Below are 45,108 nucleotides of genomic sequence, written 5' to 3'. Positions count from 1 at the left end.
TCGGCGACGACGACGTGCGCGCCTTCGGCGGCGAGGGCTTGTGCGTAGGCCGCGCCGATGCCCTGTGCGGCTCCGGTGACGATGACGGATCTTCCCGTGAAACGGGTCATGGGTTGTGCTCCTCTGAGATCCTCGCGACGGCGCCGTTTTCGCGTCCGGTCCGCGCGCCGTCGATGCGCCGACGCGGTGCGACGGTGGGAAGACGACCTGCCACGCGAGACTCCTTTACTGTCTGGACACGTGTACGGAAATATAGGCACGGAGCGTGACGTGGCGCAAGAACAGGTTTCAGAACGATATGCCGCGCCCGCCTTCGTCCACCGTATGGCAAGGTGGCCGCACGGAGTCGCCTCGCTCGGGCTGTTCGTGGGAAGTTGCTAGTGAAATAAGGAGAAACATTGTCTGGATCCCCTGGCGCTGGTAGTGTCCGGACACATGTCCAGCTATGTGTCTCTCGGTGGCTCGGCGGCGCGTTCTCGTAGCGTGAACGCGTTCTCGAATTTCGGATGTGCACGATGACCGCCGCGTCGTTGGAGCCGCTGACATTCGATCCGTACGACTACCGCTTCCACGACGACCCGTACCCCACCTATCAGCGCCTGCGCACCGAAGCGCCGCTGTACTACAACGCGAACCTCGACTTCTGGGCGCTGTCCAGGCACGCCGATGTCATCGCCGGATTCCGCGACCACCAGCGACTCTCCAGTGCCAACGGCGTCTCGCTCGACCCGGCCGCCTGGGGTCCGCACGCGCACAAGGTGATGTCCTTCCTGGCCATGGACGATCCGAGGCACCTGCGGATGCGCCGACTCGTCTTCAAAGGTTTCACCCCGAAACGGGTGGCCGAGATGGAAGACCGCATCAGGGAACTGACCGTCTCCTATCTGGAACCCGCTCTCGCCGAAGGCCGCTTCGACTGGATCGACGAGGTCGCGGGCAAGCTGCCGATGGATGTGATCTCGGAGCTGATGGGAGTGCCGAAGGCGGATCGCGCCGAGATCCGCAGACTCGCCGATCTGGTGGTGCACCGTGAGGACGGCGTACTCGACGTGCCGATGGCCGCCGCGCACGCGTCCATCACGCTCATCACCTACTACACGGAGTTGGTGGCCGATCGTCGCAAGAATCCCGCCGATGATCTGACCTCGGCATTGCTCGACGCCGAGATGAACGGCGACAGGCTGACCGACGAGGAGATCATCGGCTTCCTGTTCCTGATGGTCGTCGCGGGTAACGAGACGACCACCAAACTCCTCGGCAATGCCCTGTATTGGGCCGGTATGAATCCCGGCGAGTACGCCGAGGTCGCGGCCGAGGGAGAACTCGTCTCGGACTGGGTGGAGGAGACATTGCGCTACGACGCCTCCAGTCAGATCATCGCGCGCACCGCGACCGTCGATATCGAATACCCGTACGGCACCATTCCCGCCGATTCCAAGGTGCTGCTGCTCATCGGCTCGGCCAATCGTGATCCCGACGTCTTCGACGACAGCGACACCTTCCGCATCGGACGTCCCGGCAAGGCCGCGCTGACCAGTTTCGGCGCCGGTGTCCACTTCTGCCTCGGCGCGCATCTGGCCCGCCTCGAAGCGAATATCGCCCTGGGTGAATTCGCCGCGCGGGTACGGAGTTACGAGGTAGAAACGGCGGGCATGGAGCGGGTGCATTCCACCAATGTCCGCGGATTCGCCAAACTACCCATTGTCGTGGAGGTGCGCTGAGATGCCACGTTTCGAACCCCATCCCGAACGCCGGACCGTACTCGTGGCGGGTGCGTCGTCGGGTATCGGCGCCGCCACCGCGGTCGCGCTGGCCGATCTGGGCCATCCGGTCGCACTCGGCGCGCGCCGAGTCGACAAATGCGAGGAGCTCGCGGCGAAGATCCGCGCCGACGGCGGCACCGCCTTCGTCTACCCGCTCGATGTCTCCGAGACCGGCTCGGTCGATGATTTCGTGACAGCCACCGAGAAGGAATTGGGTCCGGTCGAGATCCTGGTCTCCGGCGCCGGCGATATCGAATTCGGCCTGGTGCACGAGATGGATCCGGCGCGATTCGTCGCCCAGATCGGCGTGCACCTGGCGGGTGCGCACCGGCTGGCGCATCGGGTGCTGCCCGGGATGATCGAGCGGCAGCGCGGCGATTTCGTCCTGATCAGCTCCGACTGCGCCGACCAGCCGCGCCCGCGCACCGCCGCGTACAGCGCCGCCAAGGCCGGCCTCGAGGCGATGGCAGGGCAGTTGCGCATGGAATTGGAGGGCACCGGCGTCCGGGCCTCGCTGGTGCGTCCGGGGCCGACCCTCACCGGAATGGGCATGACGTCAACGCCCGAGGTGGTCGGGCCGATGTTGCAGGACTGGAAGGACTGGGGTTTCGCCAGGCATCCGTACATGCTGCGCGCGAGTGATCTGGCCGCGGCCGTGGTCGCGGTGGTGAGTACACCGCGCGGGGCGCACCTTGTGCTCGTCGAGGTACAGCCGGAAGCGCCGTTGCGCCCGAAGGACAACGGGGAGCCGAAGGAGTGAGAATCCACGTCGACCCCGATCTGTGCCAGGGGCATGCGGTCTGTCAGGACGAGGCCCCCGAGGTGTTCTCCGTGCCCAAACGCGGCACGGTGGAAATCCTCGACGCCACACCGGACGAGAGTAAGCGCGCCGACGTCGAGCGCGCCGTCCGCTATTGCCCGACACAGGCGTTGTCGATCGTGGCCGAGGAGGGGGCGGCGGGAGCGGGCTGACGCCCGCGAACGCCGAATCGCCCGCGTGACCGGATTCCGAACCTCTCATGGAGAGTCGATGAGCACAACCGAAACCCGATCCGATCCAGTGGCCGCGTTGCCCGCCCGGATCACCCCCGAACTGATCGCCCGGCTGACCGCGCTCGTCACCGCCGCCCCGGCCGACAGCGCCGACGCCCCAGCGCCCTATGACATGGTCGAGGTGTACACCGGCGCGGTCTACGGCGCTCTGCCGCAGTCGCGGCCGGACGATATCGTCACCGCGTACGCGAAGGCCCGTGCGGCGCAACGGGAATGGGCCGCATGGCCGTTGCGGCGCCGACTGGCGGTATTCGAACGCGCCCACGAACTGATGGTGCGTGAATGCGAGACCGTCGCCGATCTCATCCAGATCGGCTGCGGTAAGGCCAGGCGCATGGCGGTGGAGGAGTCCTGCGATGTGCCGATGGTCATCAGCCACTACCTGAAGACCGCGCGCCGGATACTGCGTTCGACCCGGCGCGGCGGCCCGGTGCCGCTGTTCACCACCTCCACCGAGGAGCACCGCCCGAAAGGCGTGGTCGCGGTCATCGCGCCGTGGAATTTCCCGTACGCCATCGCCCTGTCGGATTCGGTGCCCGCGCTCATCGCGGGCAATGGCGTCGTCCTCAAGCCCGATAACAAGACCGCGCTCTGCGCGCTGTTCGGCGTCGAACTGCTGCGGCGGGCAGGGCTGCCGGAGGGGCTGTTCCAGGTGGTCTGCGGCGAGGGCCCCGACGTCGGGCCGACCCTGATCGACAATGCCGATTTCGTCATGTTCACCGGGTCGACCGCTACCGGTCGCGTCGTGGGGGAGGCCGCTGGCCGCAATCTCATCGGCTGCAGTCTGGAACTCGGCGGCAAGAATCCGATGATCGTGCTCGAGGACGCGAACCTCGACGAGGTGATTCCCGGCGCCGTATTCGCCGTCTACGCGAATTCGGGTCAGGCCTGTATGCATATCGAGCGCGTCTACGTGCACGAGAGCATCCACGACGAATTCCTGCGCAGATTGGTCGGCGCCGCGACCGAGCTCAACGCCGCCATGGGCGCGACCTACGACTACACGCCGGAATTCGGGTCGCTGGTATCGCCCCACCATCTGTCGCGAGTCGCGGCCCATATCGATGACGCGCGGGACAAGGGCGCGACCGTGCTGGTGGGCGGGCAGGCCCGCCCCGATATCGGCCCCGCCTTCTACGAGGCGACGGTGCTGACCGATGTCACCCCCGATATGGCGCACGCGACGCTGGAAACCTTCGGCCCGGTGGTGAGCGTCTACCCGTTCACCGACGAGCAGGAGGCGATCCGGTTGGCGAACGACACCGAATACGGCCTCAACGCGAGCGTGTGGAGCACAGACCTGGCCCGCGCCGGGCGCGTCGCCGGGCAGTTGGCGGCAGGCAACATCAATATCAACGACGGTTTCGTCACCAGCTACGCGTCCAAGGGCACGCCGTCCGGCGGCGTCAAGCAGTCCGGCGTGGGATCGCGCCACGGCGACAGCGGCTTGCTGAAATACACCGACACGATCAACGTCGGCGTGCAGAAACGTCAGGTGCTCGCCGCGCGGGCGGGGCAGCCGTACCACCGGCAGCTCCAGATCACGCTCGCGACATTGCGCTTCATGCGCCGTACCCGAATGCGGTGAGCCGGTTCGGTCTCGGGCGCGGCGCACCGCCTGTCCACTGTGATGTGACATGGAAATCGACTGTGCCGATTGGGATTCGTCCGGCGTGTTTCCGGCGCGACGAACTCTGTTCGGCCCGCGGTATGTCAGAGGGCCGGGTTGTGCTGTAACTTACTGCCCGGGAAGAGGGTTGACCGTGCGCAGCGGTTAACATGCTGAACCGACGTGTGGTTCATGACGTAGTGGGAGTGTTTGCCTTGGCAGGTCGGCATCGACGGGTACAGAACTCCGCGGCACGTAATGCCGTGAAGCCCATGGTGGGTGCGGTACCGATCGTTCTAGCGGTGGTCTGCGCGGGAACCGCGACCGCGGATCCGGGTACACCGGCCCCGCCCGGGCTCACCCAGCCCGAGCAGACGATACAGCCCAAGGCCGTGCCCGAGACGCCGCGGCAGCCGGGAGTCACCACCGGACCCGCTGCCACGCCGGAGCCGGGTGTGGTTCCCGGGATCGGTCCGCAAGCGGCCGACCCGGCCGTCCCGGTCGCTCCGGACGATCCCGGCATCCAGCACGCCGAACCCACCGATCCGCGACCGAACTCGGTTCCGCAGAGTGTGCCCACAGGTCCGGAACTGCTGCAGGAATCGCCGGGATCGCCCGAGTCGTTCACCATCGAGCCCGAGCCCGCTCACACCCTGCGTGTCGGCGCCTTCAGCGCACCGGTTCCGCAGGAAGTCCCCGCCGACCTGCTGGCCGGTGTGAACGACGGCATCGCCGGCATCGAAGCCCAGTGGTCGGGGGCGTCGCAGTCGCCGGGAATCGACGGACATCGTGCGGGCAATATCGCCACGGGCGCGCTGCTCGGTGCGGCCGTCGCAGGCGTTCCCGCCGCGGTCGTCGGGGGGGTCGGCGGCGGACTGATCGGTGCCGGTGTCGGATTCGGCGTCGGTGTGGCGGGGACCGCCGCGGGCGGCGCCATCGCGGCAGCCGCGGCCGGGGTGCCCTCGGGCGGTGTCGCCGCGGTACCCGTGCTCGGGGCGACGGCGATCGCCGCGGTCCCGATCGCGGCGGGCGCGATGGCAGCCGGCGCCGGGATCGGCGCCGTGGTCGGCGCCGCGGCGGTCGGCATTCCCGCCGCCGTTGTCGGTGGCCTCATCGGCGGCGCGGTGGGTTCGCAGGTCGGCTAGCGGTTCATGGCTCGGTGTGGAGTGCCACGCCGAGCCCGATCCTGGTCATCGCCTCGTCCCGGGATACGCCGCTCCCGCTGATTCAGTCGAAGCGCGGCATCGTGTGCATGACCCAGTTCCCCTTGCTGTTGCGCTTGGCATTGCGCAGGCCGGTATCGGCGGCATCGAGCAGGGATTCGGCGTCGGCGTGGGCCAGCGAGGTGACGACGGCGCCGATGCTGGCCGAGATCTCGATACGAGTGCCGTCGATGACGATCGGCTCGGCGAACGCCGCCAGGAGGTAGTCGGCGAGAACGGAGACACTGTCCCCATCGGTGGGCGGCGCGATGAGGGCGACGAATTCGTCGCCGCCGAGGCGGCAGACGAAGCAGCCGCGTCCGTGCACCGCGTCGTAGAGGCGGTTCGCCACGACACTGAGCACTCTGTCGCCGACACGGTGGCCGTAGTGGTCGTTGACGTGTTTGAAATGGTCGAGGTCGGCGAAGCACAATCCGGCTCGGTCGTTGTCGCCGTCGGCATCGGCGATCAACTGTTCGATCCGTTCGAGCAAGTACCGCCGGTTCGGCAGGCCGGTCAGCGGATCGTGTCTGGCCTGCCTGTGCAGTTCCTCCTGCAGCACATGCCGCTCGGTGACGTCGACGCCGATGGCGAGTAGGCAGTCGGGCCGATCGTGGGAACCCTCGACATAGGTGATGGCGAATGTCATCCAGCCGATGCTGCCGTCGGCGCGGACCAAACGTTGGTCGAGTGTGACGGTGCCTTCGCGGGCGGGCACGAGTTTCTCGTACAGCAGGGTTCGGATGTTGTCGCGATCATCGGCATGGGCGAAGTCGTAGACCGAGATACCGCGCAGTTGCTCCAAGGGGACGCCGATCATATCGGCGAGGGCGGGATTGGCCTCGACCAGAACGCCGTCGGTGTCACCGATGGCGATCGCCACGGCGGTGTTGTCGAACAGGACGCGGAACCGCGCATCGTGGTCGCGATCGTTCTCCGCGGGTGCGAACCGCCGCGCGATGTCCGCCTCGTCCACCCGTCGCTGGTGTCCCTGGCCGAGCGTGGTCAGCAGACCGGCGAGGCGTCGCCCGGCGTCGGGGCGGTCACTGCGCTCGGCGAGCACGTGCAGCACCGGGGCGGAGAGCATCGGCACCGCCTGATCGGTCAGGTGCGCGGCCCATAGCGCCGCCCCGACCCTGGTACCGGCGTTCGCGTCGAACGGATCGGCGTCCAACGCCGCGGACAGCTGATCCACCAGGCCGGAGAGGAGTTGGGGACCTGCGCCGACGATGGTCGGCACGGTGCCGCCGGCGGCAAGTGCCTGCCACCAGGTTCGAGCCAGTGCGGCACGTTCGATGTCGTCCACCACATCCCTCGATGCGTCGCATTGCCCTACGGCTTCCGGTTCGCCGAGGGGCGGTGTACTGCGTCCTTCCGACGATAGCCCGTCGCAGAGACGACCGTCTTCAGGCGCCGGAGGTCGACGGCGATCAGGCCATCCGGTTCTCGACGAAGATCGACGCGCCCTTGTAACGAAGGGTGGTGATCTGCCAGACCCAGGTGGCTTGCACGCACCCCGACATGTCCTCGACTTGGGCGCCAACCATATCAGCGACATCGCGATCGGGCAGGTCGTGGCGCACGGCCTCGAGCCGGTCGCGGACCAGGCGGAACTCGATCAGCCGGTCGCGCACGATACCGGCGGCGTTCTCGACGGCATCGGCGAGACGAGCGCCGGGTGTGTTCAACAGACATACGGGTATCAGATTGAAATCCGCGCCGTCGCCGATGCACTCCTTCTCGAAGGAGAACATATCGTTCATCAGCGCCCCGATCTCCGCGGTCAGCTGTCGCAGCCGCCCCAGATCCTCGTCCACCCCAGCCGCGCGGATCCGATCCGGCCGCAGATAGTCGTCACGTCCGAACTCGCAGAGCGCGATCGCGGGGTACATGCCGGAGACATGTCCTCGAATGTCGATGTACTCCGCGACGGTGAGCACATCGCCGCGAGCGCGGGCGTTCTGGTCGCGGATGGCCGCGCGCAGATGGCTGCGTGTCGAGTCGAGGAAATCGTCGAGCCAGGCGGCGTCGGCGAGTCCGGCCAGCAGCGTGAGGAATTCGGCGGTGGCGGCTTCGACAGGACTGGGATCGCTTGTGACACAGCGTGTCTCGAGAAGCGCGCATAGTCGCTCGACCGTCTCGCCCGCGCGCCGCTGTTCGGGGCGGGTGAGATTGGCGAATTTCTCCCGGCCGACGGTGTCGTTGAGCCAGAACAGGATCGCGTTGTAGATCCCGATGAGCGTCATGCGCTCCGCGGTGATCGCGTTCGGGTGCAGGTAGGGGGTCATGCTGTTGTAGTGCGCGCCCCCGGACTCCAGCCATATCCCGTATCGGCGGCAGAAGTTCTCGGTGTCGGTCAGCGCGAGCGCCCCGAATCCATTCGGCCGGAAATCCGAGCAGAACGCGGCGATATCGAAATCGCCGGTGCTGAACAGTTGCCGCAACGACCATCCCCGACCCGACCGCGACTCTTCGTACTCCGCCCGCATCGTCTCGATCCGCGCCTCGACCTCGGGCATGTACTCGACCACCACGAACTACCTCTCGACACCGCGTTCAAACGTAGAACACTCAGCGGCTGGCCGCCGATCTGCCGGGCCGACAGCGGGTGCGGCCCGCCACCAGTCCAGAATCTGTGCGGCGACCTCGGCCGGGGTGCCGAGGACCAGGCGGTGGCCCCGTCGACGCGGCGGGCGAGTTCGCGCGGCGTCACAGGTTCGGCGGCCACGAGATCGTGCAGCGAGCGGGTGAAACCGACCCGGCCCTGCTGATCGCGGTCCCAGGCCGCGTCCGGGGCGAGCCACGAGTTGCCGTGGTAGCCGGTGCTGTTCACACCGACATTGAGGAACAGTCTGCGAGAGGGCATGTCGAATCTCCGTTCGGACAGTGGATGCGGCGGGTCAGCCGCCGACCTCGCTCGGCACACGGCGCGGCGCGGCCACCGAATCCCGCGCCCAGACGGCGTGCAGGCGCGCGTAGCGACCACCGCGGGCGAGCAGTTCGGCGTGCGTGCCCTCCTCGACCACGGTGCCGTCGTGGAAGAGCAGCACGCGGTCGGCGGTTTCGGCGGTGTGCATCCGGTGTGCGATGGTCACGGTGGTACGTCCACGGGTGAGGCGGGCCAGCGCGTGCTGCACCCGCACGTCGGTACCCGCGTCCACACCGCTGGTCGCCTCGTCCAGTACCAGTAGATCCGGATTCGCCAACGCGGTCCTGGCGAGTGCGACCAGTTGGCGTTCTCCGGCCGAGAGCGCTTCACCGCGTTGGCCGACGCGCGTGTCCACCCCCTGCGGCAGCCCCCGGATCCAGCCGGTGAGTTCCAGCTGGGCCAGCACCGCCAGCACCTCCTCGCGCGAGGCGCCGTCACGGGCGAGCGAGATATTCTCCTCGACGGTGCGGTCGAAGAGGAAGGCGTCCTGCGGGACGATCGCGACGCGGCGGGTGAGCGCCTCGTCGGAGATTTCCGCGATATCGACGCCCCACAGGGTCGCCGTACCCGATCCCGGCAGTAATTGGCGGGTCACGAGTTTGGCGAAAGTGCTCTTACCCGAACCGGTTTCACCGACGACAGCGACATGTTCGCCCGCCGCGACGCGCACGTCGACGTCGTGCAACGCGGGCCGGTCGGCCACGTAGGCGAATCCGACACCGCGCAATTCGACGGTGGCGGGCCCCTCGGGCAGCGCGGTGTGACGGCCGGTCTCGGTTTCCAGCTCGAGATCGAGGATTTCGATGACGCGGCGCAGCCCGGCCTCGGCGTTGCGCGCGTCGGCGAGGCTGCTGACGGCGAACTGCATCGGCCGCACGAAAAAGGTGACGAGGAACAGGAACGCGACGACATCACCCGCGCTCAACCCGAATCCGACCCCGAATACCCCGACACCCGCGGCGGTTCCCGCGACCAGCACCGTGGTGGTGATGAGTCCGCTGGCGACCTCGCCGATGGAGATGTTGACACCCATCGGCCACAGCGTCCGGCACTGCGCGTTGCGTACCGCGTCGATCTGCGCGTCGGCGCGCGAGCCCATCCGCTCCTCGATGCCGTATCCGCGAATAGTGTCGATGCCGACGAGTACCTCGAGCAATCCGGTGTAGAGCTCACCGATGTGACGGCGTACCGTGTCGAAACGCCGGCCCACCCACCGTTGCAGGCTGTGCCCGGCTATCGGAACGCCGAGACCGATCAGGAGTACGAGAACGGCCGGCGGCCAGGAATAGACGAGCATCACCGCCAACGCCAGCAGCATCTGGGTGATGTTCTGTACCAAGGTTATTCCACCGGATTGAGCGTAGAGCGTGACGACGTCGACATCGTTGGTGACGCGTGCGACCAGCGCCCCGCCGGAATCGGCCCTCGGGTCGGCGGGCGAGAACCGGAGTATGCGCGCGAAAGCCGCCACCCGCAGCTCCAGCAGTGCCTGCTCGACGGTGCGGACCAGCCGGTGGTTCATCACCGCGGAGGCGATCATCGCCAGTGCCACCGCCACCACCCCGACGGTGACCGCGCCGGTGATCACCCGTGAGCGGGTGGCCTGGTCGACGTCGCCGAGCAGCGCGTGGTCGAGCGCGTACTGGATGGTCACCGGGATGACGATGCGCCCGGAGGCCGCCACCGTAGCCAGCAGCAGGACCACGACGAGGGAACGCCCGGAGAACGTCGTGTCGCGGCGCAGCCGGCGCAGCAGTGCGACGGTGCCGTATGCGCGCTCGGGCAGGGCGTTTGCGTCGGACGCGCTCACCGTAGCGACCCCGCGGCCGTAGCGTCGGCCTCGTACCGGTCGATGTCGTGGTCGTCGAACCCATAGGCGCCGAGCAGCGCTCGATAGCCGGGCTGTGTGTCGAGCAGTTCGTGGTGTGGCCCCCGCGCGCGAATGCGCCCGGCCTCGAGGAAGACGACGGTGTCGGCGGGCGCGATGGTGGCGGCGCGGTGCCCGACCAGCACCACGGTGGTGTGCCGCTCGTCCCCGGCGTACTCGGTTCGCACGGCGTCGACCACCGCGCGTTCCACCAGCGGATCGAGTGCGGAGGTGGCGTCGTCGAGCAGCAGCAGGCCAGGACGTCGGAAGACGGCTCTGGCCAGTGCGATTCGCTGCCGTTGCCCGCCGGAGAGTTGAACGTCCTCGCTCAGGACGGTATCCACGCCGTCCGGCAGTGCGGCGACGAATCCGGCAGCGCCCGCGATGCGCAACGCCCGCCGCAGTTCTGATTCCGTCTCCGCCGTGTCGTGCGCGTCCGCGCCGAGGGTGATGTTGGCTCGCACGGTGTCGGCGAACAGGAACGCGTTCTGGGTGACCAGCGCGGTCCTGCGACGCACCGTGTCCGCCGCGACCAGGCGGGTGTCGACGCCGTCCACCGAGACCGTGCCCCGGTCCGCCTCGAGCAGGTGCGCGAGCAGCGCGAGCAGGGTGGACTTGCCGGAGCCGGTGGCCCCGGCGACCGCGACCACCGCGCCGGGGCGGATGTCGAGAGTCAGTTCGCGCACGGCGTCGTGGTCGGCGTGCGCCCCGCGGTAGCCGAAGTCGACGCCGACGAGGTCCAGCGCCACCCCGTCGGGATGCCGGGAGGGCCGGTGCGCGCCGTGTGCGGGCCGTTCGGTGGCGGTGAGCACCTGGTCGACCCGGGTATGCCCGGCGACGCCGAGCGGCAGTACCCCGAGGAAACGGGCGATGACATTGAGTGGAATGGCAGTGGTGATGAGCAGGTAGATGACCTCGACGAGGGCGCCGACCCCGAGGTGCCCCGACTCGACGCGGGAGACCCCGACGGCGAGAATCACCAGCGCCGCCAGCGGCGGCATGAGCTCGATCGCCGGATCGAAGATCGCGCTCGCGTTGCCCATGTGCCGGTTGGCGGCGCGGGAGGCGTCGGCCGCCGTCGCGAACCGGGCGATCTCGCGCTCGGTGATGCCGAGGGTGCGGATCACCTGTCGTCCGGCGACCGCCTCGTGGGCGAGTTCGCTGACCACGGCGCGCTGGCGCTGCGCCGCCCGCGCTCGCGGCGCGAGGACTCGCTGGTAGAGCAGGTTCGCGGCGAACACCAGTGGGATGAGTATCGCCGCGATCAGGGCGAGCCACGGATCGGCGAGAGCGATATCGGCCATGACCAGCAGCAGCATGCAGGACATGCCGACCGTGAAAGGGAAGTGCTGCATGGGATCCCACGCCGTCTCGGCGTCGGAGACCGCGCGCGACACCAGTTGCCCGGCCGAATGCCTGCGGTGCCAGGATATTCCGAGCCGCAGATAGGCGGCCACCACGGCTCTACGGGTCTCGGCCTCGTTGTGGTACTGGATGGTTCCGGTCGCGATCCCGCGGGAGATGATCGTGAGAATCCGCAGTAGCGAGACCGCCAGCACGAACCCGGCCCCCGTCGCTGCCGCGCCCGCGGGGAATCTGCCCGCGGCGAACCCGGCGACCACCACGTGCTCGGTGCTCCAGCCGATGGCTTTCGCGGCGAGCACCATGCACAGGGCGTTGGTGAGCCCGGAGCCGACCGCGATCGCGGCGGCTCCCGGCATTCGCGCGCAGCCGCGTGCCATGATCGCCAGCCCGGTGCGCAGGGTGCGGGCGTCCCCACCTGTTCCGGTATCCGCTCCGGCGAGCAATGCGCCTCTGCCGTAGCTCATATCCGGATACCTCCCGCTGTTTCGAACACACACGCCCGGACAACACTGCGCCGAATTCATTGCCTAGGGCAATGAACTGGATCAGAGTGATCGGAAATTCTGGCCGCGAGGGATCTTCAAGAGAAACTTCAGCGAGGGTGTAGGCAATCTGTCCGATCGTGGTGGGTCCGATGACAAACGCAGCGACAGAACAGATTTCGTCCGAATCGACACTTGGGGGATACGACCGGGTGCTGTACCGGGTGACGATCGAGGGTGGCGTCCCGCGTGGCGTGGACGGGCGGAGCTCGGAATCGGTGGAGGGCGAGGCGTTCCTCGGCGCCTGATCGCCGCCTGGGCGGTGCGGGCTATTGCACGACAGCCGAATTCGGCGTGACTGCGTCGCCTGCTCAGACCGTTTTGCGCAGCCCGGCGTCCACCAAGACGTCTGTCCCCGTTGTGCTCGCCGAGCGCGGGGAGCACAGCAGCACGATCGCGTCGGCGATCTCCTGCGGCTCGATGAGCCGCCCGGTGGTCAGTCGCATCATCTCGGCCGCGCCACCGCCCAGGATGCTGTCGCGGTCGGTGCCGGAGGCCGCGGCGATGACATCGGCCGCGCCGCCTTCCTCGGTCCACCAGGGGGTGCGGACGGGTCCGGGGGAGACGGTGTTCACCCGGATGCCTTGCGGTCCGAATTCTTCGGAAAGGGCCTGGGTGAGATTGCCGATACCCGCTTTCGCCACCCCATAGTCGACATTCATGCCGCTCGGTACGTGGGCGAGGGTGGAGGAGATGTTGACGATGGACCCGCCGCCGCGGCGGGCCAGCATCAGCGGGATCGCGGCCCGCACCGCCCGCACCGTGGCCATGAGGTTGAACTCGAGCATGGCCTGCCAGTCGGTGTCGTCGAGGTCGTTGAACGAGAAGCGCGGCAGGACCGCGCCGGGCGGCGGGCCACCGGCGTTGTTGACGAGGATGTCCAGTCCGCCGAACAACTGCTCGGCCCGGCCGACCGCGCGCGCCGGGCCGTCCGGCGTGGTGAGATCCACCGCGACGTGGGCGAGTCTGTCGCCAACGAGTTCGTCGAGTTCCGGGGTCGAACGCCGTGATGCGGCGACGACGAATGCTCCTTCCGTGTGCAGTGTGCGTGCTGTGGCCAGTCCGATTCCCTTCGATGCGCCGGTGACGACCGCGACCTTGTCCCGCAAGTGAAGATCCATGAGGAGCAGCTTGGTCGCGCGCCGGGCGCGGTGCTGGCGGCTTCCGGACGCGGCGTTGCTGGCGTCCGGAGGCCGTACGCCGCCCTCATTGACTTAATGCAACAGGATTTGTATCTTCGTTACATGGACGGATTCGATGAGGTCGACGAGGCGATCATGGACGCCGCGCTCGAACGCATCGTGCAAGTCGGGATCCGCCGCGCGAGCCTGGAGGACATCGCCCGCCGCGCGGGCATCAACAGGGTCACCATCCATCGCAGATTCGCGGGCAAGGACAATCTGGTCGAAGCCGTCCTGGCCCGCGAAACCCGGCGCATGCTCGCGGAAGTCACCGCGATCGCGGCCACCGCGCCCGGCGTCGACGCCCAGATCGAGGAAACGATGCTGCACGTGCTGTTGCAGACCCGTATCCATCGGCTGGTCACCGAACTGCTGCGCGTCGCCCCGGATGAAGCGCTCGGCTTCTACACCGTCCAGGGGGAGCGCCTGGTCGCGATCGGCATCGATTACATCGTCGGCATGCTCACCCACGCGCAGGCCGCCGGTCTCATCGACCGATACGATCCCCGCCCCGTCGCCGAACTCGTTGCCCGCCTGGCTCATTCGCTGATGCTCACACCGGGCGGCGGCAGCGTCGATTTCACCGATCCGGACAAGGCCCGTGCTTTCGTCCGCACCGCCATCGTGCCGCTCATGAAGCACGGTATCGCCACAACCTCTGAGGAAGTCAACGATGACCACTTCGGCGAATCTGCCTACTCGACACCCCGACCAGCCCCGTAAACCGCCCGGTCTCGGCCCGATCGCCCTGCTGCTCGGGATCGGCGCACCCTCGCCCCAGCGGTGGCGGCAACTCGGCGAATCCCTCGTCGTCGGCGACGAACCCATGGATCGGCTCGTCGACTGGATGTACGCCGAGGGGATGGCGACCACCCGGCCGCTGTTCGAGCAGGCCATGCGCGCGGGCGTCGACAGCATCCCCGGTGCGCCGGAACCGTTGCGCGCCTTCTTCTCCGGTGTAGAGGCCACGCCCGACTGGGTCGATCCCGAGTTGCTGCGCCGGGGCGAACGGGTCTTCCGCTCCGGTGGCAGTGACGGGCTGTATTTCGCCCGCGACGTCTCGTTCCTCGGCGGCTACCTCGCCTCCGGCTTCAACAAGACCTTGATCCGCACCGGCGCCTTGGAGAAGGGCCCCGCGCGCAGATTCGCCGAAACCCTGCAGTGGGCCATGGACGTCTCCACCGAGAACGGGATGGACCTGTTCGGTCAGGGCTACCGTTCCACACTGCACGTGCGGTTCATCCATTCGATGGTCCGCCGCCACGTCGCCGCCATGCCCGATTGGCGCGGCGACGAATGGGGTCTGCCCATCAATCAAACCGATATGGCGGCAACGCTTGTCGGCGCGCTGCTGGCCCCGTTCGTCGGCGGTATGGTGCTCGGGATCGTTCCCTCGCGGGCCGACATGGCCGCCGCCGCGCATCTGACCAGGTACGTGGGCTGGCTGATCGGCGTCGAAGAGCAGTGGCTCCCCACGGGTTTCCGTGACGGCGTCGAAATCCTGTACCACTGCCTGGCCGCCATCACCAACCCCGACGAGACGAGCCGCCAACTCGCCGTCCCGATGGCAGACGATCCGTTGCAGTGGACCTATCCCAATATGTCCGGTCTGCGCGGCCGGATCGCCCGCGTCCAGCATCTGTCGATGACCACCGCCTTCCTCGGTCCGAAAGCGATGCGCACGCTCGGGCTGCCCGCCTATGTCCCACCGTGGTATCCGGCGGTGCGCATCCCGGTCAACCTCGTTCGCAGCGCGGTCGTCCGGCTGACACCAGGCGGTACCGACCGCGCCGCCGCCCAGGGGCGTCGGGAACAGGAAGCGTTCTTGCGCAGGCTCATCGGCGATACGAACGCGACCATCGGCGAGTCCGCGCCGCCGCTGGAGAAGATCGCCTAGAGTTCGTCGCCCGCGGGCGTCTTCCTGAGCAGATCGAGTGCGAAATCCGAATACTCGCGGGCGATCTGCTCAGGGGTGGACGGTCCGTCGATGTGGAACCACTGTGACAGCGACGTGCACATCGTGGCGATCGCCCGCCCGGCGTCGCGTGGGTGTCTGGTCCGCAGCGCGCCGTCGGCGACGGCGGACGCTATCTCCTCGTCGAGCAGGTATTGGATAGCGTTGCGGGAGTTGGTGATACGACGCCGATTCTCCCCTTTCAGGCTGCGCATCTCGCTGGCTCCGATGAACGCGAGCGCCCGGCGGTGGGTGTGATAGAGCGCGAGCGCCTCCACGATCAGCGCGACCCGCTCGACGCTGGTCTCGCCTTCCTCGCGTGCCGCACCGATCCGCCAGTGCAATTCGTCCATGGTGATGTCGAGGATGCGAACGAGGAGTTCTTGTTTGTCGCGATAGCGGTGGTAGACGCCGGGCACGCTCATATCCGCGCGATGGGCGAGCGAGCGCATGGTGGCGCCGTGATATCCCGTCTCGACGAAGGATTCGATCGCCGCGCCCAGCACGGGATCGATATCCAGTGGCGGGAATTCGCGCCAGTGCCGCGCGCCGTGCGGCCGGTGTGCCCGGGGGATGCCCGTGCCCGGTTCCCGTTCTCGCGCGGCAGGCTCCTCACCGCCGAGCAGGTCACGCACATCGACGTGCATGGCGTCGGCGAGCACCTGGAGACGTTCGACGCTGACCCCGGTCTTGCCGCTCTCGATCGCGCTGATGGTCGCGGCGCTGAGCCGCAGCCGCCGCGCCAATTCGCGTTGCGACACACCGGCCGCGCGCCGGGCCGAACGAATCGCCTCGTGAATCTCCGACGTCATCTGCGGACCCCTTTCCGAAGTTGTTCAGGATTTCTGAACATTTTGACGCGATGAGTACGAACATGCCAGTGTATTGGCATGTAGTGACCGAACGATCGTTCTGACCGGTTCTGCCGCCACCCACCGCCCGCCACCCACCGCCCGAGGAGTTTCGGATGCCGATCGACCTGTCGTATTCACCGGAGACAACCGCATTGGTCGGGCAGGTCCGGACCTTCATACGCGACGTCGTCCTGCCGATCGAGGACGAGTATGTCGGCGATATCGCCGCCGCCGGGGGTGACGCGATCCGCGTCGAATTGCAGGAGCACGCGCGGAAGGCGGGCGTTTTCGCGCCCCACGCGCCGGTCGAATACGGCGGGCACGGCTTGAACATGTCGGATCGCGCGCCGGTGTTCGAGGAGGCCGGATACTCGCTGTTCGGCCCTTCGGCCCTGAATATCGCCGCTCCGGACGAGGGCAATGTCCATATGCTCGCCCATATCGCCGACGAGGCGCAGAAGCAGCAGTACCTCGAGCCGTTGGCGCGTGGCGAGGTTCGGTCGGCGTTCGCGATGACCGAACCGGCCCCCGGCGCGGGCTCGGATCCGTTGGCGCTGACCACGCGCGCGGTGCGCGCCGACGGCGGCTGGCGGATCACCGGGCACAAATGGTTCATCACCGGTGCGGACGGCGCCGGCTTCTTCATCATTTTCGCCCGCACCTCCGGCGAGCCGGGAGATCGCGGCGGCGCGACCATGTTCCTCACCCCGGCCGACGTACCGGGACTGCGCGTCGGCAGGCATATCTCCACGCTGGACAAGTCGATGCTCGGCGGACACTGCGAGGTGTTCTTCGAGGATCTGTTCGTCCCCGACGCCGGTGTGCTCGGTGAGGTCGATCGTGGTTTCGAGTACGCGCAGGTGCGTCTCGGACCGGCCAGGATGACCCACGTCATGCGCTGGCTCGGCGCGGCCAGGCGCGGGCACGATATCGCGGTCGCCCATGTCGCGCGCCGGGAGGGATTCGGCGCGAAACTCGGCGATCTCGGCATGATCCAGCAGATGGTGGCGGATAACGAAATCGATATCGCGGCGACCAGGGCGCTGCTGACCCGGGCGTGCTGGGAACTCGACCGGGGGGAATCGGCGTCGAACTCGACCTCGATCGCGAAAACCTTCGCCGCCGAGGCGATTTTCCGGATCGTGGACCGCAGCGTTCAGATGTGTGGCGGTCTCGGGGTTTCCGATGACATGCCGTTGGCGCGACTGTCGCGCGAGGTGCGCCCGTTCCGGATCTACGACGGGCCCTCGGAAGTGCACCGGTGGGCTATCGCCAAACGCGTGGTCGGCGCGGCCAAGCGCGCGGCGCGGGAAACCGAGTCCTCGTGAAACTGCCCGGTATGGACGTCGCGGCGCTGCGCGAATATCTGGTCGGGGCTGGCATCGCTGTGCAGGGCGACCTGCGGGTCGAACTCATCAGCGGTGGGCGGTCGAATCTGACGTTCAAGGCCTACGACGACATCTCGACCTGGGTGGTGCGGCGACCGCCGACCAGCGGGCTCACCCCGTCCGCGCACGATATGGCGCGCGAGTACACCGTCATCAGCAGGCTGCGCGGCACCTCGGTGCCGGTGGCCGCCGCGGTGGCCTTCGACGCCGAGGGCGCCGCGCTCGGCGCGCCCATGACCGTCGTGGAATACGTCGACGGCAGTGTGATCCGCGATCGGACCGAGTTGGCGGCGCTCACCGACGCGCAGGTCGAGGCGAGCGCGAAAGCGCTCGTCGCCACGCTGGTGGATTTGCATGCCGTCGACTATCGGGCGGTCGGACTGGAGAATTTCGGTCGCCCTCACGAATTCGTCGCTCGCCAGGTCGCGCTGTGGGCCCGGCAATGGGAGCGGGTGAAGACGCGCGAACTCCCGGATGTCGCGGTACTGCACGCGGCATTGGCCGAGGCGATTCCCGCGTCGTCGGACGCGTCGGTCATCCACGGTGATTTCCGGATCGACAACACCATTCTCGATTCCGCCGCACCGGATGTCATTCGCGCCGTGGTCGACTGGGAGATGTCGACGCTGGGTGATCCGCTCACCGATATCGCGCTGATGTGCGTCTATCGCGCACCGGTTTTCGATCTCGTGCTCGGCGTCGACGCGGCGTGGACCAGCCAACGGCTACCGTCACCGGACGCGCTGGCCCAGCACTACGCCACCCTGTCCGGCCGTGACCTGGCGGACTGGAATTTCTACCTCGCCCTCGCCAACTTCAAACTCGGCGTCATCGGCGAGGGCATCACCCACCGGGCGCTGCTCGGCTCGGACGCGGGGGGCGACGCTCACCGCGCCGCGGAGGCGACGCCGGAATTCATGGCCGCCGGATTGCGTGCGTTGCGTGCGACGTCGCGCGCCGGATCTCACTCGACGGAGCTGTTGTGAGCAACGTATTGGATTTGTTCAGGCTCGATGACAAGGTCGCGATCGTCACCGGCGCGAGTTCGGGTCTCGGCGCGGGGTTCGCCCTCGCCCTCGCCCAGGCGGGCGCGGACCTCGTACTCGCCGCCCGCCGGACCGATCAGCTGGAGATCGTCGCCGAACAGGTGCGGGCACTGGGCAGGCGTGCGCTCGTCGTGGGCGCCGACGTCTCCGATCCCGACCGGTGCCAGGCCATGGCCGAGGCGGCGATGGCCGAATACGGCCGGATCGACATCCTGATCAACAACGCCGGTATCGGAACCGCCGTACCCGCCGTGCGCGAGCAGCCCGACGAATTCCGCCGGGTCATCGACCTGAATCTCAACGGCGCGTACTGGGCGGCGCAGGCGTGCGGGCAGCGGATGCGACCCGGCTCCAGCATCGTCAATATCGCCAGTGTGCTCGGATTGATCAAATCCTATGCGCCGCAGGCGGCCTACGCCGCGAGCAAAGCCGGCCTCATCGGTTTGACCCGCGATCTCGCCCAGCAGTGGTCCGGTCGGCGAGGCATCCGGGTGAATGCCATCGCACCCGGCTATTTCGCCAGTGAGATGACCGCCGCCGTTCCCGCGGAGCAACTGCTGACCTTCGTGCGGCAGACCAGCCCACTGGGCAGGCTCGGCGAACAACACGAACTCGACGCCGCCGTGGTCTTCCTGGCGAGTTCGGCCAGCTCCTACATCACCGGCACCACCCTCGCGGTCGACGGAGGGATGTCGGGACACTGAGCCGTTCGAGTCGATGCCGCAGTGATAAGAGAATCGGTCCCGGACAACTGTCCGGGACCGATTCACGCGTGACACCGGGCGCCCGGCGAACGGAATCCGTCAGATTCGGTCCGCGGCGGCCATCACTTCGTGCTTGACGATCAAACCGTCGCCATCCATATCGAGGCTGTCGAACATGGCGATGATGTCGTGCGGCTGACGTCCCTCGTTCTGGTAGTGCGCGAAGAATTCGTCGCGGGTGACGTAGCCGTCGCCGTCCCGATCCATGGATTCGAAGGCGGCGATAATGTCGCGATTGTCCATTCGGTGCTTCTCCCAACTTCTAGGCGAAGTGGTGGAATACCACTTCGCGACAGGTGGTCGAGCCGTAGTGGAAAACTGACGCATCAAGGGTAGGCCAGGTGCGGACGGCCGGGGGCGAATTATCGATAATTCGGCACGGACGGCGGAGTCGCATCGAATGCATACCCGCTCGGCATGACATATTCGGCGATTCCGCGACGGCGTGATCGGCTCCGGGATATGTCGATTGCGAATGTCGATCGCGCCAATCGAATACCGAGGTGCGGCGGCGCCGGGCCGGGGAATGGGTCAGCGTTGAGAGGCCGGTGCGTATGCGCGGCGAACTCGGCACTTGTTCGGCAGGGAGGAAGATTTCATGACCAGCACCCAGACCAACGGCAGCGAACTCACCGGGACCGTGGCGTCGCGGGTCGGTGAACTGGCCGCGGTATTCGAGCGGGGTCTGCGCGAGAATCTGGGCGTCGGCGCGTCGCTCGGAATCCGGCTCGACAGCGCGGGTGACGGGCGCACCCGGTACTACCTCGACCCGAATCCGGCCACGATCAACGCGATGTTCACCGTGCACGGCGGGGTGATCGCCACCCTCATGGACACCGCGATGGGCAGTGCGGTATTCACCCGACTCGACGACGGTGTCGCCTATACGACGCTGGAGTTGAAGGTGAATTTCATCCGGCCGGTCACCCTCGACGGCAGCAGGCTCACCTGCGACGCCGAGGTGGTGCATGTGGGCCGGCGTACCGCGACCGCCGAGGGGCGGATCACCGATGCGGGCGGCAAGCTGATCGCCCACGGCACGACCACGATCCTGGTCCTGCAACCAGGGAGCTGAACGCGGCGTTGGGGCTCGCGACATCGGTCGCGAGCCCCTTGTTCGTCGTCAGGCCACGGTCCGGCACTGATCGATGAAGCGCACCAATTCGTCCACCCGATCCGTGCGGGCGTCCACCGCGCGGTCGATCACCTTCACCAGATGTTCGTACGCCTCGGTGTGGTCGTATTCGGCCACGTCGGCGATTTTCAGAGCCCAGCGCCAATAGCCGCGCATGGTGTCGGCCAGTGGCATGCGGAAATGCGCGACCACATCGCGGATCGGCTCGACCACGGCGTCGCCGTGTCGCCGCAGATAACGCCCGACCACCTCGGCCATGAAACTGAAATGCCTCGCCTCGTCCCTGGACAGCCGGGACAGCACCGCGCCGAGAACGGGATCGCCCACGACCTCACGCAGCTGCTGGTAGTACATCTGCGTTGCCTTCTCCTGCACCAGCGCGTAGGCGAAGAACTGCACCGGATGCTCGTAGGGCAGATCGAACGGGCGTTGCCCCTCCACCGCCAACGCCGACCGCAGGGCACCGCGTTCGGCCATACCCGAGGCTTCCTGATAGCGCGTCAGCGCGCGGGCGTGGGTGTCCTCCTCCAGCGCCCACCGGACGGTGAAGTGGTAGAGCTCGCGATTGTGCGTGAAGGTCGCCGCGTCCACGGTGTCATCGACCGGGAAATAGCGGTGGTACACATCGAAATAGCCGGGCAGGTGGTCTTCGATGAGTGTGATGAACTGGACCGCCGATCGCTGACCCTCGGTGAGCAGACCCGCGTCGGCGTGTGCCCAGTCGAAGGCTGTTTCGACATCCCAGGCCCGCGCGGCCGGGGAGGCGGCGAGGAACCCGTCGACGGCCTCGGTGATGTCCTCGACGGGGATCAATCCGGATTCGATGTCCATACCTCATGTCCTCCGGTATCAGCGGGCGTTGCGGCACACCAGCGCGTAATGCTTGGTGGTGTACCCCCAGCCCGCGTTGGCGATTTCCAGGTAGTGCCGAAGCCGCTCGGCCAGGCCCGCGCCGTGCGCGTCGATCGAGGCGGCGTTGGCCTCGACATTGGTGATCCAGTCCTCGATGGTGCGGCGGTAGTCGTCGGTCAGGTCGTCCACCGAGATGATCGAGAAGCCCGCGTCCTCGGCGGCGGTCACCAGATCCGACAGCGGTCGCAGATCGCCCCAGCCGAAGATGTCCTCGCGCACGAAATCGGTACCGGCCCTGTCATCGAATCGGGCGCGGATCCCGGCATTGCGGAAGCAGCTCTCCGACACGTAGAGCCTGCCGTCGCGGCGCAGCACCGCCCGTGCCCGCCGGAATACCTCGTCCAGATCGGGCATGTGCACGATCGAACCCAGCATGGTCACCGCGTCGAAACCGCGTGCGGGCAGGTCGAGACGTTCGAAATGCCCGACCCTGGTGCGCACCAGGTCCGTGACGCCGCGGGCGGCGGCCTGTTCGGCGATGTAGTCGTGCTGGCGTGGCGCCGGGCTGACACCCAGTGTCTCGCACTTCAATTCGGCGGCCATGTACAGAATCAGCGAACCCCAGCCGCATCCGATATCGAGCAGGCGTTCACCGCCGCGCAATCCGAGCCGCTCGGCGACGAAGCGCAACTTGTTGCGCTGCGCCTGTTCGAGAGTGTCCTCCTCGGACAGGTACCTGCCCGAACTGTATTTGCGCAGCGGATCGAGGAATTGACCGAAGATGTCGGGGTCGAGGTCGTAGTGCTGATTGGTATCGGCGACCTCGCCGCCGCTGGTTTCGCCGCCGCTGGTTTCGCGATCGGCGGTTTCGCGGTCGGTGATTTCGCGGTCGGTGATTTCGCGGTCGGCGGTTTCGCGATCGGTGGTTTCGAGATCGGTGGGCGCGCTGTCGACGGTCACGAGACGGCCTGGCGCAGTTCGCTGTCCACCACGGCGACCACGTCATCGAGGGTGGACATACCGAAGACGGCCTCGTCCTCGAGTTCGATATCGTAAGTGCGCTCGATCTTGGCGACCATGCGCAGCACCCGCACGGAGTCGACGCCCGCCATCGCGCGCAGGTCGACGTCGGGACGCAGTTCGGCCTCGGGGATCCCGGTTTCGGCGACGGCGATGGCGGTGACGGTCCGCAGGATCTCGTCGGGGGTATTCGCGGTCATGGCAGTGCTCCGTTCATTGCGGGACGGTGTTCATTGCGGGGCGGTGTTCATTGCGGGGCGGGTGTTCATCGCGGGCGGGTGTTCATCGCGGGACGGTGTTCGTCGCAGGGCGGTGTTCGTCGCAGGGCGGTGTTCATGTGCGCGATGGCGCGATTCGGTGTCGAGCAGAGCCCGGTCGAGCAGGGCGACCTCCTCGTCGTCGAGCCGCAGCTGGTGGCGCGCATCACGGAAGTCGAAGGGCTGATAGGTGGCGGTCGATCCGGCGCACAGCGCGCCGTCGGCGTCGAGGATTTCGGCCGCGCCCTGGATGAGGGTGTCCGAGTTGTTGCCGGAAAGGCTTGCCACGCAGGTGTATTCGCGATCGACCAACAGCGGTGTGAGGAACCGCGTGCGCTGGGACACGGTGAACGCGGGCCTGCGCCGCGCGAGCACGATCAGATTGCCCATCACTTCGTCGCAGATCACGCCGGTGAGTCCGCCGTGCACGACACCCGGATAGGACTCGAACGATCGGCCGAGCCGGAACTTGGCCTGCAGACCGTCGGGGTGGGCGGTGAAGGTGAGCCGCAGGCCGCCGGTGTTGTGCGGGGAGCATCCGAAGCATCGGTAGTCGGGGATGACCGACCACGGAACCGCGATCGTTACCTGATCCATATCGCTGATCCGGCTCAGACCAGCGCGTCCGCGAGCGCGCGGCGGACCCTGGCATTGCTGGACAGGTCCAGACCCGTCATATTCGCGAAGGTCCGGCGGACCTTGTCGTGCAGCACATCCAGTTCCCCCTCGGCGGCGACCTGTTCGAGGAACAAATCGAATCCGGTGTCGATGGTCTCGTGGTCGCCGAGTTCGGTGATGCCGGCCTTGAAGGTGCTCACCGGATGTTTGATCTTGGCTTCGGAGCTGTAGACATAGAGCGTCTCCAGCACCGAAGGCAGTTCCTCCGGCCGCCGCTGGAGGCGCTCGGTGGCGTAGTGGATGAATTCGCGGGCATGGCCCGCCTCGTCGCGACTGGCGTCGAGCAGCAGTTTCTTCAGCACCGGCTCCCGCACCCAGTTCGAGACCGCGCGATAGATGTGGTTCACGGTGAGTTCGGAGATGATGTTGGTGGCCAGGGTGGCCGAGGGGGTGGTGCCCGGCGCATAGGGCTCGCGCATGGAATCGACGGCCTTCTCGTCCACGGCTTCTCCGACCGCGCCGAGCCACGCCCGGAAGGCGTAGTGGTGCTGCACTTCCTGGTAGCCCCAGATCACGGCGAAGGTGGAGAAGTCGTAATCGTCGACGAATTCGTTCATGAATCCGTGGACGGCGGCGATCACGTTGGATTCACCCATGGTGGCGCTCTTGGCCAGGGTGACGTACTCGGGACGTACCAGGCTGCGGTCGATCGCGTCGAGATCCAGGTCGGCGAGGCGCCAGTGCAGCCGCTCGTAGTGGCGGAACACGTCGTAACTGTGCATCGTGGCTCCAGATCGTTGGGGGCGGTGCGTAAGTGGCGGGATGCGTCAGTGACCGGCGGTGAGCAGGTCGCGGGCGGCGAGTCGGCGGAGTTTGCCGCTGCTGGTGCGGGGGATGCTGCGCGGGGCGACGATATGTACTTCCACGGCGGCCAGGCCGAGTTCGGCCGCCACGCGGTCGCGGATATCGCGGGCGAGCAGGTCGGCGTCCGCGCCGGTGCGTTCGGATTCGGCGATCAGCGCGATGACGTCGGCGCCGGTCGGATCGGCGGCGGCCGTGCACCGGCCCTTGTAGATGCCGTCGAGATCACCGATCGCGGCCTCCACGTCCTGGGCGTAATAGTTCGCGCCGCGCACGGTGATCATGTCTTTGCTGCGGCCGGTGACGAAGAGTTCGCCCGCGCGCAGATATCCGAGATCCCCGGTGCGCAACCAGCCGTCGTCGGTGATCAGGTCGGCGACTCCGGCGGGATCGGCGGTCAGGTAACCCGCGGTGACGGCCGCGCCGCGAATCAGGATTTCACCGACCGCGCCGTCGGGCAGTTCGGCTCCTGTCTCCGGTGCGACGATCCGCAGGGTGAGTCCAGCGACGGCCGAACCCACGGCCGCCACCGCGCGCGCCCCCGGCGCGTCGGCGGTGACGGCCTCGGCGCGATGGGCATCGGAAAGTCGCGCGCGGTCGACCCATTCGAATACCGGTGCGCGCCCGAGCGGCGGGAAGGCGACGGCGAGCGTCGCCTCGGCCATGCCATAGACGCCGAACATGGTGCAGGGCGCGAAACCCGCGGGCGCGAAACGCGAGCAGAACGCGGAAACCACCTCGTGTGAGATCGGTTCGGCCCCGTTGAACGCGATCCGCCACCGGCGCAGGTCGTAGTCGGCGACCTGTTCCGGCGGCACCGCGGCCAGCAACGCCTCGTAGCCGAAATTCGGCATGGCGGTGATGGTCGCCCCGCTCTCGGCGAATTCGCCGAGCCAGCGGGCGGGGTCTTTCACGAAGGACAGCGGCGACCACACGTGTGCCGGAATACCGCGCAGGACGGCGGACAGCGTGCCGAACAGGCCCATATCGTGGAACAGCGGCAGCCAGAATCCGCCCTGATCCGCTAGGCCGAGTTCGATGCCGGAGCGAATGGCGGCGAGCCCGCTCAGGACGTTGTGATGGGTCAGGCGTACGCCTTTCGGCATCGCCGTGCTGCCCGAGGTGAACTGCACGATGGCCGGATCGTCGCCGCCGAGTTCGGGCAGTGGTGTCTCGGGCGTCGCGGTGTTCTCGGTGTCCGCGGTGTTCTCGGTGTCCGCGGTGTCCGCGCGGAGGCCGAAGAATGTCGAGGTATCGAGTAATTCGGCATCGACCACGTCGGTGATCAGTGCGGTCAGATCGGCGAAACGGTGCGAGACCACGATGGTGCTCATCGCCGCGGCCTTGGCGATGGCGGCCAATTTCCTGGGATAGGCGCCGGCCTGCTTGGCGCCGGCCGGCAGCGGAAGGGGAGTCGCGGCACCGCCCGCCGCGGTGATCGCGAACAGGCTGATCAGGAATTCCGGTGCGTTGGGGCACAGGATTCCGATCGGTTTGCCGCGGCGGATACCGCGCCGGACCAGCGCCGCCGCCATCGAGCGCGCCGCCCGATCGAGTTCGCGATAGCTCAGAGATTCGGCCACCGACCAGAACCGGGCGTGCACCAGGGGGTGGTCGGCGGCGACGCGGGCCAGCAGGCCGTGCAGGGTTTCGGCCGAATCCGCAGAATTCATGATGGCAACGACAACAGTGAATTGTGACGACCTTTTGAACACATCATGAATTGAGCGGTTCGATATATATCCGCGATCACGCAATTGTTCTGGGCGATCGAGTATTTCTGCTATGACGCGATAGAAGCGGTCGATTGCCGAGGCATCCCCGCCGGTCGATGGCACGATTGTTCTCGAATGCGCTGGTCTGCAAGCCTTCCCGTAGGTCAGCGCCGAAGCGTGAATTGCACCTATTCTGTATCCAGGAGTTGCCGGTGATTTCCGACCATTCCGCGATCGCGGCGCCGACCCCCGTGCAAATCGCGGTCGTCGAGAGCGTTGCGCCGCATATGCGACACAATCCGTACGGCAGCTATGAGATATTGCGCGCCGCCGGTCCGTTCGTGCCGGGCCCGCACGACACCCAGCTGGTCACCCGGCACGGGGAGGCGCAGGCGATCCTGCAGGACGCTCGCTGGAGTCACGCCGAGGAACCCGATCTCCTGCACGGCGACAGCGATGTCGAACTGCCGGGATCGTTCCTCTGGATGGAACCCCCGGAGCACACCAGGCTGCGGGGGCTGGTCGGCAAGGCCTTCACCGCCCGCACGATCAGTGGAATGCGTTCGCGCGCGGAGCGATTGACCGAGGATCTGGTGGACAAGATCCTCGCCGAGGGCGAGGTGGACCTACTCGACGCGCTGGCGTACCCGCTGCCGCTGACCATGGTGTGCGAACTACTCGGTGTCCCGCAGGAGGCGCACGAGCACGTGAGGATGATGTCGGTGGCCATCGCCCGCGGCCTCGACCCGGACGTGCTGCTGTCCCCGGACGAATTGGCCGCCCGGACAACTGCCGTGCACGCCTTCCTCGAATTCTTCGGTGATCTGGTGGATCGACGACGCGCGCAGCCGCGGCAGGATCTGATCACCGCGTTGGTCCAGGCCGAGGACGCGGGCGCGGCGCTGACCCGCACCGAACTGCTCGGCACCCTGCTGATCCTGGTCGTGGCGGGCCACGAGACGACGGTGAATCTCATCGGCAACGGCGTGCTCGCCCTCATCCGCCACCCGGAGGAATTCCAGCGGCTGCGGTCGTTTCCCGAGTTGTGCGAGCCCGCCGTCGACGAAGTGCTCCGCTACGACGCGCCTGTCCACCTGACCACTCGCACCGCGCACGCCGACATCACCGTGTCGGGGCGGAGATTCGCACCCGGCGACGCGGTGATCGTAATGATGGCCTCGGCGAACCGCGATCCGCTCGCCTTCCCCGACGCCGATCGCTTCGATATCACCCGCTACGCGCGCGGCGCCCGATCCGAACGGCACCTGTCGTTCGGACTCGGGCTGCACTACTGCCTCGGCGCACCGCTGGCCCGGCTCGAAATGTCGGTCGTCCTGCGCGCCATCGCGAGGCGGGTCGAGTCGATGACCCTGCTCGAGGAACCGCCGTACCGGCCGAATGTGGTCGTGCGCGGCATGTCGCAACTTCGTGTCCGAATGGAGCCCCGATGAGCACCGCACTCCCCACCGGCGTCACTTTCGACGCCTTCGATCCGGATCAGCGCGCCGATCCGTACCCCGCCTACCGCCGAGTGCGCGACGCGGCGGCGTTGTTCCCGTTCGAATTCGGTGATGTGCCGGTCACCGTGGTCACCCGATACGAGGAGTGCGCCCAGGTCCTCACCGGTTCGGAGTGGGGACACGGCTACAGCGCGGGTATCAGCCCGTTCCGCGACACCACCGCCGCGATCCCCGGTTCGTTCGTCCGCATGGACCCGCCTCAGCACGGGCGCTACCGGAAACTGGTCGCGAAGGCGTTCACCCCGCGCACCATGGGCGACATGACACCGCTCGCGGGCCGGGTGGTGGGCGAACTCGTGGATCGTGCGCTCGAGCGCGGTGAACTCGACGTCCTGAACGATCTCGCGGTGCCATTGGCGGTCGCGATGGTTCCCGTGCGATTGCTCGGCGCGGATCCGGCCGACGGCGCGCTGTTTCGCGAGTGGCAGTTGGCGATCGCCCGCGGCAGCGATCCCGACTGGCTGCTCGGCGCGGATGATGTGGCCGCGCGCGGTACGGCGGCGATGGAATGTATGGGCTATTTCGCGCGACTGGTCGCCAGCAAGAAGGAACAGCCGGGTTCGGATCTGCTGGGCGAACTCGTCGCGGCCTCGGTCGCCGGTGCGCTGACCGAACCCGAGGTCATCGGCATCGCGCTGCTGACCCTGGTCGCCGGGATGGAAACCTCGATCAATCTCATCGGCAACGGAATGCTCGCGCTGCTGCGCAATCCCGACCAGGTGGCGCTGCTGCGCGAGGACCCGGATCTGATCGCGCCGGCGCTGGACGAGATGTTGCGTTACGACGCCCCCACGCAGTTCACGATCCGGGTAGCCCTCGCCGACACCGTGGTCGGAGACCGGCAATTCCGGCGCGGTGACGGGGTGGTTGTGCTCACGGCCTCGGCGGGCCGCGACGATCGCGTGTTCGCCGACGCGGACACCTTCGACGTGACCAGGTATGCCGGAAACCGCCCCGCCCGTAAACATCTCGGCTTCAGTCTCGGCATTCACTACTGTGTCGGCGCGCCGTTGGCGCGGATCGAAGCCGATACCGCGGTGCGCACCCTGCTCGAACGCACCTCGGCCGTCGAACTGGCCGCCGATGAGGTCGAATATCGGCCCAGCCTGATCCATCGCGGGATCACCGCCCTTCCGGTGGCGCTGCGGCGATGAGCGGCTCCGGTTCCTCGCACGCGATCGTCCTCGGCGCGGGAATCGCCGGAATGCTCACCGCTCGTGTACTTTCCGACCACGTCGAGCGGGTGACCCTGGTCGAGCGCGATCCGCTCGACCAGGACGGTCCGCGCCGGGGTGTCCCGCAAGCGCGGCATCTGCACGGCCTGCTCGATCGCGGACGCACCATCATGGAGGAGCTCTACCCGGGCCTCACCGCGCAGGCCGCGGCCCTCGGCGCGCCGACCGCCGAGGCGCTACTCGGAACCCGGTGGTATCTCGGAGGTTTGCGGGTCAGGCCGACACCGACCGGGCTGACCTCCCTGATGGCGACCCGGCCGCTACTGGAATCGGTGATCCGCGAACGCACACTGACGATTCCCGGCATCGCGCTGCGCGATCGAACCGCGGCCCGCGCGCTGGTGGGCACGGCTCGTGCGGTCACCGGTGTCGTCGTCTCCCGCGACGACGAGGAGCGGACACTGCGCGCGGATCTCGTCGTCGACGCCACCGGCAGGGCATCGCGCGCGCCGGACTGGCTGCGCGCGCTCGGCGTCGCACCGCCCGCCGAAGACCGGGTCGACGTCGATCTCGGCTACGCGTCCCGGTTCTACCGCCGCAGTCCGGGGCAGCTCGACGATCACAGTTCGGTGATCATCTCGACCGGTCCGAACGGTCGCGGCGGCGGTGCGATCCGCGTCGAACACGACCGCTGGCATGTCACGCTCGCCGGAATGCTCGGCGATCATCCGCCGATCGACCGTGCCGGTTTCGCCGAATTCGCGTCAACTCTCGCCGCGCCCGACATCCACGAGATCGTCACCGCCGCCGAACCGCTCGACGACGGTGTTCCGCACCGGTTCCGGCACTCGGTGCGCCGTCGCTACGAACGCACCGCCGCGCCGATCACCGGATTCCTCGCGGTCGGCGACGCGGTATGCAGTTTCAATCCTCTCTACGCGCAGGGCATGTCGGTGGCCGCGCAGCAGGCGCTGGCATTGCGCGACTGTCTGGCCGCGGGCACCTCGGATCTGCCGTCGCGCTTCTACGCCGAGGCGGGACGCGTGGTCGATGTCGCCTGGCAGATGTCGACCGGTTCCGATCTCAGGTATCCGGGGGTCGTCGGTGATCGCACCGCCCGGATTCGATTGACCAACGCCTATGTCGGCGCGGCCCATCGCGCCGCGCATACCGACGCTCGCGTCGCGCGCACCTTCCTGCGCGTGGCGAACCTCGTCGAGCCGCCCGCCGCGCTGCTGCGCCCGGCGCTCGCCGGCCGAATCCTGCTGCCGGGCAGGAGAAACAACGATGACCGATAACTCGATCAGGAGGCAACACCCGATATGACCGCCGAGACAACGGTCGTCTCCGACCGCGACGCCGCGATCCAGGACGCCCTCGTGAAACTGTTCGGACCCGAAGGCCGAGCCGATCCGTACACACCCGCCCGCGTCCTGCGCGAGGCCGGGCCGGTGCATCAGACCCCGCTCGGTCATCGCGTCCTGACCCGCTACCACGACTGCGCCGCCGTGCTCTCCACCACCGCGTGGAGCCATGCGGAGGAGGCGGGGATGATGCATCCCACGGTGTCTCCCGAGGACGCGCCGGAGGAATTGCCGACCTCGTTCCTGTGGATGGAGCCGCCGGATCACACCCGGCTGCGCAATCTGGTGACCAAGGGTTTCACCCCGCGCATGGTCGCCCGGCTGCGGCCGAGGATCGAACAGCTCACCGAGCAATTGGTCGACAACGCGCTCGAGGCAGGGGAATTCGATCTGGTCGAGATGATCGCCTACCCGCTGCCGCTCGTCATCGCCTGCGAGCTGATCGGCGTTCCCGAGGACGCCTACGCCCGGGTGCACCAGTGGTCGCAGGATCTGGCGCGCGGTTTCGACCACGACTACACCCTGCCGGAGGAATCGCTTCGGGCCCGCAGCGCGGCCTCGCGCGGTTTCATGTCCTACTTCCGCGAATTGCTGAACGAGCGCAGGGCGCGCCCCACCGATGACCTGCTCAGCGTGCTGTCGCAGGTCGAGGACCGCGGCGATGTGCTCACCGAACAGGAATTGCTCGCCACCTGCATCACCACGTTCGTCGCCGGTCACGAGACGACGGCGAATCTGATCGGCACCGGCATGTTGCGGCTGATGCGCAATCCGGATCAGATCGTCGCGATGCGGGAGAACCCCGGCCTCACGGCCTACGCCCCGGACGAACTGCTGCGCCTCGAGCCCTCGGTGCAGATCACCACGCGGGCGGCGACGCGGCCGATCACGGTGGCAGGTCAGGAATTCGAGAAGGGCGAGGGTGTGGTAATTCTCATCAATTCGGCCAACCGCGACGACGCGGCCTTCGCCGATCCGGACCGCACCGATGTCGCGCGCTACGCCGACCGGATGAAGCCCGCCGCCAAACATCTCGGCTTCAGCCTCGGCATCCACTACTGCCTCGGCGCGCCGCTCGCGCTGCTGGAGATGGAGATCCTGCTCGACGTCCTGCTGCGCAAGGTGCGCACCATCGAATTACTCTCCGACACGCCACCGTTCAAACCCAATGTCGTCATTCGCGGCCTGGAAGCGCTGCCGACCGCGTTCCGGGCCTGAGTGCCGCGACGCCTTCCGCGGAGGTTGGGGCCGAGCCCACTATCACATGCCGGTGAACTGCGGATTCGGTTCACCGATCCGCAACTGACTGGGCAGGTGCTGTGCGGGTTCGGTTCATGCTCGGTTACTTGGCGAAGCTAGCGTATCGGGTACCCGGAAGGAGTCGGCATGGAGTTCCGACATCTGGTCTCGTTCATCGCGATCGCCGAAGAGCTGCACTTCGGTCGCGCAGCGCAGCGCTTGCATCTCACGCAGCCCAGCCTCAGCACGCAGTTGCAGAAGTTGGAGAAATCGCTGGGGGTTCAGCTTGTTTCACGCAACTCGCATGAAGTCAAGCTGACACCCGCCGGTTACGAATTCGAAAGTCAGGCACGGTTGATCGTGGCCCAGATGGATCGTGCCGCGAAGTTGACGAAGGCTACGGCGGCCGGGCGGGCTGGGTCGCTCAACGTCGGGTACAACCTGCCCGCCAGCAGACATGTGGTGCCGGACGCACTGGAGCGGATGACCCGCAGACATCCCGATATCGTGGTGTCGCTCTGGGAGAAACGCACCGGACCGCAGTTGGCCGCCCTGATGGACGGCTCGCTGGATGTCGCACTCGTCTACGGACATCCGAGTACCACCGAATTCCGGTATCGGAGACTGTTGCACCGGGTTCCGCTCGTCGCGGTCGTCGGCCGCAGGCACCGGTGGGCGGACCGGCCCGGTGTGCCGTTCGCCGAATTGGACGCGCAGGAATGCGTGCTGTTCGCCCGCGAGCAGTGTCCGGCGATGTACGACGCGATCTTCCAGGCCGCCGCCGATAAACGGATCTCGTTGGAGGTGGTCCATACCGCCGACGATCCGGGGGCGACGGCGCATATGGTGTCGGTACGGCCGCTGGTCGGATTCGCCTCACTGCCGCGCGCGGTGTCGATGGGCATGGGCGCCCCCGACAGCAGCACGGTCGCGGTGAAACTATTCGATCCGGTTCCCACACTCGATCTCTACGCGGTGTGGCTCGCGGCCGAGACGAATCCGGCGGTATCACTTTTTCTCGAATGCGTAGAATCGGCCGAATCCCCACGCATCGATATTGCGCGCGCGGCAACCGCATGACCACGTCGATAGGATTTGACATTCGCGCGGTCGCCAAGGAGGTATAGCGCGGACATCATTCGTTGTGGCCGAGAAGAATTGGTCGGGTGAATAGTGTCTCGATCACCGAAAACGGATCAGATCTGCCGGACGACGCCGGTTTGTACTCGGTGATATCCGCGGCGGCGGCGGGGAATCCGGAACGGAATTCCCTGTGCGCCGCGGATGGAACCGTCCTCACCTGTGCCGACCTCGATGCCTCCGTGCGAGCGGTCGCCTCGGCGCTGCTCGCGCGCGGCGTCGCGGCGGGCGACCGGGTCGCGGTACTGGGGCGCACCACGCTGGAGTGGGCGCTGCTTGACTGCGCGGTGCTCGCCATCGGCGCGGTCCTCGTCCCCATCTACCCGACCTCGTCGCCGGTGCAGATCAAGCACATCCTCTCCGACAGCGGCAGCGCGTATTTCGCGGCCGAGGACGCCGCCGACGCCGAGCGTCTTGTGGACGCGGGCGCGCCGACGGCATGGACATTCCCCGAGATCGCGACGTGGACGACCACGCCGGTCGCCCCCGGCCTCGATGCCAGGACCGCCGCGGTCCGCGCCGACGACCTCGCCATGATCGTCTACACCAGCGGCACAACCGGGGTCGCCAAGGGCTGCATGATCACCCACCGCAATATGTTCGTCTCCTCGGCCAACACCGTGCGCCAGACCGGCCGGATGTTCGACGGCACCACCGTGCTCGCCCTGCCGCTCGCCCACGTCTTCGGTCAGACGATTCTGTTCGCGTGCCTGGTCGGCGGCTCGCAGACCTACCTGCTGCCGGGGATTCCCGATCTCGTGCCCGCGTTGCCGCGGCTGCGCCCGACCTTCCTGGCCATGATTCCCTACGGGCTGGAGAAGATTCGCAAATTCTGTCGCACCCTGGTGACCGAGGACGCCGAGCGGGAGGCGGTCGCCCGCGGGCTCGCGCTGCTCGGCGCGGGCTCGACCCCGGAGCTCACCGACAATCCGGTCAGCGCGGCGCTGGGCGGCCGGCTGCGCCACGTCATCTCCGGTGGCGCGTCCCTCGATGATTCCACCTCGGGCTTCTACGCCGGATTCGGTGTGGTGATCCTGAACTGCTACGGATTGACCGAGGCCGCGACCGCGGTGACGGTCAACGCGCCGCAGACCAATCGCCTGGGCACCACCGGCCGCCCGATTCCGGGCACCTCCGTCGGCATCGGCCCCGACGGCGAGGTGCTCGTGCGCGGTCCGCATGTCTCGCCGGGGTATTGGGGCGCCGCCGCCGATCAGCGGCCCGTCGACGCCGAGGGCTGGCTGCACACCGGTGACCTGGGCGAGCTCGATGACGACGGCTTCCTGCGTATCACGGGGCGCAAGAAGGAAATCCTGGTCACCTCCGGCGGCAAGAATGTCGCTCCCACCCCGCTGGAGGACCGGGTTCGGCTGCACCCGCTGGTCAGCAACTGCATGGTGGTCGGTGACGGTCGCGCCTTCGTCACCGCGCTGGTGACCCTCGATCCGCCGCAGGTCGAACGCTGGCGCGCGGCGAATCCGGACGCCGATCCCGCCGCCGCGATCCAGCATGCGGTGGACGAGGCGAATTCGCTCGTCTCGCGTCCGGAATCCATTCGCGCGTTCCGGATTGTCGACGGTGATTTCACCGTCGACAACGGTTTGCTCACCTCGTCGCGGAAGTTGCGCAGGGCCGCGATCGAATCGGCCTATTCCGGCGATATCGATCAGCTCTACATTGCTCGCGGGTGAATTCCCGGGAAATCATTCGCGTGATAGCCGAGACCGATCGCCCGATGAATTACAGCTGCGCCCACTGGTTCACGGCTATCCGCGGCGACAGACTCGAATTGTCATTCGACTACCGAAAGTGATGCCACCATGTACGACGTCATTGTTGTCGGAACTCGTGTCGCGGGCGCACCGCTGGCGATGCTGCTCGCCAGGCGCGGCTACCGCGTGCTCGCCGTGGACCGGGCCACCTTTCCCAGCGACACTCCCTCCACCCATTACATCCACCAGGCCGGTCTGAGCCTGCTGAATTCGTGGGGGCTGCTGGATCGGGTGGTTGCCACCGGGTGCCCGCCCGTGCGCAACCTCAATTTCACCTACACCGATATCGTCATCAACGGCATGGCCGACCCGTCCGCCGACGGTATCGACGCGGTGTACTGCCCGCGCCGCACCGTGCTGGACAAGATCCTCGTCGAGGCGGCGGGTGAATCCGGCGCCGAGGTGATCGAGGGCTTCGCCGTCACCGAACTGGTTTTCGACGGCGATCGGGTGACAGGTATCCGCGGCCGGGTCGGCGACGGGGCCGAGCGGGAGTTCCGCGCGCAGTTGGTGATCGGCGCCGACGGATCGAATTCGACGGTGGCCAAGCAGGTCGGCGCGCAGGAGTACGACGGTTCCGCCGCCGCGTGCTTCGTCTACTACTCCTACTACGAGGGCATCGACTGGGGTATGCAGCACCGCACCGGCTTCGGTGAGCAGCAGTTCGCGGCCTGGCCGACCAATGACGATCAGTACCTGGTCGCGGTGATGCGCAAGCGGGATCGCTTCCGGGAGTTCCGCGCCGATCCCGACGGGAGCGTGCAGGAGATCATCGACCAGATCGACCCGGAAATCGGTGCGCGCTTGCGTGATACGGGCAAACGCGTCGAACAGTTCCGGCCGATGCTCTACCCCGACAACTACCGGCGGCGTTCCTTCGGTCCCGGCTGGGCGCTCGTCGGCGATGCCGGCTACCACAAGGACCCCTTCACCGGCTGGGGCATCACCGACGCCTTCAAATACGGACAGCTGCTGGCCGACCTGGCCCACGAAGGCTTGTCGGGCGCACGTCCGATGGAGCAGGCCCTGGCCGAATACGAACGCGAGCGCGACGCGCAGAGCGCCAGCACCTACGAGCTGACCCGCAGTATTTCCGAACTCACGCTCACCCCGTACTACGATTCGGTGTTCCGGGCGGCGAGCATGAGCCCCGACTATTCCAAGAAATTCTTCGGTCTGATCGCGGGCCTGTACCCGCCGGACAAGTTCTTCGGGGAACAGCAGCTGGCCGAACTGTACGAACAGGTCGGATTTCCGCAGGCCGACCGGCACGTGACCAATACCGAAGCGGTGTCGGCGTGAGTGCCGCCGGTCTGGTCGCCCTCGGCGACAGTTTCGTGGAAGGCAGGGGCGATCCCGCGAGCGCGGGCGGGTACCGGGGGTGGGTGGCGCGGCTCGGCGGCCAACTCGGCCTGCGGTCCGCCGCCGTGCGCAATCTCGGCGTGCACGGCGCGACGACCACCGCGGTGGTCGCCGACCAGCTTTCCCCGGCGCTGGCGGTGCGGTCGACCGTGTACGGCGTCGTCGTCGGTGTCAACGACCTGGTCAGCGATTTCGAGCCCGACCGTTTCGCGGACAATCTGCACACCATATTCGGCACCCTCTGTGATTCGGGGGCAACGGTTTTCACCGCGAGCTATCCCGATATCCCGGCCCGGCTCCCGGTGCCGGACGGTTTCCGCGGCCTGCTGCGCGAACGCTTCGACTACGCCAACGCCACGCTGGCCGAGGTCACCGCGACCACCGGCGCCGAACTGCTCGACATCGCGGCCCGGCCCGAATGGGAACGGGCCGAGGTCTGGACCGAAGACGGTCTGCATCCGAGCCCGCTCGGCCATCGACTATTCGCCGCGGGCGCGGCCGAGGTCATCGCCTCGGTCACGGCGACAACCGTCGCCGCCTGACCCGCATCGCTGCTCGAGAGGAATTTCCTGTGACGGACGACAGACGACTGGCACGCAACCCGATCGCCATCGTCGGGATGTCGGGCCTGCTGCCGCGGGCCCGCAATCATCGCGAGTACTGGCAGAACATCGTCGACGGCGTGGACTGCACCGAAGAGGTGCCCGCGTCGCGATGGAGCCTGGACGACTATTACGACCCGGATCCGGCCGCCGCCGACAAGACCTACTCCCGGCGCGGCGCCTTCCTGCCCGATATCGATTTCGACCCACTGGAATTCGGGCTTCCGCCCAACCAACTCGAAGTCACCAGCACCATGCAGACGCTCAGTCTCGGGGTGGCGCGTGACCTGCTCATCGACGCGGGCGCGGTGGATTCGCCCTGGTACGACCCCAGCCGGACCGGCGTTGTGCTCGGCACCACCGGTCCGGTGCCGTTGATGCATCCGCTGGCCGCACGACTGTCGACGCCGGTGCTCAAGGAGGCGGCGCGTTCGGTAGGCCTGTCCGAGGGCGACGCCGACGCGATCGCCGACAAATTCGTCGCCGCGTTCGCGCCGTGGGAGGAGAATTCCTTCCCCGGCCTGCTGGCGAATGTCGTCGCGGGCCGGGTCGCCAACCGGCTCGGCCTCGGCGGTATCAACTGCACCGTCGACGCGGCCTGCGCCGCCTCGCTCGCCGCGATCCGCACCGCCATCGCCGAATTGCAGGACGGCCGCGCCGATATGGTGCTGACCGGCGGTGTCGACACCGAGAACACCATCTTCATCTACCTGTGCTTCAGCAAGGTCGGCGCGCTCTCGCCCACCGGGCGGATCAGCCCGTTCTCCGACGCGGCCAACGGCACCCTGCTCGGCGAGGGCATCACGATGCTCGCCCTGCGCAGGCTGTCCGACGCGCGGCGTGACGGCAACCGGATCTACGCGGTCATCCGCGGTCTCGGCTCCTCCAGCGACGGACGCGCCAAGAGTATCTACGCCCCCCGTGCGGAGGGCCAGAGATTGGCATTGCAGCGCGCCTATGCCGACGCCGAATGCTCGCCCGCCGATATCGAACTCATCGAGGCCCACGCCACCGGCACCGCGGTCGGTGACAAGACCGAACTCACCGCGCTGAAGGGCGTGCTGTCGGAGGCCAGTGCCGAAACCGGGTTCGCCGCGCTCGGCAGCGTCAAATCCCAGATCGGGCACACCAAGGGCGCGGCGGGCACCGCGAGCGTCATGAAACTCGCACTGGCCCTGCATCAGAAGGTGCTGCCAGGCACCATCAATGTGGACGCGCCCAATCCCGAGATCAGCGCGCCCGACGCGCCGTACTACGTGAACACCAGAACCCGCCCCTGGATTCTCGACCCGCAGCGTCCGGTGCGTCGTGCCGCAGCCTCGGCGATGGGTTTCGGCGGCACCAACTTCCACCTCGTACTCGAGGAGGCCGACCAGCAACGTGGGCGCGGTTCGGTGCTGCATCGCACGCCGCGCGCCCACCTGTGGCACGCACCCGATGTGGCCGGGCTGATCGACGCGGTGCGCAGCGTCGAACCCGGCGACGGCGGCGATATTCCCGAGGATCACGCGCGCATCGGTTTCGTCTCGGTGGATGACGACAGCGCTGATCATCTGCGCGAACTGGCCGTCGACGAGTTGATCCGCGACCCGGAAGCCGCCCAGTGGGACCATCCGGAGGGCGTGTACTTCCGTTCCGCCGCGTTGCCGCAGCGCCGGGTCGGTGCGCTGTTCGCGGGTCAGGGCAGCCAATACGTCGACATGGGAGCCGCAGCGGCACTGGACAATCCGCCGGTCGGCGCGGCATTCGATACCGCGAACGCGGCCTTCGCCGGCGCGGCTCGGCGGCTGTCGTCGGTGGTGTTCCCGCCCCCGGCATTCGATGAGCAGACACGATCGGAGCAGGAACTGACCCTGCGCCGCACCGAATTCGCGCAGCCCGCGATCGGCGCGATGTCGGCCGGACAGTTCCGGGTGCTGACCGAATTCGGCTTCCGCGCGGACGGCTACCTCGGCCACAGCTTCGGCGAACTGACCGCGCTGTGGGCCTCCGGCGCGCTCGAGACCGAGGATTTCCATCGGCTGGCACGAGCGCGCGGTGTCGCGATGACACCGGAAGAAGGTGTCGACGCGGGCACGATGATGGCGGTCGGCGCGACCCGCGAGACCACCGAGGAGATCATCGCCGACATCGACGATGTGTGGATCTGCAACCACAACGCACCCGACCAGGTCGTGGTCGGCGGCGGCGCGGCGGGGATCGCCGCGGTGGGGAAGCGGTGTGCCGAACGCGAGATCGTCACCCGGGAGCTGCCGGTATCGGGCGCGTTCCACACCCCCTACGTCGGTCACGCGGTGACGGCGTTCGCCGAAGCGGTCGGCGCGGTGCGGATCGCGGCGCCGGACGCGACCGTCTACGCCGACACCCCCGGTGTGCGCTACGGCGAGGACGAGGCGCGCAACCGCGCGATTCTCACCGAACAGCTCAGCAAGCCGGTGGAATTCGCCGCAGCGCTGACCGCGATGTACGAGGACGGATGCACGATCTTCGTGGAATTCGGCCCGAAACAGGTGCTCACCTCGCTGGTCCGGCGCACCCTCGGCGACAAGGCGGTCGCCATCGCGACGGATTCGGGACCGGTCGGCGACGGCAGCCTCGCGCTCGCACGCGCGGCGGTACGGCTGGCCGTCCTCGGTGTCGAGCTGCGCGAGATCAACCGCTACGGCGCGCCGCGGCCGGCCGCCGCGACATCGAAACCCGGTATGACGGTTCCGCTCTCGGCGCCGGAGTACGTGCCGCAGAGCCGTCGGGAGGCCTACGCCGCCGCCCTCGGCGACGGCTATCGCGTCAGCGTGGCCGCGCCCGAACCGGTTCTCACCCACGCGGCGGCGGCACCCGCCACCGCACACCTTCGAGAAGTCGAAAGGCCAGTCGTGCCAGCACAGTCCAATGGCGCATCGCACACCTCCGTGCGTCCGTCCCCGCAACCGCGCGAATCTGTCGCCCGTGACGCTCACGACGCGTACGCGATCTCGGCAGCCCCGGCATCCGATGCCCTGACCCTCGACACCGCGCTGGCGCAGCATCTGCGCACCCATAACCAGTATCTCGACGGTCAGCTCGACATCGCCCGCGGTCTGGCCGGTGCGCTGAGCAACGGCACGCTCGACGAGTTCACCGTCCGGGCGATCGAGGCCGTCAAGGACCACGGTGTCACGATCAGCGCGAGTCACACGCACGCGGTCGATGTACTGGTGCAATTGGCGGAATTGGAGAGCGGTTTCGCCGCGCCTGTCCGTGCCCCGTCGCAGCGGGTTGTACCGTCCGCGCTACCGGAGCCGGCTCCCGAACGCCGCATCGTCACCGCACAGGAACAGAGCTTCGCCCCCGTCGCGTACGACGCCGGGGATACCGGCGATGCCGGAACCGCCGTGCCGACGGCCGTTGCCTCGGTCGAGTCCAACGGCTCGGCAACGGAATCCGCGCCACGGGTATCGGCACCGACTCCGGCGGCCTCCGAGGGGCCTTCCGCCGAGGAACTTCGCCGCGCCCTCCAGGAGGTCGTCGCGGAGAAGACCGGTTACCCGGTCGAGATGGTGGATCCCGGTCGTGATCTGGAGGCCGATCTCGGGGTGGATTCGATCAAGCGGGTGCAGGTGATCGGCGCTCTCCAGCAACGGTTTCCGCAGCTACCGAGCCTCGGCCCGGAGCAGCTCGGCACGCTGCGCACACTGGATCAGATCGTGGCCGAGTTCGCCGCGTCGACCGGTGGTGATGTCCACCCAAAAGCTGAAGCCGCGGCGTCGACGCCGCGGCATATCGTCGAGCCCGTCGCGCTGCCGCCGGTGGATGTGGCCGTCGACCCCTACCCGGCCGAGGCGAAGGTGCTCGTGGTCGACCTGGCCGACGCCGAATCGGATCGCGCCGGGATCGAAGCGGCCGCTGCGGCCAGGGGCTGGCGGGTGCGCACCGTTGGCTCCGTCGCCGAGGCCGGAACCGATGACGTGGATATCTGTGTCGTCATGGTGGGTGGGGACGCGGATCAGGAAAAGGCCCGCCGTCGATTGACCGATGTCATCCTCACCGCGAAGCAGGTGCTCCCGCGCTTGCTCGCGGCCACCGGCAGGAGCGCGTTCGTGACGGTCACGCGCCTCGACGGCGCGCTCGGCTTCCTCGGCACCGCCGAACCCGCCGCCGCGCTACTCGGCGGAGCGGGTGGGGTGGTGAAAACCCTCGCCGCCGAGCACTCCTCGATATTCTGCCGGGCACTCGACATCGAACCCGCCGTCACCGGGGGACAGTTCGCCGAGGCGATACTGCGTGAATTGTCCGACAGCGCCCGCGACACCATGGAAGTCGGCATCGATGCCATCGGGCAACGCCGCACCCCGGTGCCGAGCGGATACGCGGGTGCGCGCTCGGTCACCACGGTGTGCGCGGGTAGCGAACAGCCGCCGAGTGTGCTGTCCGAAGAGGACGTACTCGTGGTCACCGGAGGCGCGCGCGGGGTGACCGCGACCTGTGTTCGCGCACTGGCCGAACGCAGTGCGGCGCGTTTCGTCCTGCTCGGGCGATCCGAACTCTCGCCGGAACCGCCATGGGCTGTCGGCGTCGCCGATGCGGAACTCAAGCAGGCTGCGCTGCGCGCACTGGCGGGCACCGGCAGCACGCCGCGCGATATCGAGCGGCACTGCTCAGGAATCCGGGCCACCCGCGAAATCCGTTCCACACTGCGGGATCTGGACGGACGGGCCGAATATATCGCGGTGGACGTCACCGACGAGGCCGCGGTGCGGGACGCGCTCGCGCCGGTTTCGGCCTCGATCACCGGCGTCGTGCACGGGGCAGGCGTGCTGGCGGATTCGATGATCGCGAGTAAGACCGAGGAATCGATCGACCGGGTCCTGCTGCCCAAGATCGGCGGATTGGCGGCGGTACTCGCCGCCCTCGGCGAATTGCGGCATCTGATCCTGTTCACCTCGGTGGCGGGGCTGTTCGGCAATGCGGGTCAGGCCGACTACGCCTGCGCCAACGAGGCGCTGACACGATTCGCGGTGAGCTATCGACGTGCGAATCCCGGCTGCCATGTCACGGCGATCGACTGGGGAGCCTGGGACGGCGGCATGGTCACCCCCGAACTGCGGGAATTCTTCGTCGATCGCGGGATCGCGCTACTCGCCCCGGAATGGGGAGCGGCGGCGTTCACCGAGCAGTTCACCGAGGAGCGCGCGGCCGATACCGTGGTTCTCATCGGCCCAGCGACCCCGCTGTCGCGTGCGGATTCGGCGGATCGCGGCCGGGTGCGGGCCCGGCGGACGCTCACCGGGCTGACCGAGGAACCGGTGATCGCCGCGCACCGGATCGGCGAACATATCGTCCTTCCCGCGACCTTCGGGCTCGGCGCGATGATCAACCTCGCCGAGCGTCGGCTGCCGGGCCGTTCGGTGATCGGCGTACGGGATTTCCAGGTGCTCAAAGGGATCGTGTTCGACCATCCGGTGGACGAACTCGATATCGAACTGGAACCGGACGGCGCCGAGGGCATCGTGCTGCGCGCGAGTGTCATCGGCTCCGCCGCAACGCATTTCCGTGCCGTGCTCACCCTCGCCGACCATCCCGACACGCCGCCGCGGCACTCGGTGCCCGACGGAGTGCGAGCCCCGGCGGACGATATCTATCGCGACGCGGTGCAATTCCACGCGCCCGCCCTGCAGGGCATGCGCTCGATCCTGGCCGCCTCCGACGAGGCGATCGTGCTCGAATGCTCCCTGCCCGCCACCACGGTCGCCGCGGGGGCATACGCGGGCAGGCTGCACGATCCGGTGCTGGCCGACCTGATCCTGCAGGGACCGCCGGTGCTCGGGCATCGCCTCCTCGGTTCGGCATGTCTGCCGCTCGGTGTCGGCCGCGTGGACTACTACCGGCCGCTGCCCGCGGGCGAGCGGTTCGTGCTCGTCGTGGACAACCCGCGCGCCGGGCAGGTCGACGCTCACATCGATGCGACCGCCATCTCGACGGACGGCGCAGTGCTGCAACGTTTCTCGGACGTCACCGTGGTGACGACACCCGATCTGACGGAGAAGTTTCGAACCTCGGTGAGGCAGTGGATGTCATGACAGTTCTCGACTTCGACGGAATACCCTTCGACCCGGTCACGCCGACGCGTCCGGCCCCTGTCACCCCGAGCGCTCCGGCGCCGATCGCGCGTCGTACCCCGGTCACGGGCCACGACGACGTGGTGCGCAGGGCATTCGGTGAGCTCAGGGCCGGTGTGGTGGACGCCCATAGCGCCGCGCTGGCGGCGCAGGTGGCGCTACAGCGCGCCATCTGGCGGCGGGCCGTGTCATCGCCCGTCACCGACGCGTGGCCGCTCGGCGCTCGGGAGACCGGGCCGCTCGGTGCCCAGGAGACCGGGACGGTCAGCGCCCAGGAGACCGGGACGGTCAGCGCTCGGGCAATCGGGACATCCGGCGCGCCGGAGGCCGCGTTCAAGCCGCCCGCTCGCACGGCCGTCACTCGGCTCGATGAGGTCGCGTTGCGGCGACTCGCCGAGGCCGATATCGCCGGCGTTTTCGGACCCGGCTACCGGCGCTGGGCGGGGCCGGTAGCCGCCCGCCTCGCCGCCGCCACACCGCTCGTGCTGACCGGTGTGGATCGGATCGAATTGCGCGGTGGCAGCGGCAAGGGTCTCGTTGTGGCGACCTTCGACGGTGACGCCCGCGCCGCCGTCGTCCAGGCGGCCGAAGTGTTCGCGCTCTACACCGGGATGTGGCTGTGCCTGTCGCAGGGTGAACTCGTCTCGGCCGCGCGCGTGGACACGGCCGGTGAAATCACCTCGGGAACCATCGAATTCGTCGTCAGCCGGATCGATCTGATCCCGCGCCCGCATGTCACGGGGATCGCTCGGATCGCCGACTCGAATCCGGTCGAGGTGACCGTTGCCGTGGTCGAGCCCTCCGGCGCCTCGGTCGGACCGGGCGCGGCGGCACATGGTCTGCTGCTCAACGAATTCCACATGACCCATCTGTCGCGCGGCGACCAAGCCATCGCGATGGGTCCCGAATTCGCCGGATACACCGGGGTGCGGGCGACGCGTCTGCCGACGGGCGGGTTGCTGCTCGTCGACCGGGTCATCGAATTCGACGGCGAGCGTGGCCGATTGGATGACGCCTCCTACACCACCGAATACGATTCGCCCGCCGATTCCTGGTACTACGCCGATACCGCCAACGAATCGATGCCGCATTTCGTCTATATGGAGACTTCGCTGCAGGCGGCACTGCTGATGGGCTATTACGCGGGCCCGACCCTCACCCAGCCGGACACCACGCTCAGCCTGCGGAATCTGGGCGGCACGGCCACCGTCCTGCGCCAGGTCGATCTGCGCGACGCCACCATCGAACAGTCCTCGCGCCTGTTGACCACCACCATCCTGCCCGGCTCCTCGTTGCAGACCTTCGACTACACGCTGAGCGTGGACGGCGAACCGTTCTACCGCGGCGAAACCATGTTCGGGTACTTCAGCGATCAGGCGCTGGCCAATCAGACCGGACTCGACGCGGGCCGGACGAAACCCACCTGGCTGTCCGAGAATCCCACCGCCGCCGTGCGTTCCATCGATGTCGCGGCCCGGCGGGCGGACCCGTCGGCGCCGCTGTGCGCACGCCGCAACCTGACGTTGATCGACAGTGTCGACGTTGTCGACGGCGGCGGCGATTTCGCCGAGGGGTACCTGCATTCGTTGCGCGTCATCGACCCCTCGGACTGGTACTTCGCCCGACATTTCCACCTGGACCCGGTGATCCCCGGTTCGCTCGGGGTGGAATCGGTGATCCACGCGATCCAGGAATGGATGCTCGACGCGGGCTACGCCGATGCCATGGCCGACCCGGTCTTCCGCATTCCACGCGATATCGCCTTCAGTTGGCGCTATCGCGGCCAGTTCCTGCCGACCGACACGACGGTGGAGTTGGAGGCGCACATCAAATCGGTCCGGCGCGACCGAGACGGTGTCGTCGTCATCGCCGACGGCTCGTTGTGGAAGCCGGGGCTGCGCATCTACGAACTGATCGATCTCGCCGTCGAATTGACCGACAGGAAGGCTTCGCGATGACCGCGGCACGGACGGCGGCGGTCGCCGAGACGACCGCGGATATCGGCGCGTTACTGCGGGACCTGCGGCGACCGTGCTGGATCATCCGGCACGGGGACCGCGTCGTCGCGACTGCCGACGAGACGGTGGCCGCAGGGGCCCGGATCCTCGCCGCGGTCGGTCCGCTGCCTCCGGAACAGCTGGGCGACAGCGGTTTCCGCGCGGCACACGGGGTGCGCGCGGCCTACGCGGCGGGGGCCATGGCGAACGGCATCGCCTCCCCGGCGCTGGTGTCGGCGATGTCGCGGGCCGGGTACCTGGCGTCCTACGGCGCCGCCGGTGTGTCACCGCGGATCGTCGACGCCGCGCTGGCCGGACTCGCCGAGACACTGTCGGACCGGCCCTTCGCCTGCAATCTGATCCACAGTCCGTCCGAACCCGCGCTGGAGCGCGCGATCGTGGATTCCTGTCTGCGCCACGGGGTGCGGTGCGTAGAGGCCTCGGCGTTCATGTCGCTGACCCGCGAGGTCGTGCGCTACCGCGCGGCCGGATTGACCAGCGACCGGGACGGACGCGTCGTCGCCGGGAATCGGGTGATCGCCAAGGTATCGCGAGTAGAGGTGGCCGAACTGTTCCTGCGCCCCGCACCCGCGCATCTGCTGCGCGAACTGGTCGAGGCGGGCGATCTGCGCCCCGAGCAGGCGCGACTGGCCGAACGGGTGCCGATGGCCGACGACCTCACCGCCGAGGCCGATTCGGGCGGGCATACCGACCGTCGTCCGCTCACGGTCCTGCTGCCGGAGCTGATCGCGGCACGCGATCGCGTCGCGCGCGACGTCGCGGCGGCCGCCGCGGTACGGGTCGGGGGGGCGGGGGCGAGCGTGGGGGTGGGCGGTGGGGTGGGCAATTGGGTGCGCGCTCCTGGGT

The 45,108-nt window shown here is 67.7% G+C and carries 36 protein-coding genes and 1 pseudogene; 23 read left to right on the top strand and 14 right to left on the bottom strand.

Features of this window, described 5'->3' with window-relative positions; all coding sequences use genetic code 11:
• The coding region (locus tag ABZS43_RS32200) for an SDR family NAD(P)-dependent oxidoreductase (RefSeq protein WP_355039764.1) at positions 1 to 110 on the bottom strand (110 nt) is incomplete at its 3' end.
• 405 nt (positions 111 to 515) lie between these two features.
• Here ABZS43_RS32200 and ABZS43_RS32195 point away from each other — a divergent pair.
• The 5 genes from ABZS43_RS32195 to ABZS43_RS32175 all read left to right on the top strand — a co-directional run bounded on the left by ABZS43_RS32195 (position 516) and on the right by ABZS43_RS32175 (position 5,570).
• Positions 516 to 1,721 (top strand): cytochrome P450, encoded by a 1,206-nt coding sequence (locus ABZS43_RS32195; protein WP_355039761.1) that lies wholly within the window; start codon positions 516 to 518, stop codon positions 1,719 to 1,721.
• 1 nt (position 1,722) lies between these two features.
• Complete coding sequence (locus tag ABZS43_RS32190; protein ID WP_355039760.1) at positions 1,723 to 2,523, top strand: SDR family oxidoreductase; 801 nt, start codon at positions 1,723 to 1,725, stop codon at positions 2,521 to 2,523.
• Positions 2,520 to 2,735: a ferredoxin gene (locus tag ABZS43_RS32185; RefSeq protein ID WP_355039759.1), complete on the top strand. Its 216-nt coding sequence runs from the start codon at positions 2,520 to 2,522 to the stop codon at positions 2,733 to 2,735. Before ABZS43_RS32190 ends, ABZS43_RS32185 begins: the two co-directional genes overlap by 4 nt.
• A gap of 58 nt (positions 2,736 to 2,793) precedes the next feature.
• On the top strand, positions 2,794 to 4,404 hold the full coding sequence (locus tag ABZS43_RS32180; RefSeq protein ID WP_355039758.1) for a succinic semialdehyde dehydrogenase: 1,611 nt from the start codon (positions 2,794 to 2,796) through the stop codon (positions 4,402 to 4,404).
• Between the two features lie 293 nt (positions 4,405 to 4,697).
• Complete coding sequence (locus ABZS43_RS32175; RefSeq protein WP_355039763.1) at positions 4,698 to 5,570, top strand: hypothetical protein; 873 nt, start codon at positions 4,698 to 4,700, stop codon at positions 5,568 to 5,570.
• A gap of 82 nt (positions 5,571 to 5,652) precedes the next feature.
• Here the strand turns inward: ABZS43_RS32175 and ABZS43_RS32170 are convergent, their stop codons facing one another.
• From ABZS43_RS32170 to ABZS43_RS32155, 4 genes are all read right to left on the bottom strand, one after another.
• On the bottom strand, positions 5,653 to 6,933 hold the full coding sequence (locus tag ABZS43_RS32170) for a sensor domain-containing diguanylate cyclase (RefSeq protein ID WP_355039757.1): 1,281 nt from the start codon (positions 6,931 to 6,933) through the stop codon (positions 5,653 to 5,655).
• A gap of 124 nt (positions 6,934 to 7,057) precedes the next feature.
• The gene (locus tag ABZS43_RS32165) at positions 7,058 to 8,161 is read right to left on the bottom strand and encodes a terpene synthase family protein (protein WP_355039756.1); all 1,104 of its coding nucleotides are present in this window, start codon (positions 8,159 to 8,161) and stop codon (positions 7,058 to 7,060) included.
• Positions 8,162 to 8,527: 366 nt separating this feature from the next.
• Positions 8,528 to 10,366 carry an ABC transporter ATP-binding protein gene (locus ABZS43_RS32160; protein WP_355039755.1) on the bottom strand — a complete coding sequence of 613 codons (1,839 nt, stop codon included), beginning with the start codon at positions 10,364 to 10,366 and terminating at the stop codon, positions 8,528 to 8,530.
• Positions 10,363 to 12,252: an ABC transporter ATP-binding protein gene (locus tag ABZS43_RS32155; RefSeq protein WP_355039754.1), complete on the bottom strand. Its 1,890-nt coding sequence runs from the start codon at positions 12,250 to 12,252 to the stop codon at positions 10,363 to 10,365. Before ABZS43_RS32155 ends, ABZS43_RS32160 begins: the two co-directional genes overlap by 4 nt.
• Positions 12,253 to 12,422: 170 nt before the next feature.
• On the opposite strand from ABZS43_RS32155, the gene ABZS43_RS32150 reads away from it, so the two are divergent.
• Entirely contained in the window at positions 12,423 to 12,578 is a 156-nt protein-coding gene (locus ABZS43_RS32150) for a hypothetical protein (protein ID WP_355039753.1), read from the top strand.
• A gap of 63 nt (positions 12,579 to 12,641) precedes the next feature.
• Here the strand turns inward: ABZS43_RS32150 and ABZS43_RS32145 are convergent, their stop codons facing one another.
• The gene (locus tag ABZS43_RS32145) at positions 12,642 to 13,451 is read right to left on the bottom strand and encodes an SDR family oxidoreductase (RefSeq protein ID WP_355039752.1); all 810 of its coding nucleotides are present in this window, start codon (positions 13,449 to 13,451) and stop codon (positions 12,642 to 12,644) included.
• Between ABZS43_RS32145 and ABZS43_RS32140 the strand changes: the two genes are divergently transcribed.
• Positions 13,440 to 14,234, top strand: coding sequence for a helix-turn-helix domain-containing protein (locus ABZS43_RS32140; protein ID WP_355039751.1), 795 nt, complete (start codon positions 13,440 to 13,442; stop codon positions 14,232 to 14,234). The two genes, ABZS43_RS32145 and ABZS43_RS32140, sit on opposite strands and share 12 nt — an antisense overlap.
• The gene (locus ABZS43_RS32135; protein ID WP_355039750.1) at positions 14,185 to 15,408 is read left to right on the top strand and encodes an oxygenase MpaB family protein; all 1,224 of its coding nucleotides are present in this window, start codon (positions 14,185 to 14,187) and stop codon (positions 15,406 to 15,408) included. The genes ABZS43_RS32140 and ABZS43_RS32135 overlap by 50 nt, the downstream gene beginning before the upstream one ends.
• Here the strand turns inward: ABZS43_RS32135 and ABZS43_RS32130 are convergent.
• Entirely contained in the window at positions 15,405 to 16,277 is an 873-nt protein-coding gene (locus ABZS43_RS32130) for a helix-turn-helix domain-containing protein (protein ID WP_355039749.1), read from the bottom strand. The two genes, ABZS43_RS32135 and ABZS43_RS32130, sit on opposite strands and share 4 nt — an antisense overlap.
• A gap of 155 nt (positions 16,278 to 16,432) precedes the next feature.
• Between ABZS43_RS32130 and ABZS43_RS32125 the strand changes: the two genes are divergently transcribed.
• The 3 genes from ABZS43_RS32125 to ABZS43_RS32115 are packed head-to-tail and all read left to right on the top strand — an operon-like array spanning position 16,433 to position 19,457.
• Positions 16,433 to 17,647, top strand: a complete 1,215-nt coding sequence (locus ABZS43_RS32125; protein WP_355039748.1) for an acyl-CoA dehydrogenase family protein — start codon at positions 16,433 to 16,435, stop codon at positions 17,645 to 17,647.
• Positions 17,648 to 17,658: 11 nt separating this feature from the next.
• Complete coding sequence (locus ABZS43_RS32120) at positions 17,659 to 18,693, top strand: phosphotransferase family protein (protein ID WP_355039762.1); 1,035 nt, start codon at positions 17,659 to 17,661, stop codon at positions 18,691 to 18,693.
• Entirely contained in the window at positions 18,690 to 19,457 is a 768-nt protein-coding gene (locus ABZS43_RS32115) for a glucose 1-dehydrogenase (RefSeq protein WP_355039747.1), read from the top strand. The genes ABZS43_RS32120 and ABZS43_RS32115 overlap by 4 nt, the downstream gene beginning before the upstream one ends.
• 99 nt (positions 19,458 to 19,556) lie before the next feature.
• On the opposite strand, the gene ABZS43_RS32110 is transcribed toward ABZS43_RS32115, so the two are convergent.
• Positions 19,557 to 19,760 (bottom strand): EF-hand domain-containing protein, encoded by a 204-nt coding sequence (locus ABZS43_RS32110; protein ID WP_355039746.1) that lies wholly within the window; start codon positions 19,758 to 19,760, stop codon positions 19,557 to 19,559.
• Positions 19,761 to 20,115: 355 nt separating this feature from the next.
• Between ABZS43_RS32110 and ABZS43_RS32105 the strand changes: the two genes are divergently transcribed.
• A complete protein-coding gene (locus ABZS43_RS32105) occupies positions 20,116 to 20,592 on the top strand; it encodes a PaaI family thioesterase (RefSeq protein ID WP_355039745.1) in 477 nt (158 codons plus the stop codon).
• A gap of 48 nt (positions 20,593 to 20,640) precedes the next feature.
• Here the strand turns inward: ABZS43_RS32105 and ABZS43_RS32100 are convergent, their stop codons facing one another.
• The 6 genes from ABZS43_RS32100 to ABZS43_RS32075 are packed head-to-tail and all read right to left on the bottom strand — an operon-like array spanning position 20,641 to position 25,933.
• Positions 20,641 to 21,483, bottom strand: a complete 843-nt coding sequence (locus ABZS43_RS32100; RefSeq protein ID WP_355039744.1) for an acyl-ACP desaturase — start codon at positions 21,481 to 21,483, stop codon at positions 20,641 to 20,643.
• A gap of 18 nt (positions 21,484 to 21,501) precedes the next feature.
• Positions 21,502 to 22,464 carry a class I SAM-dependent methyltransferase gene (locus tag ABZS43_RS32095; protein WP_355039743.1) on the bottom strand — a complete coding sequence of 321 codons (963 nt, stop codon included), beginning with the start codon at positions 22,462 to 22,464 and terminating at the stop codon, positions 21,502 to 21,504.
• Positions 22,461 to 22,724: an acyl carrier protein gene (locus ABZS43_RS32090; RefSeq protein ID WP_355039742.1), complete on the bottom strand. Its 264-nt coding sequence runs from the start codon at positions 22,722 to 22,724 to the stop codon at positions 22,461 to 22,463. The genes ABZS43_RS32095 and ABZS43_RS32090 overlap by 4 nt, the downstream gene beginning before the upstream one ends.
• A 30-nt stretch (positions 22,725 to 22,754) precedes the next feature.
• Positions 22,755 to 23,378: a PaaI family thioesterase gene (locus tag ABZS43_RS32085; protein ID WP_355039741.1), complete on the bottom strand. Its 624-nt coding sequence runs from the start codon at positions 23,376 to 23,378 to the stop codon at positions 22,755 to 22,757.
• Positions 23,379 to 23,392: 14 nt separating this feature from the next.
• A complete protein-coding gene (locus ABZS43_RS32080; RefSeq protein WP_355039740.1) occupies positions 23,393 to 24,181 on the bottom strand; it encodes a ferritin-like domain-containing protein in 789 nt (262 codons plus the stop codon).
• Positions 24,182 to 24,226: 45 nt separating this feature from the next.
• Positions 24,227 to 25,933, bottom strand: a complete 1,707-nt coding sequence (locus ABZS43_RS32075) for an AMP-binding protein (protein ID WP_355039739.1) — start codon at positions 25,931 to 25,933, stop codon at positions 24,227 to 24,229.
• 254 nt (positions 25,934 to 26,187) lie between these two features.
• On the opposite strand from ABZS43_RS32075, the gene ABZS43_RS32070 reads away from it, so the two are divergent.
• The 11 genes and pseudogenes from ABZS43_RS32070 to ABZS43_RS32020 all read left to right on the top strand — a co-directional run.
• A complete protein-coding gene (locus tag ABZS43_RS32070) occupies positions 26,188 to 27,426 on the top strand; it encodes a cytochrome P450 (RefSeq protein WP_355039738.1) in 1,239 nt (412 codons plus the stop codon).
• Positions 27,423 to 28,649 (top strand): cytochrome P450, encoded by a 1,227-nt coding sequence (locus ABZS43_RS32065; RefSeq protein ID WP_355039737.1) that lies wholly within the window; start codon positions 27,423 to 27,425, stop codon positions 28,647 to 28,649. The genes ABZS43_RS32070 and ABZS43_RS32065 overlap by 4 nt, the downstream gene beginning before the upstream one ends.
• Complete coding sequence (locus ABZS43_RS32060; protein ID WP_355039736.1) at positions 28,646 to 29,968, top strand: FAD-dependent monooxygenase; 1,323 nt, start codon at positions 28,646 to 28,648, stop codon at positions 29,966 to 29,968. The genes ABZS43_RS32065 and ABZS43_RS32060 overlap by 4 nt, the downstream gene beginning before the upstream one ends.
• Positions 29,969 to 29,992: 24 nt before the next feature.
• Positions 29,993 to 31,252: a cytochrome P450 gene (locus ABZS43_RS32055; protein WP_355039735.1), complete on the top strand. Its 1,260-nt coding sequence runs from the start codon at positions 29,993 to 29,995 to the stop codon at positions 31,250 to 31,252.
• A 168-nt stretch (positions 31,253 to 31,420) separates the two neighbouring features.
• Positions 31,421 to 32,353, top strand: a complete 933-nt coding sequence (locus tag ABZS43_RS32050) for a LysR substrate-binding domain-containing protein (protein WP_355039734.1) — start codon at positions 31,421 to 31,423, stop codon at positions 32,351 to 32,353.
• An 86-nt stretch (positions 32,354 to 32,439) separates the two neighbouring features.
• Positions 32,440 to 34,104 carry an AMP-dependent synthetase/ligase gene (locus ABZS43_RS32045; protein ID WP_355039733.1) on the top strand — a complete coding sequence of 555 codons (1,665 nt, stop codon included), beginning with the start codon at positions 32,440 to 32,442 and terminating at the stop codon, positions 34,102 to 34,104.
• A 129-nt stretch (positions 34,105 to 34,233) separates the two neighbouring features.
• Positions 34,234 to 35,487, top strand: a complete 1,254-nt coding sequence (locus ABZS43_RS32040) for an NAD(P)/FAD-dependent oxidoreductase (RefSeq protein WP_355039732.1) — start codon at positions 34,234 to 34,236, stop codon at positions 35,485 to 35,487.
• Positions 35,484 to 36,089, top strand: a complete 606-nt coding sequence (locus ABZS43_RS32035) for an SGNH/GDSL hydrolase family protein (RefSeq protein WP_355039731.1) — start codon at positions 35,484 to 35,486, stop codon at positions 36,087 to 36,089. The genes ABZS43_RS32040 and ABZS43_RS32035 overlap by 4 nt, the downstream gene beginning before the upstream one ends.
• 29 nt (positions 36,090 to 36,118) lie before the next feature.
• Complete coding sequence (locus tag ABZS43_RS32030) at positions 36,119 to 42,205, top strand: SDR family NAD(P)-dependent oxidoreductase (RefSeq protein ID WP_355039730.1); 6,087 nt, start codon at positions 36,119 to 36,121, stop codon at positions 42,203 to 42,205.
• Positions 42,202 to 44,202 carry a beta-ketoacyl synthase gene (locus ABZS43_RS32025; RefSeq protein WP_355039729.1) on the top strand — a complete coding sequence of 667 codons (2,001 nt, stop codon included), beginning with the start codon at positions 42,202 to 42,204 and terminating at the stop codon, positions 44,200 to 44,202. The genes ABZS43_RS32030 and ABZS43_RS32025 overlap by 4 nt, the downstream gene beginning before the upstream one ends.
• Positions 44,199 to 45,108: pseudogene (locus ABZS43_RS32020) on the top strand (2-nitropropane dioxygenase); the annotation flags it as partial. The gene ABZS43_RS32025 and the pseudogene ABZS43_RS32020, both read left to right, overlap by 4 nt.

This window comes from Nocardia sp. NPDC005366 (assembly GCF_040606855.1).
In the GTDB taxonomy this organism is placed as follows: domain Bacteria; phylum Actinomycetota; class Actinomycetes; order Mycobacteriales; family Mycobacteriaceae; genus Nocardia.
The sequence above is the reverse complement of the archived record's forward strand: the minus strand, read 5'-3'. Positions and strand labels throughout refer to the sequence as shown.

Excerpts from the sequence above, each read along its gene's own strand:
- ABZS43_RS32195 (WP_355039761.1), top strand. The coding sequence starts at position 516 with ATGACCGCCGCGTCGTTGGAGCCGCTGACATTCGATCCGTACGACTAC.
- ABZS43_RS32190 (WP_355039760.1), top strand. The coding sequence starts at position 1,723 with ATGCCACGTTTCGAACCCCATCCCGAACGCCGGACCGTACTCGTGGCG.
- ABZS43_RS32180 (WP_355039758.1), top strand. The coding sequence starts at position 2,794 with ATGAGCACAACCGAAACCCGATCCGATCCAGTGGCCGCGTTGCCCGCC.
- ABZS43_RS32175 (WP_355039763.1), top strand. The coding sequence starts at position 4,698 with ATGGTGGGTGCGGTACCGATCGTTCTAGCGGTGGTCTGCGCGGGAACC.
- ABZS43_RS32155 (WP_355039754.1), bottom strand. The coding sequence starts at position 12,252 with ATGAGCTACGGCAGAGGCGCATTGCTCGCCGGAGCGGATACCGGAACA.
- ABZS43_RS32150 (WP_355039753.1), top strand. The coding sequence starts at position 12,423 with ATGACAAACGCAGCGACAGAACAGATTTCGTCCGAATCGACACTTGGG.
- ABZS43_RS32145 (WP_355039752.1), bottom strand. The coding sequence starts at position 13,451 with ATGGATCTTCACTTGCGGGACAAGGTCGCGGTCGTCACCGGCGCATCG.
- ABZS43_RS32135 (WP_355039750.1), top strand. The coding sequence starts at position 14,185 with ATGACCACTTCGGCGAATCTGCCTACTCGACACCCCGACCAGCCCCGT.
- ABZS43_RS32130 (WP_355039749.1), bottom strand. The coding sequence starts at position 16,277 with ATGACGTCGGAGATTCACGAGGCGATTCGTTCGGCCCGGCGCGCGGCC.
- ABZS43_RS32125 (WP_355039748.1), top strand. The coding sequence starts at position 16,433 with ATGCCGATCGACCTGTCGTATTCACCGGAGACAACCGCATTGGTCGGG.
- ABZS43_RS32120 (WP_355039762.1), top strand. The coding sequence starts at position 17,659 with ATGGACGTCGCGGCGCTGCGCGAATATCTGGTCGGGGCTGGCATCGCT.
- ABZS43_RS32110 (WP_355039746.1), bottom strand. The coding sequence starts at position 19,760 with ATGGACAATCGCGACATTATCGCCGCCTTCGAATCCATGGATCGGGAC.
- ABZS43_RS32105 (WP_355039745.1), top strand. The coding sequence starts at position 20,116 with ATGACCAGCACCCAGACCAACGGCAGCGAACTCACCGGGACCGTGGCG.
- ABZS43_RS32100 (WP_355039744.1), bottom strand. The coding sequence starts at position 21,483 with ATGGACATCGAATCCGGATTGATCCCCGTCGAGGACATCACCGAGGCC.
- ABZS43_RS32090 (WP_355039742.1), bottom strand. The coding sequence starts at position 22,724 with ATGACCGCGAATACCCCCGACGAGATCCTGCGGACCGTCACCGCCATC.
- ABZS43_RS32085 (WP_355039741.1), bottom strand. The coding sequence starts at position 23,378 with ATGGATCAGGTAACGATCGCGGTTCCGTGGTCGGTCATCCCCGACTAC.
- ABZS43_RS32080 (WP_355039740.1), bottom strand. The coding sequence starts at position 24,181 with ATGCACAGTTACGACGTGTTCCGCCACTACGAGCGGCTGCACTGGCGC.
- ABZS43_RS32075 (WP_355039739.1), bottom strand. The coding sequence starts at position 25,933 with ATGAATTCTGCGGATTCGGCCGAAACCCTGCACGGCCTGCTGGCCCGC.
- ABZS43_RS32065 (WP_355039737.1), top strand. The coding sequence starts at position 27,423 with ATGAGCACCGCACTCCCCACCGGCGTCACTTTCGACGCCTTCGATCCG.
- ABZS43_RS32060 (WP_355039736.1), top strand. The coding sequence starts at position 28,646 with ATGAGCGGCTCCGGTTCCTCGCACGCGATCGTCCTCGGCGCGGGAATC.
- ABZS43_RS32055 (WP_355039735.1), top strand. The coding sequence starts at position 29,993 with ATGACCGCCGAGACAACGGTCGTCTCCGACCGCGACGCCGCGATCCAG.
- ABZS43_RS32050 (WP_355039734.1), top strand. The coding sequence starts at position 31,421 with ATGGAGTTCCGACATCTGGTCTCGTTCATCGCGATCGCCGAAGAGCTG.
- ABZS43_RS32040 (WP_355039732.1), top strand. The coding sequence starts at position 34,234 with ATGTACGACGTCATTGTTGTCGGAACTCGTGTCGCGGGCGCACCGCTG.
- ABZS43_RS32025 (WP_355039729.1), top strand. The coding sequence starts at position 42,202 with ATGACAGTTCTCGACTTCGACGGAATACCCTTCGACCCGGTCACGCCG.